Raw genomic sequence first — 56,917 nt, forward strand, 5'->3', positions numbered from 1 at the left:
CCTGCCTGAACTCGCCCGACCTCGTCGAGGGCATCCGGGCGCAGGTCGTGGACAAGGACCGCAACCCGCAGTGGTCGCCCGCCACCATCGAGGAGGTCGACCCGGCGCAGGTCGACGCGTTCTTCGCCCCACTCGGCGACCTCGAACTCGGCCTGACGGCCCCGCAGCCGCAGCATTGACCACCAGCTACACGCGTCCAGGAGGGACTGCTATGAGCACTACCGTCGGATTTCTGGGACTCGGCCACATGGGTGGTCCCATGGCGGCCAACCTCGTCAAGGCGGGGCACACGGTGGTCGGTTTCGACCTCGCGCCCGCCGCTCTCGAACAGGCAGTGAAAGACGGTGTCACCGTCGCCGATTCGGCCGTGGAGGCGGTGCGTGAGGTGGACGTCGTGATCACGATGCTGCCGAGCGGAAAGCACGTTCTCGGGCTCTACGCGGAGATCCTGCCCGCCGCGAAGCCGGGCACCTTGTTCATCGATTCGTCCACCATCGACGTCGCGGACGCCCGGGCGGCGCATGACGAGGCCGTCGAGGCGGGCCACCGTTCGGTGGACGCACCCGTTTCCGGTGGCGTCGTCGGCGCCACCGCGGGAACGCTCGCGTTCATGGTCGGCGGCACGGCGGACGACTTCGAGTCTGCGAAGCCGCTGCTCGACGTGATGGGCAAGAAGGTCGTTCACTGCGGAGACCCGGGCAACGGTCAGGCCGCGAAGATCTGCAACAACATGATTCTGGGCGTGTCGATGATCGCCATCAGCGAGGCGTTCGTCCTCGGCGAGAAGCTGGGTCTGAGCCACCAGGCCCTGTTCGACGTCGCGTCCAACGCGTCCGGCCAGTGCTGGGCGCTCACCACCAACTGTCCTGTGCCCGGACCGGTTCCGACGAGCCCGGCCAACAACGACTACCAGCCGGGCTTCGCGGCCGCGCTGATGGACAAGGATCTCGGTCTCGCCGCGAACGCGCTGAAGACCAACGGCGTCGAGGCCGACCTCGGGCTGCGTGCCGCCGAGCTGTACAGCCGGTTCCACGCCGCCGGTGGTGGTGGTCAGGACTTCTCGGCCATCATCAACGACATCCGCGACCGTTCTACCAAGGGAGACCAGTGACCGACTTCGAGACCATCCTGCTCGACCGCAAGGGCCGGGTGGGGATCATCACCCTCAACCGTCCGAAGGCGCTCAACGCACTGAACTCCGAGCTGATGCGCGAGGTCGTGTCGGCGGTGGAGGAGTTGGAGAAGGATCCGGAGATCGGTGCCATTCTGATCACCGGTTCCGATCGGGCGTTCGCGGCGGGTGCCGACATCAAGGAGATGCAGCCCAAGTCGTACATGGACGTCTACCTGGACGACTTCTTCGCCGCATGGGACCGTCTCGCCGCGGCCCGCAAGCCGACGATCGCTGCCGTCGCCGGGTACGCACTCGGCGGCGGATGCGAACTGGCGATGCTCTGCGACATCCTGATCGCCGCCGACACCGCGAAGTTCGGTCAGCCGGAAATCAAGCTCGGTGTCATCCCCGGCATCGGCGGTTCGCAGCGGCTGACCCGCGCGGTGGGTAAGGCCAAGGCCATGGAACTGTGCCTGACCGGCCGGAACATGGACGCCGAGGAGGCCGAACGCGCCGGGCTGGTGTCGCGGATCGTGCCCGCCGCGGATCTGCTCGACGAGGCGCTGCAGACGGCGACCACCATCGCCGAGATGTCGCTTCCGGTCGCGATGATGGCGAAGGAAGCCGTCAACCGCTCGTTCGAGACCACCCTCACCGAGGGCGTCCGATTCGAGCGTCGGGTGTTCCATTCGACGTTCGCCACCGAGGATCAGAAGGAAGGCATGGCAGCGTTCGTCGAGAAGCGTTCGCCCGTGTTCAAACACCGCTAGAAACCCTGAAAACGACTGTCGCCCCGCACCGGGATCCGGTGCGGGGCGACAGTCGTCTCACCACTTGGTGGGGGCGTCTCCGGTGTCGAAATCGCCTGCCTCGCGGCGCAGTTCGGCGAGGATCGTGACCAGTTGTTCCAGCTTGTCGCCGGACACCCCGGGACTCGAGAACACCTGGGCGTTGAGTCGCTCGGTGGACTCGACGGCCAGTTTCCTTCCCGCGTCGGTGATTTCGATCAGGGTCGCGCGGCGATCGCTCGGATGCGGGACACGTCGCACAAGATTCGCCGTCTCGAGCCGGTCGACGGCGTTCGTCACGCTGGTCGGGTGAACCTGAAGGCGCGCGCTGGCCTTCGCCATCGGGAGCGCGCCGGTGCGCGTGAACGTCAGCAGTGTCAGCAATTCGTACCGGGCGAACGTGAGCCCCGACGGCTTGAGCACCTCTTCCACCCGGGCCATCATGATCTGCTGTGCCCGCATCACCGAGGTCACCGCGGCCATGCCGTCGGCGACATCACCCCAGCCGTGCTTCGTCCACTGCCGGTGGGCCTCTTCGATGGGGTCGAGATGAAGTGGTGACGGTGGTGGCATGCGTCGATCATCCCATGGCGGGTGATGGGCCGCGAAAGTCTGCCGAACGTGTCGTCAGTGCGCTTCCGCCTTCGCGGCAGCCGCCAATGCCACCAACCCGAGTCCCGCGCACGCCGTCATCGTGACCGCGAGAGCGACGCCGGTGTTGCCGAGCACGCCGACCAGGGGAGCGATCAGCGCGCCGACACCGAACTGCAGGGCGCCGAGCAGCGCGGCAGCGGTACCGGCCGCCTCGCCGTGGCGGCCGAGAGCCAGCGCGGGGGCGTTGGGCAGGACGAAGCCGACGCCGGCGAGGAGGAACCACAGTGGAACGACGAACCCGACGAGCCCGCCGAACTCGAAGTGGGCGGTGGTGACCAGCGCCAGCCCGGCCACCGTCGCGAAGGCGAGGGCCGACACCGTGATCTGCAGCGGTGACCACCGTGCGAGGGCGCGGACGTTGAGTTGCGAGGCGCCGATCAGAGCGATCGCGCCGGAGCTGAACAGCAGCGCGAACTGCTGCTCGTCCAGGCCGTACTGGTCCTGGAACACGAACGACGCACCGGAGACGTACGAGAACAACGATCCCATCGCCACACTCGACACGAGTGCGAGCACCATGAACGCGCGGTCGCCCAGCAGGCTCTTGTAGGTGCCCAGCACGGCGCGCAGACTGCTCTTGCGCCGCCGCTCCGGCGGCAGCGTCTCCGTCAGACCCCACACCCCGATCAACGCCGTCAGGGTGCCGATCACGGCGAGGACGACGAAGATCCCGCGCCAGTCGACGGCGATGAGGAGCGCCCCGCCGATACTCGGGGCGAGAACGGGTGCGACGCCGAGCACGAGCATCAGCCGCGACATCACGACGGCCACGGTGTTCCCCGAGAACAGGTCGCGGACGACGGCGAGCGCGACCACCGCTGCGGCGGCGGCCCCGATGCCCTGGAAGACGCGGAGCACACCCAGCACGGCGACGGTCGGCGCGAAGACAGCGAGGACGGACGCGACCACGTGGACACCGATACCGGCGATGAGGGGACGCCTGCGCCCGAGGCTGTCCGCGAGCGGTCCGACGATCAACTGCCCCAGCGCGAGGCCGAGCAGAGTGCCGGTGATGGTCAGCTGGACCGCGGACGACGATGCGCCGAGGTCGGTTCCGATGTCCGGAAGCGCAGGCAGGTACATGTCGATGGTGAAGGGGCCGAGGGCCACCATCGCGCCGAGTACCAGGATCACCCGAAGGCTGGGACGGGTGGTTGTCCGGTCGGCGGTCGGGGCGGCGCGTTCTTCGGTATCGGTCACGAAGCAACACAGCAACGAGGGCACGTGGTTTGTTCCCGCCCCGGCATGTCGGTTTCAGAATCACCGTGAGCGCAACCCTCGCGCCCGGGGCACCGGCCGGGCACAGTAATCATCGATGCGGGTGTGACTGAGTGGTTGAGGTACCGGCCTGCAAAGCCGTTCACACGGGTTCGAATCCCGTCACTCGCTCGGGTGAGAACCGGCAGGTGATGCACCTGCCGGTTCTCTTTCGCGTGGTCACACGTCTTCGAGGCGAATGCCCTTGGTCTCCTTCATGAACAGGCACGCGACGCCGGTGAGGACAGCCAGCACCATGATGTAGACGCCGAACACCCAGCCGAGGTCGAGTCCGAGGAGAAGCTGGTTCAGGTACGGGGCGGTGCCACCGAACACCGCGACGGAGAACGAGTACGCGAATCCGATCGCCTGGGTGCGTAGTCGCGTCGGGAAGCTCTCCGACAGCGTGGAGGACAGAATCGACGCGGGGACCGCGACGATCAGCAGGGCGGCGGTGGTGGCGACGAGCAGGGTCCACCCGTCGGACGTGATCATCATCGTCAGCGGTAACTGCAGGGCGAACATCAGAACCGCGAAGGCGCCCAGCATGGGCCGCCGGCCGATCTTGTCGGAGAGCAACCCGAGGAACGGCAGCGAGACCAGTGCGATCAGCTGAGCGATCACCAGCATCCAGTACGCGGTGTCGGGATTCATGCCCTGCTGCGTGATCGCGTACGTGGAGATGTACGACGTCCAGGTGTAGTGCGCGGCCGTGATGCCCGAGGTCATCCCGATCATCAGGAGGATCGCCCGGACGACGGCGCGGCGGGGGATGCTCGGCAGATCGTCGTTGTTCTGCGCTGCGTCGAAGACGTCGCTCTCTTCCATGCTGCGGCGCAGATACAGGGCGAACAGTGCCAGAAGCGCGCCGATGAGGAACGGGATACGCCAACCCCATTGACCGACCGCGGTGTCGGACAGGGAGGAGGTGACGACGCCGCCGACCGTGTAGGCCAGCACCGAACCGCCGAAGATCGCGATGAACGCGACGCTGCCCCACATGCCGCGCCGGTGCGGAGGCGCGATCTCGCCGACGTAGGAGTACGCGGTCGCGGACTCGCCGCCGTGCGCGAAGCCCTGCATGACGCGCGCCGCGAGCAGGATCAGGGAGGCCCACGCGCCGATGGTCGAGTAGGTGGGCATCACTCCGATGATCAGGCTGCCCGTGGCCATCATCAGCATGGTCGTGACGAGGACGAATTTGCGTCCGCGTTTGTCGGCGATCCGGCCGAAGATGATCCCGCCGAGCGGGCGCATCAGGAAGCCGACCGCGAAGACGGCGAGCGTGGACAGCAGGGCGGAGACCGGGTCCGAGTTGCTGAACATCGCCGCCGCGATGAACGGGGCGAACACCGCGTAGGCGCTCCACTCGTACCACTCGAGGACGTTGCCGACGGAGCTGGCGAGGAGCGATTTCTTGCGGGAGGCGAGGGTGGGGCCGGAATGGGTGTCAGGCTGCGCCTGGCGAGTGAGGTCGACGTTCACGTGCAGTCACTTTCGTCGGGGTCGCGGAGTCGAAAGGTCGGAGAGGTCGGGTCGTCAGCGCAGGTCGCTGCGACGGATCTTGCCCGTCTGGGTCTTCGGGAGGTCGGTGATGATGTGCACCAGCCGGGGCCGCTTGTACGCGGCGAGACGGTCGCGGGCGAACGCGACGAGTTCGTCCTCGGTGGCGGTCGCGCCCGTGCGGAGCGAGACGTAGGCCACCACCGATTCGCCCTGGTAGTCGTCGGGCTGACCGACGACGGCGGCCTCGTGCACGGCCGGGTGTTCGTAGAGGGTGTCCTCGACCTCACGGGGCCACACCTTGTAGCCGGAGACGTTGATCTGATCTTTGAGCCGGTCGACGAGGTACACCCACCCCGCGTCGTCGATGATCGCGACGTCCCCGGTGCGCAGCCGTCCGCCGGGCAGTGTGTCGCGGGAGGCGTCCGGGTTGCGCCAGTAGCCCGAAACAACCTGCGGTCCCGCGATTTCCAGCTCGCCCGCGGTGTGGGGCGGAACGGGGTCGCCATTCGGGTCGACGGCCCGGATGTCCACCCGGGGCAGCGGGAGACCGATGGACAGTGAGCCACTCGACGGGTCGACCGGCGCCCGCAGGCCGGGCGGCACCGCGATCACTCCGGCCGTGGTCTCGGTCATCCCGTACGCGTTGTGGATGTACTTGCCGAATCCGGCTTCGAACTTCTCCACTGTCGCTGGCGGGATGGGCGCGCCGCCCGAGTAGAGGGTCTTGACCGAGGCGAAGTGGTCCGCGCTCACACCCGGCACCTCGGAGAGTGCGTTGAACACGGTGATCGAGCCGATCGTGTAGGTCACCCGGTGTTCCACGAACGTCTCCAGTGCGACGGCCGCGTTGAACCTGTTCGCGAAGACGAGCACACAGTCCCGGACGAGGGCCACGCCGGCATTGAGCACGGCACCGGTGATGTGGAACAGGGGCGCGACAGCGAACACGACGTCCCCGTCGACGACGCCGGCGCAGTCACCGAAGTCGAGTGCGGTGGCCAGCACGTTCGCGTGGGAGTTGAGCGCGCCCTTCGGCGGGCCGGTGGTCCCGGAGGTGTAGGTGAGCAGCGCAAGATCGTCGCCGTCGAGTTCGATCAGGGGAGGCCGCCTGCCGCGAAAGCGTGCGAGGAGTGCGACGAGGTCGCCGTCGGCTGCCGGCGTGGCGCGCGTGGTGGACTCGAACACCCGCGGATCGTTGCGGGTCTGGAAATCGAGGGCACTGGTGCTGATCGAGAATCGCACGCTGCTGCCGCGCAGGGTCTCGGCCGTGGCCGCGGCGCTCACGTCTTCGCAGATGATGCCGATCGGTTCGGCATCGTCGACGAGGCGGCGGAGTTCGTTTCCGCGGTACATCGGATTGAGCACCAGCGCCGCTGCGCCGACCTTCCACAGTGCCAGCAGGGCGAGGGCGTACTGCGGCACATTCTGCAGGTAGATGCCCACCCGGTCGCCGCGCCCCACACCCCACTCGTCCAGCGCGACGGCGAGGGCATCCGACAGGTCGTCGACCTCGCGCGCGGTGAGGGTGCCATCGAAATAGGCCACGGCGGGGTGATCGGGATGGGCCTTCACGCGCGACCGCCACGCGTCGAGAGTGGTCGCCACGGGTGGCTCCTGGATTCCGTCGTTGGTGAACGTCGACGACACCGCTGTCCCCTTTCTCCGGCTCCGGTCCGAACGGGATGTCCGAATTCGAGCGGCCGACCGATCACTCGCTCGGTCGGTGTGGGCAAGTGTTGTGTGTCACACCCGGGTGTGTCAAGTCGGTGCCCGTGGGACTGCTGATTCCGTCACGGCTGCAGCGACGGTTGCGGCTCATATTTCCGTCTGGCAATATGAGGGCATGAGCGCCTACGCCGCCCTGGCCGAGCCGCACCGCAGACAGATCCTCGACTTGCTGCGTGATGGTGAGCGGCCCGCCGGAGAGCTGGTGGAGCACATCGCGCTCAGTCAGCCCGGCGTGTCCAAGCACCTCAAGGTGCTGCGCGAGGCCGGGCTCGTCGTGGTGCGCGTGGACGGCAAGCAGCGTCTGTACGCGCTGCGGCCAGAACCCCTCGCCGAGGTCGACCAGTGGCTGGAGCCGTACCGCGCGTTCTGGTCGAGGCGCCTCGACGCCCTCGAACTACACCTGGAGGAGAACCCATGACCGACGGAACCCTGGAGACGATCGATGGTCGCCCGGCACTGCGCTTCGAGCGCACGCTCGCCCACTCGATCGAGCGCGTGTGGCGGGCGGTCAGCGTGCCGGCAGAACTCGAGCGCTGGTTTCCCGCAGCCGCCGAGTGGACACCGGCGACGGGGGAGACCTTCGAGGCCTACGGCGCGACCGGCGAGGTGACCGAGGTCGATGCACCCCATCGGCTGGCGTGGACCTTCGGCGGCGAGAAGTACAGCTTCGATCTGACCGCTGAGGGAGACGGCTGCCGGTTGATCTTCATCCATGTCTTCGGTGACCGAGCGATCGCAGCGCAGACTGCGGCCGGCTGGGAGACCTACCTGTCGCGGCTCGAGCCGCATCTCGCAGGCGGGTACCTCTCCGAGGCGGAGGCGCACGGCTCGTGGGATCAGTGGGAGGAAGTTCACGAGCGCTACGCCGAGCGCTTCGGCGTCGACCCGACGCCGGGACGGCAATTCCTGGCGGCTCAGCGGGCCGGTCAATGACATCCGGTAGACCCTAGGGTCACCCGAAACATTCCGAATTCCTAGCTCGCGACGCGGTGGTGGAGGAAGGCGAAGCCGCTGCCGAAACGGCGCTCGTCCAGCAGTTCCAGCCTGCACCGGACGCGCTCCGGGAGAGAGACCGGGTGCCGCCTCCCACGACGACGGGTGCGACGAACACCTGGCATGCGTCGACCAACCCGGCCGCGAAGGCGTGGGAGGCGAGTCCCGGGCCCCCGATGCGGATGTTCCGTGCCGCGCTCGCCTTCAGTTGCCGGACGGCGTCGGGGTCGAATTCCCGCTCGATGCGGGTCCTGGCGCTGGACGCCGCCTCCAGTGTCGTGGAGTAGACGACCTTGGTGGCTGCTCGCCAGATTTCCGCGAAGTCCTGCACACAGACAGGCTCTCTCGCGAGGTCGGGTACGGATTCCCAATACGTCATCGTCTCGTACATCCGGCGCCCGTAGAGGTAGGTGCCGATCGGACGTTCGAGGTCGTTGACGAAGCTGTGGACCTCCTCGTCGGGTGCGGCCCAGTCGAAATTGCCGTCCTCGTCGGCGATGTAGCCGTCGAGCGACATGATCGTCGAGTAGATCAGCTCGCCCACCGCGAACCCCCTCGTGTCTGCTGGTCCGGATCAGCGTGTCACGTCGAGTGCATCGACATCGACGCCTGCCGCCGGAAGCAGGTGATAGAAAGCACGTTCGCAGAGATCGATCATGTCCGTGCGGTCCATGGTCGGCTCGTCGAGCCACGACAGCACGACCTCTTCCATGAACGCCTGCCAGCCCGAGATCGCAGCCTCGAGCGCGGGTGTCGTCGGCACCCCGAACTCCGCCAGCGACGCACCTATCCAGCGGGTGAAGGTGTGCCGCATGCCGCGGTAGATCTGCCGCATCCGCTCGTCACCGCTACCGGCCATCCGCATGACCGCCAGGTAGATGGTGGGGTGCTCGATCACCGCGTCCGCGAATGTTTCGACGCCGGCCCGGAGCTGCCCGGACACGGGGAGCGTCGCGTCGGGTGTCATCCGCCGTTGCAGTTCGGAGGCCGAGGCCTCGAGGACGGCGTTGCGAAAACCCTGCTTGTTCTTGAAGTAGTGGAACAGCAGGGGCGGGGAGACGCCCGCCTCGGCCGCCACCTGGTCCATCGACAGATCGTCGAACGGCACCGTCTCGAGAAGCCGGACGGCCACGTCGAGGATCTGCGCGCGCCGATCTTCGGGAGAGCGGGGTGCGGCGGCCACCCCTGCACTCTATTGACGAACCCTCGAGGCGTCCATTGACTTTTACTCAATGGCATACGTAACCTCGGGTAACACATACCGAGTGTGAGGAGCGCAACTATGTCGGATTTCGATGTCGTCGTCAATGGTGGGCTGTGGTTCGACGGAACCGGATCCGCGCCCCGGCGCCGCAATCTCGGCATCCGCGACGGCGTCGTCGTCCGCGCATCGATCCGTCCGCTGCCCGTCGGGCCCGACACCGAGATCATCGATGCGGGAGGCAAATGGGTGGTCCCCGGATTCGTCGACGTGCACACCCACTACGACGCCGAGGTGCTCGTCAGCCCCGGGCTGCCGGAGTCGGTGCGACACGGCGTGACCACCGTCGTCCTCGGAAACTGCTCCCTGTCCACCGTGTACTCGACGCCGCGTGAATGCGCCGACCTGTTCAGCCGGGTCGAGGCCGTACCACACGACTCCGTGCTCAGGATCCTGGACGAGAACAAGATCTGGCAGAGCCCGGCGGAGTACGTCGAGGCACTCGAATCGCTGCCGCTCGGCCCCAATATCGCCGGTTTCATCGGGCACTCCGACATCCGCACCCACGTGCTCGGCCTCGGCCGGGGCACCGACAAGCGGACCAAGCCGAGCACCCGCGAACTCGAGCGGATGGGCGCGATGCTCACCGAGGCCGTGGACGCGGGCTTCCTCGGCCTGTCCTCGATGACCAATGCGCTCGACAAGATCGACGGCGACGAATACCGTTCGCGCTCATTGCCGTCCACGTATGCGCGGTGGAAGGAGTTCCGCTTCCTCAACCGCATCCTGCGCGACCGCGGCAAGATCCTGCAGAGCGCGCCGACGATCAACCTGCACCCCAACATCGCGGGATTCTTCGCGGAGAGTTCGGGTCTGGGGCGACGCAAGCCCCTCAAGACGTCGCTGCTGTCCGCCGCGGACTCGAAGGCCTACCCGCCGATCGTGTACTTCATGCTCGCCGCGGCGCCGCTGCTCAACCGCTTCGCCAAGACCGACTTCAAGTGGCAGCACCTCCCGGTGCCGTTCACCGTCTACGCGGACGGCATCGACCTCGTGGTGTTCGAGGAGTTCGGTGCCGGCGCGGCGGCACTGCATCTCAAGGACCAGGTGGAACGAAACGCCCTGCTGCAGGACGAGTCCTACCGACGCCGGTTCCGCAAGGATTACGACAACAAGTTCAGCCCCCGCATCTGGCACCGCAATTTCTACGACGCGGTGATCGTCGGGTGCCCCGACGAGGCGCTGATCGGCAAGACGTTCGGCGCGGTGGGCGACCTGCGTGGCGTGCACCCGGTGGACGCATATCTCGATCTCGTCGTGAAGTACGGCACCGACCTGCGGTGGCGGACCACCATCGCCAACCATCGTCCCAAGTTCGCGAAGAAGCTCGCGGCCAGTTCCGGCGTGCAGATGGGATTCGGCGACGCGGGTGCGCACCTGCGCAACATGGCGTTCTACAACTATCCGATCCGGTTGCTGAAGAAGGTCAAGGACGCGCAATCCGACCGCACACCGTTCCTGTCCGTCGAGCGTGCCGTCCACCGGCTGACGGGCGAGCTGGCCGACTGGTACGGCATCGATGCCGGCCACCTGCGCGAAGGGGACCGCGCCGACCTCGTCGTCATCGATCCGGCGGGTCTCGACGCGACCGTGGACGGATTGTTCGAGGCCGAGGTCCCCGAGTACGGCGGTCTGCGCCGGATGGTGAACCGAAGCGACGCCGCGGCGGTCGCGACGGTGATCAACGGCAGGCTCGTCTATCGCGACGGGGAGTTCACCGGCGGGTTCGGCGTCACCAAGACGGGACGGTTCCTCCGCGCCGGTGCGTCGGCCGCAGACCACAGCGAGCGTGAGACGGCCGTCCGATGAGCGGCATGGAGCGGATCCGCACGTTCACCCGGGACGGGCTCGTGTTCGACGTTCGCGACGAGGGTCCGATCGACGGCACGCCGGTGGTGCTGTTGCACGGATTTCCGCAGGACTCGCGGTCGTGGGACGAACTGGCACCGTTGCTGCACCGGCGGGGATTTCGCACTCTCGCGCCGGACCAGCGCGGCTATTCGGCCGGGGCCCGGCCCCGCGCCCGCTGGGCGTACCGCGGCTCGGAACTGGTCGCGGACGTCGTCGCGCTCATCGACCAGGCGGGCCTCGGGCCGGCGCATGTCGTCGGGCACGACTGGGGCGCTGTGGTGGCCTGGGGAATCGCGGCGGAACGGCCCGACCGGGTTCGCACGCTCACTGCGCTCTCGGTGCCGCATCCGGCGGCGTTCGTGCGGGCGATGCTCACCAGTCGCCAGATCCTGAAGTCCTGGTACATGTTCGCGTTCCAGCTGCCGTGGATTCCGGAGCGGCTGATCACCCCGGACGGTTACGGCTACCGGGCACTGCTCGCCAGCGGCCAGTCTGCGGACCGGGCGAAGCGCGACCTCGAACCCATGCGCGATCGGACGCGGGCCCGGGGCGCTCTGAACTGGTATCGGGCCATGCCGTTCACCGCACCCCGTTCGGCCTCCCGGAAGGTCCGGGTGCCCACGCTCTTCGTGTGGAGCGACGGCGACTCGGCGATCGGGCCGGTTGGTCCCGCGCTGACCTCACGCTTCGTCGACGGCCCGTACACCTACGAGGTGTTCCGCGGTGTGAGCCACTGGATTCCGGACGAGGCGGCCGAGCGCGTCGACGAACTACTCGGCAGCCACCTGCTCGATCAGTCGTGACGCCGATCGGTCCGTCCGCGCCACGTCGCCGGTGACCAAGCGGTCGAGGAGGATGGCCCGCAGCCCGGACACCGCGACCGTCGCATTCTCGCGGGCGTCCTGAGTGGAGAACCCACATCGGATCATCGCGTCGGCGACGGCGTCGATCAGCGTGTGGATGGCCGAGGTGGCGAAGTCGGCGAACGGGCGTTCGGTGAGGCACTGAGCGGCGCGGACGTCGATCACGTCAACGCCCACACTCCATCGGCGCGGTCGGAGCCCTCGAGGCGATCCTCACCGTCGGACGGTACTGATCGGCTGTCCGCTGTCGGTGAACGCCGCCGCGTCCGGGTGCGTCGTCTGGAAGACTCCGAAGGTATGGAAGCTCAGCGCAGACTGACGCTGGTGACGGCCGCTCCCGAGCAATCGCGGGAGGAGCCGCTGGTGCGTGAGCTGTACGGGCGAGTGCTCCGCGAGGCCCGCCGGGACCAGGATCGGAGTCTCGAGGACGTCGCCGCCGCCGTCGGCATGTCGAAGCAGTACCTCTCCGAGATCGAACGTGGCAAGAAGGAGCCGTCGTCGGAAATGCTGCGCGCGGTGTGTGGCGCGCTCGGTCTGCCGGTGGAACACCTGCTGTTCCGGTCCGGGCGCCGGCTCGGCGCGGCGAACCGGAACCCGGCGACCAGGAGCCTGAACCGGCAGGTGCCCACGCTGCTCGCCGCCTAGCGCCGTCCGTCAGGCCGCGACGAGCGTATCGGCCAGGCCGTACTCGATGGCCTCCTCGGCTGTGAAGATGCGGTCCCGGTCGGTGTCCCGCCGCAGCCGCTCGACGGTCTGACCGGTGTGTTTGCTCAGAATCGCTTCGGTCTGCGAACGGACCCGCATGATCTCCGCGGCCTGAAGCGCCAGGTCGGAGATCGTGCCGTTGCCCTGTGTCGACGGTTGGTGCAGCAGCGTCCGGGAATGGGCCAGGACGTGGCGGTGTCCCTTGGTTCCCGCCGCCAGCAGCACGGCGGCGGCGGACGCGGCCTGGCCCATGCAGTACGTGGCGATGGTCGGACGGAGGAACTGCATCGTGTCGTAGATCGCGAGCATCGCCGTCGTGGAGCCGCCGGGCGAATTGATGTACAACCCGATCTCCTGATCGGAACTGTCCGCCTGGAGGTGGAGCAGCTGTGCCATCACGACATTGGCGACTCCGTCGTCGATCTCGGTGCCCAGGAAGACGATCCGCTCGTTCAGCAGTCGGCTGAAGATGTCGAACGACCGCTCGCCTGCCGGGGTGCGCTCGATGACGTGGGGAATGGTGTATTGGGACATGGCTTCACAATCCAATTCTCGGGGCGGTGGTGTGCGGGGCGATCTCGGCGAACGAGGACACGACGCGGTCGACGATCCCGTAGTCGCGGGCCTCGTCGGCGGTGAACCACCGGTCCCGGTCGCTGTCCTCGGCGATCTGCTCGACCGGATGCCCCGTCTCGGCGGCGAGGATCTCCTGCGACTGTCGTTTCATCCGTTCGAGGCTCTCGGCCTGGATGGCGATGTCGACGGCGGTGCCGCCGATGCCGGCCGAGGGCTGATGCATCATGATGCGGCTGTGCGCCAGACTGATCCGTTTGCCGTGGGTGCCCGAGCACAGCAGTACCTGGCCCATGCTCGCGGCGAAACCCATGGCGACGGTCACCACGTCGTTGGGAACGAGCTTCATCGTGTCGTAGATGGCCAGGCCGGCGAAGACGGAGCCGCCCGGGGAATTGATGTACAGGACGATGTCGCGTTTGGGGTCGGCGGCCGCGAGCAGCACCAGTTCGGAGCAGGCCCGCTCGGCCATGGCGTCGTCCACCTCGCCGGTGAGGAGGATCGTGCGCTGGCGAAACAGTCTGTCCGCCAACAGGTCGCGGTAATTCAGGTCGGGTAGTGCGGCTGTGGTCATGCCTCCATTACTACCGCCGCGCCGGTGCCGGACCGGCGATTGTCTGCTGTGGGCAGACGACCTGCGCCGGGAGGTTCGGAAACCCCGGCGACGGTACCGCACCCGCCCGGGAATGTGACGCAGATCGCGTACGTGGCGACACTCCGGCGTCGAGCGCCGTGAACTGGGCGTTCGTGATTCGAGGTGGCCACGAGGAATCCAGTGGGTGAACGACTCGCCACGGGCAGGTGAACGTCGGAAACAGACCGCTCGGCCAGTGGAATTGCCCGCGCGCGAAGGCGAACTCGCTGGTTAGGGTGCCCTCATGCACGTTCTGTTCGTCTGTAGCGGGAACGTCTGCCGCTCACCGATCGCAGAGCGGCTGACGCACGCGTACGCGCTTGCCCACGGTCTGCCGCACCTCACCGCGGAGAGCGCCGGTGTCCGAGCCCTCGTGGGCTTTCCGATCGAACCCGTCGCCGCCCGCGTCATCGAAGGGCTCGGCGCGAGCGCCGACGGGTTCCGAGCGCGTCGCCTGCGGCCCGAGATGATCAAACGCGCCGACCTCGTCCTCGCGATGACCGAGCAGATCCGGGACCGTTCGATGGAACTGCTCCTCGGGACGAGCCACTGTACGTTCACGCTTCGCGAGGCTCGCCGGATCGCCACCGACACCGGTGCCCGCACCGTCGCCGAACTCGCCGTCGCCCGAAGGGAGTACGGCGAGATCGACGATGCGAACATCAGCGACCCCGTCGGCCTCGGCGGGGCGGCGTTCGCGCAGGTGGGGGATCGGATCGCCGCCGAACTGATGCCGCTGCTCGACGCACTCGATCTCGGCAGCGGCACGAAACGGGAACCCGAGACCGAGCCCGAACCCGAGCCCGGACCGCGGCCGTCTCCGGTCGTCCACCTGCCGCTGTCGCCCAGGCCGCTGATCGCGGCGCGGGCGGCGTCGTCGATCCTCGACTATCCCGTCAGCTGGTCGCGCTGAACTGATAGTTGGCGAATCTCTCGTCCACCTGCTCGGCCGTGAGCCCGAATTCCTCGAGCGTGTACTTGTGGGAGGGGCGGCGGTCGCCGCTGCGACTTTCGGCGTGCATCGCCTCCATCGCCGACTGGGCCGAGGCGCTGAGTTCGAGCCCGAAGTGCGTGTAGACCAATTCGACGGTGCCGAGCGGATCGGCCACGAAATCGTGGTAGTCGACGTCGATGAACTGAGCGGGATCGTGCCGGGTGCGCGCGGCGGTGAACTGCTCGAGCCCCCGGGCCCACAGCTCGAGCTGGCTCTCACCGATGACGCTGCCCCGGAACTTCTCCGACCACCCTTCCGTCGCCTGTTCCGCCAGGCTGCACACCGACGGGACGATCGTGCGCGGCGGCCGGTGGGTCTGGATGATCAGGGCGTCCGGATAGACGGCGAGCAACTCGTTGAGCGCGAACAGGTGGCTGGGGTTCTTCAGCACCCAGCGGCGGTCCCGATCGGGAAGCCCGATCAGCTGCAGGTTCTTCTTGTGCCGCTGATAGGCGTTCGTCCAGTCCTGGCCCTCGAGCCAGCGGGAATATGTCGGGAGAGACGCCAGGCACTCGTAGGAGATCGACTTGAACGTCTGCCGCAGCAGTTGCCAGCACTCCTCGACTTCGCTCGCCGACATGTAGTGCACGCCCATGAATTCGGGGCGTTCGATGTGGTGGCGGCTGAAACCCTCCTCGATCTTCTGGAACACGGGATTCGATTCCCAGGTCTCGCGCGGCGGACGGGGTTGGGGCATCTCGGTCAGCCACATCTCCAGGCCCTGATGCGACGGATCCGCGGTGAGTAGCCGGTGCAGCGCCGTCGTCCCCGTGCGGGGAAGCCCGGTGACGAAGATCGGCCGCTCGATCCGCACGTCCGCGTGCTCGGGGTTCTGCTTCCACGCTGCCTCGCTCAGCAGCCGCGCCACCAGGGCGCCGCGGAGGAACACCCGCGACACCTTGCTGCCGAGCGGGGTCAGCTGCTCGTCGACGTGGTACGAGTCCAGCAGGACGCCGAGGGCCTCGGTGTAGTCGTCCACGCCGAAGTCGGTGAGGCCGGTCAGGCGGGTGGCCGAGGCGTGAAGGTCCTCGACCGTGCCGACGGTGGTGCGCTCGCTCATGATGCTCCGGTTCTCGTCGCTAGTGATGGAATTCGCCGCAGTTGACGTCGAGGCACTGGCCGGTCACGGCGCTCGCCAACGGTGAGGCCAGGAAGATCACGGTGTCGGCCACTTCCTCGGTCGTGGGGAGCCTCTTCAGGTCGGTGTTCGCGGCGGTGTGTTCGTAGATCTGCTCGACGGTCGTCCCGTACTTCTCGGCCTGGTGCGTGAAGTACTGCTTCAGCGTGTCTCCCCAGATATAGCCGGGAGCAACGGAATTGACACGGATTCCCTGAGGTCCCAATTCCGTGGCGAGCGACTGCGATGTCGCGAGCAGGGCGGATTTGGCCATCTTGTAGCTGCCGTACCGCTCCTGGGAGTGTCGGAGCACCATCGAGTTGATGTTCACCACCGCTCCGTTCGATTCGGCGAGTGCGGGGGTGAACAGCTGGGTCAGCCGCAGCGCCCCGAGCACGGTCAGCTCGAAACTGCTGCGAATGTGGTCGAATTCCGTGCGGGCCAGCGGTTTCATCGACGGAACCGAGAACGCGTTGTTGATCAGCACGTCGACCTTGCCGTACGCGTCGACGGCCGCGGACACCAGATTCTCGGCTGATGCCTGGTCCGTGATGTCGGTCGGGACGGTCACGGCGCGTCGGCCGACAGCGATGATCTCCTTGGCCACCTCGTCGAGACGCGACGCGGTGCGGGCGGCCAGCACCACGTCCGCGCCGGCGTCGGCGCAGCGGACGGCGAGGGTCCGGCCCAGGGCCGGACCGACGCCGGAGATGACGACCACCTTGTCCTGCAGGAGTTGCGGAGTGGTCATGGCGCTCACCCCAGCATCCGGTCGGCGACCGCGGCCTGGCGTGCGGCGATGCGTTCGGCGAAGTCCTCGGGCGAGATCTTGTTGGAGTCGTGGAACGGCAGCGTCCGATGGATCTCGTCGAACTTCACGACCTCGATGCGGGGACCGTCGCCCGGGGTCAGTTCGCGGGAGACGCGCTGCCAGCGGAACTGCAGGTAGCCGCGGAGGTGCCCGATGGTGGCGATCCAGTTGGCGACGCCCGGATTGCGCTCGCTGACGACGAGCCGGATGTGGTCGTCGGGATCCACCTGCGACTGGGCGACGTTCAGCGAGGTCTGGTGGTTGACGTAGTCGAGGGAGATGTACCACATGCTGCCCAGCTGAAAACCCTGGTAGGGCACGTCGGCTTTCGGGACGGTGATGACGATGGCCTCGTCCTCGGCGAGTTCGTAATGCCCGACGGACGAGTACTGCGTGGCGAGGCCGCCCGGCGTCAGCCGCGGTTCGGTCATCGTGTTCACCGGCAGGTTCAGATAGAACCACTCCGGGAACTGCAGCCACGTCTTCACCCGGGAGACCAGGGCTGTGCCCGCGCGGGCGTACCGCTTCTCGACGGCTTCCCGCGTGAGCGGACCCGGAGCCGTACCCGTCGTATCCGCCCTGGCGATGCGGATGGTGCCGCGCTGCTGACTCCAGTCGCTGTACACCTCCCGGACCACCAGCTGCGACGAACCCGGCGCGAGGGTGAAGTAGTTGCGACTGCCGGCGCTCTCGCCGGGCCCGAACCGCACCTCGAACGAACCGTCGGGGGCGATGTCGATCTCCCGGTCGTCGAACGCGGTGACGCTGCCGGGAACGTGTGCGGCCGTGTAGTTTCCGCTCAGCACCTGGAAGCTCAGGTCCGCCGTGGTGCCGCGCCGCCCGGTCACCACGTATTCGACGTCGTCGTTGATCCGCGCGCCGAAGTACAGGGTGTCGGGGTTGTCGAGGCCCATCTTCATGTGCGGGCCGGTGCCCGAGATGAACGTCGGGTGCGACCGTTCGGTGGCCCAGGCGGCGTGCGTCGTGGCGAGAATGCCGCCGGCGAGGTACTGGTAGCCCTCCAGCAGATCCTGTTCGGTGCGGATGTGGGGGGCGCTCTCGATCAGTTTCTCGGCCTCGGCCATGGCGTCGGCGAATGGGTCGGTCAGCACACCGTGCTCCTCACGAGGGGGTGGTACAAATATGTACCTGCGTGGTAGAACATTGATGAACCGACAATAGAACGTGTTCTAAGGAGTGGTCAATGGGACACGAGGACGAGACGCCCGACAGGGCGCAGGGCCGACGGTCGCCGCCCACCGAGCGTGTGGTGCAGGTGCTCGACTTCCTGGTGGCGCGCAAGGGGCACCGCTTCGGTCTGTCGGAGCTGGCCCGGCAACTCGACATCAGCAAGCCCACCTGCCTGGGGATCCTCACCGAACTGGCCCGCGGCGGCTATCTCGTCCGGGATCCCGCCACGAAGACGTACGGCCTCGGGCCCGCCCTCATCGCGGCCGGCCGCGCGGCGCAGCAAGGATTCGCGGCCGGGCCGGTGGCGCGCACGCATCTCGCCGTGCTCAGTGAGGAGTTCCGGACCACGTGCACGGCGTCGGCGGTGGTCGGCGACCGCATCGCCGTCCTGGAGCTGACGAGTCCGCCCGGTGTGCGGGCGGCCGCCAAGGTGGGGGAGATGTACCCGTTCGCGCCGCCCGTCGGCCTGATGTACGTGCTGTGGGACGGCGACGACGCGCTGCAGTCGTGGTTGCGGCGGGAGCCGACCCTGCCGGTGCGCCTCGACCGCGACCGGTTGCGCACCGTGGTGGACGAGTGCTCCCGCACCGGGTATCTCGTGGAGACGCTCACTCCGGTCGGCCAGCGCCTGCACACGCTCATGGCCGGGGTCGCCGCGCACGACCTGCCGCCGGAGTTGCGCGACGTGCTCGGTGAGATGGTGTCCAGCCTCGGGGAGCGGGTGTACCTGGACGCCGAACACGCGGACCCCGCCGCGCCGCATCCCGTCAGCCTCATCGCCGCGCCGACGTACGACGCCGAGGGGCATCAGGCCATGGTCCTGACGCTCTATGTGGGCACCGAACTCGCGCCGTCCGACATCGCGCGGCGGGGCAAGGCTCTCGCCGCGGCCGCGGACGCGATCACGGTGGAGGTGGGCGGCCGCCGGCCACGGTGACGAACGGGCATTGACCGCAATCTGAAACACGTTCTATTCTCGGAGGTGCAATCATTTTCGACCGAGCTGGTCCAAATATGGACCAGTTGCCGGTAAGGCACTCGCGACGAGGAGTCGCCCATGACCGCACCGCCCGTGTACGAGTTGTCCCACCTCGGCGCACTCGAAGCCGAAGCCGTGCACATCTTCCGAGAAGTGGCCGCCACGTTCGAGCGTCCGGTTCTGCTGTTCTCCGGCGGCAAGGACTCGGTGGTCATGCTCCACGTGGCCGCCAAGGCGTTCTGGCCCGCACCCCTCCCGTTCGCCGTCATGCACGTCGACACCGGCCACAACTTCGACGAGGTCATCGAGTTCCGCGACCGGACCGTCGACCGCCTCGACCTGCGGATGGTGGTGTCCAGCGTGCAGGACGACATCGACGCAGGCCGCGTCAGCGAGGAGACGGGTCCGCGGGCCAGCCGCAACCGGCTCCAGACCGCGGCGCTGCTGCGCGGGATCCGAGACAACGGTTTCGACGCCATCTTCGGCGGCGCCCGCCGCGACGAGGAGAAGGCCCGCGCGAAGGAGCGGGTGTTCAGCTTCCGCGACGAGTTCGGGCAGTGGGATCCGCGGGCGCAACGCCCGGAGCTGTGGAGCCTCTACAACGGCAGGCACCGCAAGGGGGAGCACATCCGGGTGTTCCCGCTGTCCAACTGGACCGAACTCGACATCTGGCAGTACATCAGCGAGGAGAAGATCGAACTGCCGCCCCTGTACTACGCGCACCGCAGGGAGGTTGTGCCCCGCGACGGAATGCTGTTGGCGCACACCCGGTTCCTGACCCTGCTCCCCGGAGACGAGCCGTACGAGGCCCTCGTCCGATTCCGGACCGTCGGCGACGCCACGTGCACGGGCTGCGTCGAGTCGTCGGCAACCACCGCCGAGGCCGTGGTCACCGAGGTCGCCGCGAGCAGGCTGACCGAGCGCGGCGCTACCCGGGCCGACGACCGGATCTCCGAGGCCGGCATGGAAGACCGCAAGAAGGAAGGGTACTTCTGATGCCGCAGCTACTCCGGGTCGCGACCGCGGGCAGCGTCGACGACGGCAAGTCCACCCTGATCGGCCGACTGCTGTACGACTCGAAGGCGATCTTCGAGGATCAGCTCGAGGCGGTCGAACGCACCAGCCGCGAACGGGGCGACGAGCACGCCGACCTGGCGCTGCTCACCGACGGTCTGCGCGCCGAACGCGAGCAGGGCATCACCATCGATGTCGCGCACCGCTACTTCGCCACACCGCACCGCAAGTTCATCATCGCGGACACGCCGGGACACGAGCAGTACACCCGGAACATGGTGACCGGCGCGTCGACCGCCGACCTGGCACTGATTCTCGTCGACGCCCGCAAGGGGATCCTCGAGCAGACGCGCCGCCACGCGTTCATCGCCAGCCTCCTCGGAATTCCGCACCTGGTTCTGTGCGTCAACAAGATGGATCTCGTCGGGTGGTCCGAGGACCGGTTCGAGGAGATCAAGGAGGAGTTCCGGCAGTTCGCGATCAAACTCGAGGTCCACGACCTCACGTTCATCCCGGTGTCGGCACTGCGCGGCGACAACATCGCGCAACGCACCGTCAACATGCCCTGGTACGAGGGAGGGTCGCTGCTGCACTACCTCGAGCAGGTGCACGTGGCCTCCGACCGCAACCTCATCGACGCGCGGTTCCCGGTGCAGTACGTGGTCCGGCCGCAGCGCCGGACCGATTCCGCGCTGCACGATTTCCGCGGGTACGCAGGCACGGTCGCCAGCGGCGTGTTCAAGCCGGGCGACGAGGTGGTGGCACTGCCGTCCGGATTCACCTCCACCGTCAGCGCCATCTGGGGTCCCGGCGGAACCCGTCTCGACGAGGCGTTCGCACCGTCGGCGGTGTGCGTGCAGCTCGCCGACCAACTGGACGTGAGCCGCGGAGATGTGCTGTGCCGCCCCAACAACCGTCCGCTCGTCGGGCAGGAACTCGACGCGATGGTCTGCTGGTTCAGCGAACAGTCCTCGCTGACACCGGATGCGCGGTACACGCTGCTGCACACCACCCGCGCCACCAGGGCGTCCGTCGCGCGGCTCGACTACCGCCTCGACGTGAACACCCTGCACCGCGACGAGTCCGCACAGTCGCTCTCGCTCAACGAGATCGGCCGTATCCAGTTGAGGACGTCGCAGCCGCTGATGTTCGACCCGTACCGCCGCAACCACGTGACGGGCAGTTTCATCCTCGTCGACGAGTCCACCCACAACACCGTCGCCGCCGGCATGATCACCGGGCCGACACTGTCGCGATCCAAGGTGGTGTGGCACGCCGCGGCCGTCTCGCGGGACGAGCGGGCGACACGGGGTCGCACGGTGTGGCTGACCGGACTGTCGGCGTCGGGAAAGTCGACGGTCGCGGTGGAACTCGAGCGGCGCCTGGTCGCGGCCGGGGTGCCCGCCTACCGGCTGGACGGCGACAACCTGCGTCACGGTCTCAACGCCGACCTCGGTTTCAGTGCGGAGGACCGCGCCGAGAACGTGCGCCGCGTCGGCGCCGTGGCGCAACTGCTCGCCGACTCCGGGGTGGTCGCGATCGCGTCGCTGATCAGCCCGTACCGCGCCGACCGGGACCGCGTCCGGGAGCAGCACCGGGCCGCCGGGCTCGACTTCGTCGAGGTGTTCGTCGACACGCCGGTGGAACAGTGCGAAGCGCGGGACCCCAAGGGCATGTACGCGAAAGCCCGCGCGGGGGAGATCACCGGATTCACCGGGGTCGACGACCCGTACGAGGCCCCGGAGAACGCCGAACTCGTCCTCCGGCCCGGAGACGGCACGCCGACCGAACAAGCCGAGAGAATTATGGAATTGTTGAGACGTGATCACTGACGCACGACTCGCGGCCGACATCGCCTCCGGTGCCGGTGCCCTGCTGCTGGACATCCGCACCGCGGGACTCGGATCGGCGGACGGACGGGAACTGGGCAGGCGGGGCGACGTCGCCGCCGACGCGTTCATTCTCGGCAAGCTCTCCGCGGAGCGACCCGGCGACGCGATCCTGTCCGAGGAGTCGGCCGACGACCGGTCGCGGCTGGAGAGTTCGCGGGTGTGGATCATCGACCCGCTCGACGGTTCCAAGGAGTACGGACTGCCCGGGCACTCGGACTGGGCCGTGCACGTCGCGCTGTGGGAACGCGGTCGGGGCATCACGGCGGCAGCGGTCGCGCAACCGGCGCTGGGCGCCGTGTATGCCAGTGACGACGACAGCCATGCGGTGCATACCGAACAACTCCCGGCACGACCACGGATCGTCGTATCCGCCAGCAGGCCGCCTGCCTTCGTCGACGCCGTCGCGACGGAGATCGGCGCCGAGGTCACCACCATGGGTTCGGCCGGAGCGAAGGCGATGGCGGTGCTCCGCGGAGACGTGGACGCCTACATCCACTCGGGCGGTCAGTGGGAATGGGACTCGGCCGCACCCGTCGGCGTCGCCGAGGCTGCGGGCCTGCACTGCTCGCGGATCGACGGAACCCCGTTGGACTACAACGAATCCCACCCGTACCTGCCGGACCTCCTGATCTGCCGGCCGGAGCTGGCTCGGCCGCTGCTCGCCGCGATCGCGACACACGCCACCGACACGGCCGACAGCGGCCGGGTCGCGATGGCCAGGGCCTACATCGATGCACTGGTCAGCCACGACGCCACCAAGGTGCGTCTCGCGGACAACGCCTGGCGGGTGGAGAACGGGCAGCACACGGGCGAATCGGGGGCGTTCATCCGGGACGAACTCGAAAACGGCCTGCAGTATCAGGCCATCCAGGCCGTGCGCGAACTCTCCTTCCACGAGTGGGGCGACAACGTGGTGGCCCGGTTCGTGCTCGACCTCGGGGCCACGCCCACCGAGGTGACGTCCGTCCGGATCACGGAACATTTCGACATCCCGGCCGGGGCGATCCAGTCCGTCATGGCCATCATCGAACCGTCCGCGATCGAAAGGGAGAACCGATGACCCCGGATCAACTGGTCACCCAATTCTGTGCCGAGTGGATCGAGCCCGATCCGGCGAAGATCGCGGACTATTTCGCGGAAGACGCGGTCTACCACAACATTCCGATGGAACCCGTCATCGGGCGTGACGCGATCCGCGAGTTCGTCGCCGGCTTCATCGCGGCCTTCGGCGGCATCGACTTCCGGGTGCACCGGCAGGTCACCGACGGCGGGCAGAGCCCCAACGCCGAGGAATCGAGCGGCGTGGTGATGAACGAGCGGATCGACGTGTTCACGCTGAACGGCAACGTCGTCGAACTGCCCGTCGTCGGCGTCTTCGAGATCACCGACGGCAAGATCACCACCTGGCGCGACTACTTCGACATGGCACCGATCCAGGCTGCTGCCGGCGGTGGATAGCGGCCCGATGATCGCCGTCCCGGCCGGGCAGGTCACGCTGTCGGATCGCCGAACCACCCGCAGTTGGAGCGTGGAGCTGGGTGCCTTCGAGATCGCCGTCCATCCTGTGACGCAGGGGGAGTACGCCGCGATCACCGGCGAGTGGCCGGGCACGACGCGGGGAACGCGGCTGCCGGTCGACGGAGTGTCGTGGCGGGACGCGATCCTGTTCTGCAATGCCCTGTCGGAGCGTGCCGGGCTCGCCGCTGCCTATCGCGTGACCGGTGACGACGTCGTGTGGGACACCGTGGCCGACGGGTACCGGCTTCCGGCCGAGGCCGAATGGGAACGCGCCTGCCGGGCGGGCACCACGGGTCCGCGGTACGGCCCGCTCGACGCGATCGCGTGGTACCGCGGCAACTCCGACGGCCGGTCGCGGGAGGTGGGCGGCAAGCAGCCGAACGCATGGGGCCTGCGCGACACCCTGGGCAATGTGTGGGAGTGGTGCTGGGATCTGTACGACCCCGAGGTGTACGGCCCGTACCGGGTCCTGCGCGGCGGTGGGTGGTTCGACGAGCACTGGAGTTGCCGAGCCTCCGTGCGGAGGCGCAGTCACCCGACCTACCGCATCGACGACGTCGGATTCCGTCTCGCTCGGGGTGCATTAACCTCTGACTAAATGTTGACGTCAGGTTCAAGTTAGTTCTACGCTGAGCTCGGGAGTATGACGACGGTCACACCCGGAGAGGGCGAGTCTGCATGAGCCAGGTCAACACGGTCCGCGGGCCGATCGACAGCGCCGAACTCGGACGCACCTACATGCACGAGCACGTGTTCGTGCTGACGCCCGACGTGCAACAGAACTACCCGGACGAGTGGGGGAGCGAAGACGAGCGGGTCGCCGACGCGGTCACCAAGCTGCGCGCGCTGGCGGAGCAGGGTGTCCGGACCATCGTCGACCCCACCGTCGTCGGGCTCGGCCGGTACATCCCGCGCATCCAGCGGGTCGCGGAACAGCTTCCCGAGCTGAACATCGTTGCCGCAACAGGGCTGTACACCTACGACGACGTGCCGTTCTTCTTCCACTACCGCGGTCCGGCGCTGGACGCGATCGTGGGGGCCGAGGTTCCCGACCCGATGGTGGACATGTTCGTGAAGGACATCGAAGAGGGAATCGCCGACACCGGGGTCCGCGCGGGACTGCTCAAGTGCGCGATCGACCACCAGGGGCCCACGCCCGGTGTCGAGCGGGTGATGCGGGCCGTCGCGAAGGCGCATCGGCGCACCGGCGTGCCCATCACCGTGCACACCCACCCCGGCAGCGAGGCCGGATTGCACGTCACACGCGTGATGTGCGATGAGGAGGGGGTGCGGCCGGACCGGATCGTCCTCGGCCACAGCGGAGACAGCACCGACATCGAGCATCTGACCAGCCTCGCCGAGGCCGGCTTCGTCCTCGGGATGGACCGGTTCGGGATCAACCTCGAGACGACGTTCGAAGCCCGCGCCGACACGCTCGTCGAGATGTGCCGCCGGGGATTCGCGGGGCAGATGGTGCTGTCGCAGGACGCCTCCTGCTACATCGACTGGATCGACCCCAACCTGATGGCCGCACTCCCGCAGTGGCACTACCTGCACATCGAGAACGACGTGCTGCCCTACGTCCGCGAGCGGGGTGTGACCGAGAAGATGATCACCGAGATGTTGGTCGAGGTGCCTCGGCGATACTTCGAGAACGTCGACCCCTACTGACATGTCGCGCCCGCGAATTGCACCCACACCACCGGTCACGGCCCGGGGCGTCCGCACCCGCGATCGTCTCGTCGCCGCGGCCCGGGTGGTGTTCGAGCGCGAGGGGTACCTCGACGCCCGTCTCGTCGACATCAGCAAGGAGGCCGGACTCTCGACCGGATCGTTCTACACCTACTTCACCAACAAGGAGGAGGCGTTCGCGGCGGTCGTCGAGGTGACGCAGAACGACCTGCTGCATCCGGGCATGGGACGGGTCGCGGACGAAGGCGACGTGCACGCGGTCGTGGAGGCGAGCATCCGCGCCTACCTGCACGCGTGCCGCCGGAACGCGCGACTGCTGGCCCTGCTCGAGCAGGTCGCGCACGTCGACCCCGCATTCCGTGAACTGGAACGCTCGCGGGACGAAACGTTCTACCGGCGCAACGCGCGTGCGATCGCCGACCTGCAGGACCGCGGTCTCGCCGACGCCTCGCTCGACCCGATGCTGACGTCGAAGGCGTTGTCCGCCATGGTCGGAAGGATGGCCTACAGCTATTTCGTCGGACCGCCGAGCGAGCGGCGATCGCTCACGTTCGAGCAGTTGACCGCCGGACTCGCGCGGATGTGGACGAACGCGCTGCGCGTCCCCGACCGCGTGTGAGGACCGTCAGTAGCCGGGTGCGTGGAGGATGCGCAGAACGAGGTCGGCGTTGATGTCGCCCAGTTCCTCCGGCGTGAATTCGCCGTCGGGGCTGTACCACCGGCAGATGTCCACCGCGAGCGACATGATCGCCAGAACCGCGACGCGGGGGTCGGGGATCAGGAACACCCCCTGATCGATCCCGTTCTGCACCTCTCGAATTGCCGCGAGCCGGATCTGGAGCCGAGTCTCGGCGACCACCTCGCGGTGTTCGGGGTCGAGATGCCTGCTCTCGTACTGGGCGATGCGCGCGCGGCGGAAGTTCCGGGCGTGCATGATGCTGAATTCGCGGACCAGTGCCCGGACGCGGTCGATGGGGTCGGTGAACGGCGCCACGGCCTTCAGCACCAGCGCGAGCGCGCGCTCGTTCGACCGGCGGACGAGCTGGAACAGCAGATCTTCCTTGGACGGGAAGTGCACGTACATCGCGGAGGGGCTCATCCCGGCCATGGTGGAGATGTCCCTCGTGCGGGTGGCTTCGAAACCCTTGTCGGAGAACAGTGTCGTCGCCGCCCGGAGCAGGCGTTCCTCGGATGTCGGCGGACCAGGGCTCGGCTCCTCGGTCGCGGATACGTCGTCTCGCAGTTCGGTCATCGGTGGTCCTCTCCGCCGCATCGAGCTTCGTCCGCATCGGCGGGATCGGGCAAGATCAATCCCCTCGAGTGATTGACATCACACAGCTATTCAAACACACTAAGCAAGCGCTCACTGACTTGAAGTTGGCGTCATGTTCTGAAAAATCTGTCTCCCACATCCATACGAAGACCTATCCCGAGGAGTGATCGGATGACTACATCCGCGGTGCAGCCGAGTAAGGACGCAGCCGGCGACACAGCCGTCTCGCGCAAGCGTGCGCATCGGAAACTGCTTGCGGCGGGACTCGTCGGCAGCTCGATCGAGTGGTACGACTTCTTCCTGTACGGAACCGCTGCGGCACTGGTCTTTCCCCACGTCTTCTTCCCCGACTCGTCGGCGTTGATGGGCACCCTGCTCTCGTTCAGCACGTTCTGGGCGGGCTTCGTCGCACGCCCACTCGGCGGCCTCGTCGCCGGCCACTTCGGCGACAAGTACGGCCGCAAGCCGGCCGTCGTCACCTGCCTGCTGTTCATGGGACTGGCGACATTCCTCATCGGCTGCCTTCCGGGCGCCGCGACCATCGGCGTCGCGGCCCCGATCCTGCTGGTGGTCCTGCGGTTCGTCCAGGGCCTGGCGTGCGGTGGTCAATGGGGTGGGATCGTCCTGCTGCTGACCGAATCGGCGAGCCCCAAGCGCAGGGGATTCTCCGGGACCTTCGGCCAGATGGGCGTCTCCTTCGGCGTCCTGCTCGGCAACCTGGTGTTCCTCGGCGCCACCGCGGCGATCTCGAACGAGGCGTTCCTCAGCTGGGGCTGGCGGATCCCGTTCTTCGCGAGCGCACTGCTTTTCCCGGTCGTGCTCTACATCCAGACCAAGGTCGAGGACACCCCCGAATTCCGGGACCTGCAGGAGGAGGCGCAGAAGAAGAACAAGACCGTCGTCCGCGCACCGCTGACGGAGGCGATCAAGGAACACTGGCGCAAGATCCTGCTCGGCTGCGGTCTGCTCGCGGCCACCAACTCCCTGTTCTACATCTCCATCGCCGGTGTGCTCAGCTACGGCACCGCGGAACTGGGACTCGAGCGCAACGACCTGCTCGCGATCTCGCTGCTCAGCGCCGGACTCACGGTCGGTGTCGTGCTGTGGTCCGGGCACATGTCCGACAAGATCGGGCGCAGGCCGATGATCCTGATCGGCGCGGCGATGATCATCGTGTGGGCGTTCCCGTACTTCTGGCTGATCAACACCCGGAACCTGTTGCTGTTCTTCATCGCCGTCACGGTCGGCAGCGTCTTCCAGTCCATGACATACGGGCCGATCGCCGCGTACATGGGTGAACTGTTCGCTCCCAACGTCCGGTACTCGGCGGCCTCCCTCGCGTACCAGCTGGCGGCGATCACGGTCAGCGGCGGCACTCCGTTCATCATGACCGCGCTGATCGCCAAGACCGGAACCACCACGTTCGTCGCCGTCTTCGTCGCACTGATGGGGCTGGTCACGTTCCTCTGCGCGTGGAAGCTCCGCGAGACCAACACCGCCGAGGTGCGGAACGATCCCACCGCCGTACCCGGCGCCCAGTTCTACTGACCGGCACTACAAGGCGACGTGGGGTGGCTGGGACCCAGCCACCCCACAGCCGTCAGTTCGGCACCGTCAGCACGATCCGGCCTTCGCAGTCCCCGGATTCGAGCAGGCGGTGCGCCTCGGCGGCCTGCGCCAGCGGCAGCGTGGTGTGCGGCATGCTCGCCGTGCCCGCGGCCACCCACTCGATCGCGCGGCGCGCGGCGGCCTCCGCGGCGGTCGGATCCTGCATCAGCAGTCCGCCGACGTTGAAACCCAGGACGGCGCGGTTGGCGAGCCACAACTCGTTGGCACCGACTCGCACGTCGTCCTCTCCGCTCGCATTGCCCACGGCGAGAAGCCGGCCCAGCGGCGCGAGCACCTCGAGGCTCTCGGCACGCAACCGGCCGCCGACCGGGTCCACGACGATGTCCACCGAATCGATGCCCGCGTCCGACAGGGCGCTGCGAAATCCGTTGCTCGACACCACCAGGTCGTATCCGTACCGCTCGGCCTCCGCGGCACGTCGGGCAGACCGAACCGTGCCCAGCACCTGCGCGGCGCCGAGCCGACGGGCCACCTGCGCGGTGATGCCCGACAGGGCTCCTGCGGCGCCGTGGATCAGCACCTGGCTTCCCGGACCGACATTGCCCGCGAGTTCCAGCGACAGCAGCGCCGTAGTGGTGTTCGGGACCAGCGCCACCGCCTCGGCCGGATCGAGGCGAGGGTCCACGGAATCGAGCGGGATCGTGATGGCCGCATCGGCCACCGATACCTCCGCATAGCCGCCCGCGGTCGGGCGAGAGAGCGTCACGACAGGCTGGCCGGCCCGCAGATGATGCACGCCGGCACCGACTTCCCGCACTGTTCCCGCCACCTCGAGGCCGGGCACGATCGGTGGTGTCCCGCCGAACTCACCACGACGCATTAGGACGTCCGCCAACCCGACCGCGGCGTGCGAGACGTCGATACTCACCTGGCCGGGCCCCGGCTCCGGAACGGCGAGCTCGGCCGTCTCGAGGACGTCTACTTCGCCGAAACGTGAAATGGTGATCGCGCGCATGGCCTACCTCGTCATCTCGTCGTCGCACGGGTACGGCCGCCACCGTAGTACGGTGACGGCCGCGACGAGCCCTCCGAGCGTGCTGTCAGTGGTTGCCGATCTCCAGCACGAGCTTGCCGGTGTTGGCGCCGTCGAACAGCAGATTGAGTGTGCGGCCGAAGGCCTCGACGCCCCCGGTCTCGACCTGTTCGCGGGTCACGATCTCGCCGGCGCGGATCCACTCCGACATCGCGTCCATGCCCTCGGGGAACCGGTCGAGGTAGTCGAACACGATGAACCCCGTCATCGACGCCCGGTTGACCAGTAGCGACAGGTACCGGGACGGGCCGGGCTGCGGGTCGGTGGCGTTGTATCCGGAGATCGCGCCGCACAGCGCGACCCGGGCGTTCTTGCGGAGCCGGGCCAGTGCGGCGTCGAGGATCTCGCCGCCGACGTTGTCGAAGTAGATGTCGATTCCGTCCGGTGCGGCGGCGCGCAGGGCCTTGCCGACCGATTCGGACTTGTAGTCGATCGCCGCGTCGAAACCCAGCTCCTCCGTCAGCCACGCGCACTTCTCCGGGCCGCCGGCGATGCCGATCACCGTGGCGCCCTTCAACTTCGCGATCTGCCCGGCGATACTCCCGACCGCTCCGGCCGCCCCCGAGATGAGCACGGTGTCGCCCTTCTCCAGCTTGCCGATGTCGGTGAGGCCGAAGTAGGCGGTCATGCCTGGGAACCCGAGCGCGCCCAGCCACGTCGGCGCCGGGGCGAGCGACTCGTCGACGGCGAGTGCGCCGCGGCCGTCGGAGAGCGCGAACTCCTGCACGCCGAACTGTCCGGAGACGAGCTGTCCCTCCGGGAACTTCGCGTTCTTCGACGCCACCACCCGGCCGACGGCGTGGGTGCGCATCACCTCACCGATCGCCACCGGCGGCACGTACGACTTCACGTCGTCGAGCCACCCGCGCATCGCGGGATCGAGGGACACGTAGTCCACCTTCACGGTGAATTCGCCGTCCGCGGGTTCGGGGATCGGTTCCGACGTGATCTCCCAGGTGGAGTCGTCGGGACGGCCGACCGGACGCTTCGCCAGTCGGACCTGCCTGTTCACGGATGTCACGGTGTTCACCTTTCGGGTACCTCTGCGGTCAGTGCGTCGTTCTTCAGTGCGGTCCGGTCGATCGACCGCTTGAGGATCTTTCCGGTCGACCCCTTCGGGAGGGAATCGACGATCGCGACGATCCGGGGAATCTTGTATGCGGACAGTCGTTCCCGCGCCCAGCTGGTCAGTTCGCCGCCGTCCAGACCGGAACCGGGGACGGTGGCCACGACCGCGGCCACCTCCTCGCCGTAGTGATCGTCGGGAACACCCACGACGGCGGCCTCGAGGATGTCGGGATGTGTGTACAACACCTCCTCGACTTCGCTCGGGTACACGTTGTAGCCGCCGCGGATGATGAGGTCCTTGACCCGGTCGACGATGCGCAGATCCCCGTCCGCATCGATCTCGCCCAGATCCCCCGTGCGCAGCCAGCCGTCCGAGTCCAGGACGGCCGCGGTGTCGGACGGCCGGTTCCAGTAACCCTTCATCACGGTCGCCCCCTTCACGAACACCTCGCCGACGCTGCCGGGAGGGCAGGCGGTGTTGTCGTGGTCCCGCACCTGGACCTCCAGCCGGGGAACCGCGCGTCCGGTGAAGCCGATCTTTCCGCCGCGGTCGATGTCGTTGAACGTGCCGAACGCGGTGGTCTCGGTGAGCCCGTATCCCTCGAGGATGGTGCACCCGAAGCGGGACTCGAATTCGCGGGCCACTTCGCCCGGCAGCGACGCGCCCCCGGAGATGGCAATGCGCAGTTGCGTGAAGTCCTGCGAGTCGGCGCCGTCCGCGGCGTGGAGCATCGCGTTCCACATCGTCGGCACCCCGGCCATGATCGTGAGGCGGTCGCGTCGGAGGAGAGCGAGCATCGCGGCCGGGTCGAACCGGGCCAGCAGCGACAGCGACCCGCCGCCCGTGAACGTCGCCATCATGACCGAGGCCTGGCCGAAGACGTGGAACAGCGGAAGCCCCGTGCCCGTCCGGTCGTCGGTCGAACCGCGACTGCATTCGGCGCCGATCTCACCTCCGGACAGCAGGTTCCCGACCGTCAGCTCCGCGCCCTTCGGCCGCCCGGTGGTGCCGGACGTGTAGAGGATGGCGGCGGTGTCGTCGCGGTCCCGCTCGGCGACGGGAACCGGCTCGGCGTCCGATGCCGCGGCGTCGGGTGCGAGCGTCCAGACGGGGATGTCCAACGCGGACGCGGCGTCGCCGATCGCGGGGCCGAGTTCGTGCCACACGACGGCGAGCGCGGCGCCGGCGTCGGTGAGAACGTACTCGGTCTCGGGCCGGGTGGACATCGTGTTCACCGGGACCACGACGCACCCCGCCGCCTGAATTCCCAGATACGCCACCACGAACTCGGGCACGGAGGGTGCGGCCAGGAGAATTCTGTCGCCGGGGGACAGGCCCGCTTCGGTGAGTGCTCCCGCATATCGGGTGCTCGCGTCGCGCAACTGTCCGTAGGTCAGGGTGCTGTCCGCACCCCGTAGTGCGATGTTGCCGGGAGTGGCGTCCGCGTGGCGGGACACCGGATCGATCACATTTGCCATGTCGTCAACCTCCGACGCGGTACAGGGTTTTCCGGCCTCGACGGCACGGGCGGTTATCCGGCCTCTACGACGCGGGCGACGGACTCGGACACGACCACCGGCTTGTCGGAGCCCTCACGCTCGACGATCTGACTCATCGTCACCTGGATGCCGCCCCCGACCTGTTCCGCGGACTGCACGGTGGCGCGCATCCGGATGCGTGAACCCACCGGCACCGGCGCGGGGAAACGGACCTTGTTGTAGCCGTAGTTCAGGCTGTGGGCGAAACCGTCGAACCGCAGCAGGGTCGCCGACAGTGCCGGTCCGAGAGACAGGCTGTACAGCCCGTGCGCGATGGTGCCGCCGAGTGGGCTGGCGGCGGCGCGCTCGGGATCGATGTGGATCCACTGGTGGTCGCCGGTCGCGTCGGCGAAGGCGTTGACTCGTTCCTGGGTGACGTCGTGCCAGTCGGTGGGGCCCAGCTCCTTGCCGATCAACGCCGTGAGCTCGTCGAAGCTCGCGGGGCGAACGGGCAGTGCGGTGGTGTCGGTCATCTGTCTCCCTCAATTCCGGGTGGTGCGGGGCCTGGATGTGTCACGTTGGCTGCATCGAACTTCGAGGTGTTCGCCGAACTCCGACACTTGAACTTGACGACGGATTCAACTATACAAAAGAGAGACGCGAGTCACAACGCACGGCGAAGGAGAGGACACCTCGTGAAGGTTGCACAGAAGGTCGCCATCGTGACCGGCGGTGGAGGCGGAATCGGCGGGGCGATCGCGGACCGTCTCGCCGACCAGGGCGCCAAGGTGCTGGTCGCCGATCTCGACCCGAACGCCGCCGCCGCGGTTGCGGACGGAATCAACGCACGTCACCCCGGAACGGCCGTCGCCGAAGGCGCCGACGTCGCGGACGCCGATCAGATCCGCCGCATCATCGATCGCGCGGAGACCGAGTTCGGCCCGGTCGATCTCTACTTCGCCAACGCCGGCATCGCGGGAGCGCCCGGCCTCGATGCCGACGACGCCGGCTGGGATCTCGCGATCGACGTCAACGTCCGCGCCCACATCCGCGCCGCCCGGCAACTCGTGCCGAAGTGGGTCGAGCGGGGCGAGGGGTACTTCGTGTCGACCGCGTCCGCGGCCGGGCTCCTCACTCAAATCGGTTCGGCCACCTACGCGGTCACCAAGCACGCGGCCGTCGCGTTCTCCGAATGGCTGTCGGTCACGTATGGGGACAACGGAGTTCGCGTCAGCTGCCTCTGTCCGATGGGCGTCGAGACGAAGTTGATGCGCTCCGGCGAGAACTCGGGTGATCCACTCGGCGTCGCGGCCACCCGCGCCGTCGTCTCGGCAGGCGACGTGCTGCAGCCCGAGCAGGTCGCCGACATCGTGCTCGACGCCGTGGACCGGGAGACGTTCCTGATCCTGCCCCACGAGAGCGTCCTCACCATGTACCGGCAGAAGGGATCCGACTACGACCGCTGGCTGCGCGGGATGCGCCGCTACCAGAGTTCGCTGCTGGAGCACGCGTGACCCCCGAGCACGCAGACCTGGTCCTCGCCGAGCGGCGCGGACCGGTCCTGGTGCTGACGTTCAACCGGCCGGACAAGCTGAACGCCTGGACCGACGACCTCGAGGACCGGTACTTCACGCTGCTCGGCGACGCCGAGGACGACCCGGACGTCCGCGCGATCGTCGTGACCGGAGCCGGGCGCGGGTTCTGCGCCGGCGCCGACCTCGGACGCCTGCAGGCCGTCGGTGACGTCTCCGAAGCGGACCTCCTCCGGCCGCGCCCCCGCGACCTTCCCGCAACACTGCGCAAACCGCTGATCGGGGCGATCAACGGGGTCGCCGCCGGTCTCGGAATGGTGGAAGCCCTCTACTGCGACGTCCGGTTCGCCTCGGCGTCCGCCCGGTTCACGACCGCCTTCGCCAAGCGGGGACTGATCGCCGAATACGGCATCTCCTGGCTGCTGCCCCGGCTCGTGGGACGCAGCCGCGCCACCGACCTGCTGCTGTCGAGCCGCATGGTCGATGCCGAGGAGGCGTTGCGCATCGGACTCGTCGACCACCTCGTGCCGGACGGTTCGGTCGTCGACGCCGCGGTCGCCTATGCCGAACAGCTGGCGACGCACTGCTCCCCGACGTCGATGGCCGTCATCAAGGACCAATTACAGAACGATGCGGACGGCACCTACGCCGAGTCCGTGGCCCGAGCGGAAGGCCTGATGTTGCAGGCGTTCCGCGGGGCCGATCTCGTCGAGGGCGTACAGAGTCACCTCGACAAGCGCACACCCACGTTTCCCTCACTACCCGTCAGGAGTTCCCATGTCCCTGTTTGACATCTCGGATCGCGCCCAGCAGTTGCAGATCGATCTGCTGGAGTTCATGGATTCGCATGTGTATCCGGCGGAGGCGGTGTATGAGGAGCAGATGCGGGAGTCGGGGGATCCGCATTTCCAGCCGCCGGTGTTGGAGGAGTTGAAGGTTGAGGCGCGGCGTCGGGGGTTGTGGAATCTGTTTCATCCGCATCCGGGGACGGGTGCGGGGTTGACGAATCTCGAGTATGCGCCGTTGGCGGAGATCATGGGGCGCAGTCATATTGCGTCGGAGGCGTGTAATTGTAATGCGCCGGATACGGGCAACATGGAGGTGCTCGAGTTGTTCGGTACGGCCGAGCACAAGGAGAAGTATCTGATGCCGTTGCTGGAGGGGACGATGGCGTCGGCGTTCGCGATGACGGAGCCGGCGGTGGCGAGTTCGGATGCGACGAATGTGGAGTTGTCGATGGTCCGGGACGGTGACGAGTATGTGCTCAACGGGCGGAAGTGGTTCGCGTCGAATGCGTTGCATCGGAATTGCCGGGTGTTGATCGTGATGGGGAAGACGGATCCGTCGGCGGCACCGCATCGGCAGCAGTCGATGATGGTGGTGCCGATCGATGCGCCGGGGGTGACGGTGATGCGGGGGTTGCCGGTGTTCGGGTATCAGGATCGTGAGGGGCATGCGGAGATCGACTTCGCCGATGTTCGGGTGCCGGTCAAGGATGTGTTGAAGGGCGAGGGGGAGGGTTTCGCGATTTCGCAGGCGCGGTTGGGTCCGGGCCGGATTCATCACTGCATGCGGGCGATCGGGATGGCGGAGCGGGCGTTGGAGTTGATGTGTCGTCGGGCGTCGTCGCGGGTGACGTTCGGGAAGCCGGTCAGTGAGAATGCGAATATTCAGGATTGGATTGCGGAGGCGCGGATCGAGATCGAGATGATCCGGTTGTTGACGCTGAAGGCGGCGTATCTGATGGATACGGTGGGGAACAAGGAGGCGCGGACGGAGATCGCGGCGATCAAGGTGGCGGCTCCGAATATTGCGTTGAAGATTGTGGATCGGGCGATTCAGGTGCACGGTGGGGCCGGCGTCACCGACGACTTCCCGCTTGCCATGGCCTGGGCGCACCTGCGAACCCTGCGCCTGGCGGACGGTCCCGACGAGGTCCACAAGCGCGCCATCGCGCGGCAGGAACTCCGGCAGTACCGCGACACCGCCGTCAGCGCCTCCACCAACGGACACAAGGTTGCGGTGAGCTGACATGGCCGGACTCGACCTCACCGGACGCACCGCGATCGTCACCGGCGCGTCGCGGGGCATCGGCCTGGCCGTCGCCAAGGCCATCGCGGCCGCCGGCGGCAACGTGGTGCTCACCTCACGGTCCCAGGAATCGGCCGACGCCGCTGCGGCCGAGGTCGGGGGCACCGCGATCGGACTCGCCGCCCACGCCGTCGACGAAGAGGCTGCCCGGCGCTGCGTCGACGTCACCCTCGAACGCTTCGGCAGCCTGGACATCCTGGTCAACAATGCGGGGACGAACCCGTCGTTCGGGCCGATCATCGACCAGGACCACGCGCGATTCGCCAAGACCTTCGACGTGAACCTGTGGGCTCCGGTGCTGTGGACGGGGCTCGCCACGAAGGCGTGGATGGGCGAGCACGGCGGCGCCGTGGTTAACACCGCCTCCATCGGCGGCATGGCCTTCGAGGCGAACATCGGTCTGTACAACGCGTCCAAGGCCGCGCTGATCCATCTCACCAAGCAACTGGCACTGGAACTCTCACCGAGGGTGCGGGTCAATGCCGTCGCTCCCGGTGTGGTGCGGACCAAGCTCGCCGAGGCGCTGTGGAAGGAACACGAGCCGGCCGTGTCGGCGTCCACGGCGCTGGGGCGGATCGGCGAACCCGCGGACATCGCGTCCGCGGTCGCGTTCCTCGTCTCCGATGCCGCGAGCTGGATCACCGGCGAAATCATGGTGATCGACGGCGGTCAACTGCTCGGCGACGCCCTCCCGTTCCGGCAGGGGGCCCAGCTCGGTGTCTAGCGTGGACGTCGTCGGCATCGACACCGAGGCCGTGAGCCGCTGGTTCGGCACGCTCGGCATCGACAGTGCCGGACCGCTGACCTTCGACCGGATCGGACTCGGCCAGTCGAACCTCACCTACCTGGTCCAGGACCGGGCGGGCGGCAGATGGGTGCTCCGGCGTCCACCCCTCGGACACCTGCTGGCGTCGGCCCACGACGTCGCCCGCGAGGCGCGGGTCCTCTCCGCCCTCGAGGACACCGTGGTGCCCACCCCGCGGGTGTTCGGACTCACCGACGACCCGGAGGTGAGCGAGGTACCGCTGCTGCTGATGGAGTTCGTCGACGGACAGGTCGTCGATCGCATGTCGATCGCGGAGTCCCTGACCCAGGAACGCCGCCGGGCGATCGGTCTGTCGCTGCCGCGGACGCTCGCGAAGATCCACGCGGTGGACCTCGACCGGACCGGGTTGACCGACCTGGCCAGCCACAAGCCGTACGCGCAGCGTCAGCTCAAGCGGTGGTCGGGGCAGTGGGAGAAGTCGAAGACCCGCGAGCTGCCCGCCCTCGACGACCTGACGCGACGGCTCGCCGCCTCGGTGCCGGAGCAGCGGGAATTGACACTGGTGCACGGCGACTTCCACCTGCGCAACGTCATCACCTCCCACGAGACCGGGGAGGTGACCGCGGCCCTGGACTGGGAGTTGTGCACCCTCGGCGACCCCCTCGCCGACGTCGGCAGCCTGCTCGCGTACTGGCCGGAGCCGGGCGAGACGACCGGCGGCGACTTCCCCGCGTCCACCCTCGACGGTTTCCCGGACCGGGTGGAGATCGCCGGGGTGTACCTCGACGAGACCGGCCGCGACCCGCAAGCCCTCGCGTTCTGGCACGTCCTCGGCCTGTGGAAGGTCGCGGTCATCGCGGAGGGCGTCATGCGCCGCGCGCGGGACGAACCGCAGAACAAGGCGGCCGCGGGCACCCCGACCGTCGAGCGCATCGACGACCTGGTGGCCAAGGCGTGCGACATCGCCGCCCGGGCCGGAATCTGATCGAACGACGATGGAGAAATTCATGAAGAGAACGGCAATCGTCACCGGCGCGGCACGAGGCATCGGTGCCGCGGTGGCGAAGAAACTGGCGAACGACGGGTACGCGGTGGCCGTGCTCGACCTCGACGAGTCCGCGTGTGCGGCAACCGTCGACGCCATCGAGTCCGCCGGCGGCCGGGCGCTGGCCGTGGGCGCGAACGTCGCCGACGAGGCGTCGGTCGCCGCGGCGGTCGAGCGGGTGGCGACCGAACTCGGTGCCCCGACGATCCTGATCAACAATGCCGGAATCACCCGCGACAACCTGTTGTTCAAGATGACCGTCGACGACTGGGACGCGGTCATGAACGTGCACCTGCGCGGTGCGTTCCTGATGTCGCGGGCCGTGCAGCAGCACATGGTCGACGCCGGGTTCGGGCGCATCGTGAATCTGTCGAGCACGTCCGCGCTCGGTAACCGCGGGCAGGTCAACTACTCCGCCGCCAAGGCGGGCATGCAGGGCTTCACCAAGACGCTCGCCATCGAACTGGGCAAGTTCGGTGTCACCGCGAACGCGATCGCGCCCGGCTTCATCGAGACCGAGATGACCGCCGCCACCGCCGAGCGGGTGGGTGTCGGCTTCGAGGACTTCAAGAAGGCGGCGGCGTCGCAGATCCCGGTGAACCGCGTCGGGCAGCCCGAGGACATCGCCAACACCGCGTCGTTCCTGGCGAGTGAGGGTGCCGGATTCGTGTCCGGACAAGTGATCTACGTCGCCGGCGGACCGAAGGACTGAGGAACATGACCACTGACGAACAGGCGATCGCACGCGACCTCAGCGATCGCGTCGCGACCCTCGTCGAACAGAACGACCTGTCGGATCCGACCGGGTTCCTCGGAGCCCGATTCGACGCCGGCCTCGCGTGGGTCCACTTCCCGCCGGGGCGCGGCGGGCTCGGTCTGCCGCAGAGCTTCCAGGCGCAGGTCGATGCCGAACTCGCTGCCGCCGGAGCGCCCGGTCCGGCCAAGGGCCGCAACGGGATCGGATTGGGCATGGCCGCGCCGACCATCGCCGCGTTCGGCACCGAGGAACAACAGCAGAAGTACCTGCGGCCGATCTTCACCAGCGAGCACATCTACTGCCAGTTGTTCAGCGAACCGGGGGCGGGCTCCGACCTGGCCGCGGTCGCGACGCGAGCCGTCCGTGAGGGTGACGGCTGGATTGTCAACGGGCAGAAGGTGTGGACGTCGGGGGCGCAGAACGCACAGATGGCGATCCTCGTGGCCCGGACGGATCCGACGGTGCCCAAGCACGCCGGGCTCACGTACTTCCTGTGCGACATGAGCGATCCCGGTATCGACGTCCGGCCGTTGCGGCAGATCACCGGTGAGGCCGAGTTCAACGAAGTGTTCCTCACCGACGTCCACATTCCCGATACCGATCGGCTCGGCGACGAGGGGCAGGGCTGGCGGGTGGCCACCGCGACCCTCAACAACGAGCGGGTGGCGATCGGTGGTTCCGCGGCCGCCCGCGAGAGCGGCATGATCGGACCGGTCGCCCAGGCCTGGCGGGAGCAACCCGAACTCCGCGATCCGGCGATGCACGACGAACTGCTGCGGCTGTGGGTCGAAGCGGAGGTCGCCCGGCTGACCGGGGAACGCCTGCGGCAACAACTCGAGGCCGGGCAACCCGGCCCGGAGGGATCCGGCCTGAAGCTGGCTTTCGCCCGGCTCGCGCAGACCATTTCGGGTTTCGACATCGAACTCCACGGCGAGGCCGGGCTGCGGTACGACGACTGGACCATGCGCCGCCCCGACAAGGTCGACTTCACCGGCCGTGAACCCGGCTACCGGTACCTGCGCGCGAAAGGCAACTCGATCGAGGGCGGCACGTCCGAGATCCTGCGCAACGTCATCGCAGAACGCGTCCTCGGCCTCCCGCCGGAGCATCGCGTCGACAAGGACATCGCCTGGAAGGACCTGCCCCGATGAGCACCGCAGATCTGCTGTATTCCGACACGGAAGACGCCCTGCGCGACTCCGTCCGCCGCCTCCTCGCCGACCGCTGCCCACCGGAACTGGTGGTCGGGGCGTACGACCGGGCACCCGCCGACTTCTCCGGAGTGTGGAAATCCCTCGCCGTCGAACTCGGACTGGCGGGCCTGCTCGTCCCCGAGGACCTGGGCGGCGCCGGCGCGACCGCACGCGAGGCTGCGGTGGTCATGGAGGAGATCGGACGTGCCGTCGCGCCCGTCCCGTACCTTTCCAGCGCCGTACTCGCGACGGTCGCGCTGCTGAAGGCGGGAGACTCGCGAACGGTCGGCGCACTCGCCGACGGGACGACCACCGGTGCGCTCACGGTCGGGCTCGCGACCGCACCGGGCCGGTTCACCCCGACCGTGCGCCGGGACGGCGACGCCCTGACCGGCACCGTTACCAGTGTCGCGGGCGTCTCGGAGGCCGACATCCTGATCGTGCCGGTCGAGGGTCCGGGTGGACTCGAACTGCACACGGTTCCCGCCGGCACCGCCGGCGTCTCGGTCATTTCCGTGCTCGCGCTCGACATGACCCGGCCACTGTCGGATGTCTCGTTCGACGCCGCCGCATCCACCCGCATTGACGACGGCAACGCCGCGGCGGCGGTCCGTGACGCCCTCGTCGTCGGTGCCGCACTGCTCGCCTCCGAGCAACTCGGGCTTGCGCAGTGGTGCTTCGAGACGACCCTGGCGTACGTCAAGGAGCGAACCCAGTTCGGCCGCGCCGTCGGGTCGTTCCAGGCGATCAAGCACCGCCTCGCCGACCTGTGGCTCGAGGTCACCTCCGCGGCCGCCGCTGCCCGCTACGCCGCGGACACTGCCGCCCGGGGCGACGCGGACGCCGAGGTCGCGGCTGCCGTCGCGCAGGCGTACTGCAGTGACGTCGCCGTCCACGCCGCCGAGGAGTGCGTCCAGCTGCACGGCGGGATCGGCATGACGTGGGAATACCCCGCGCACCTGTATCTGAAGAGGGCGAAGAGCGATCAGCTCGCGTTCGGCACCGCCTACCGTCACCGCGCGCGCCTCGCCGACCTGATCGACCTGCCCGCGTAACCCGAGCCGCACCACCGACAGTCAGGAAGCAATCCATGAAGGCATGGCGTGTCCACGAACTCGGCGAGCCGCGCACCGCGCTGCAACTCGAGGAGGTCCCGGATCCGACGGCAGGCCCCGGCCAGGTGCTGGTGAAGGTTCTCGCCGCACCGGCGAACTTCCCCGACGTGCTGCTGTGCCGCGGCGAATACCAGATCAAGCCGCCGCTGCCGTTCACACCCGGAGTCGAGCTGTGCGGTGACGTGCTGGAGGTCGGTGACGGCGTGACCCGCTTCGCCGTCGGCGACCGGGTGATCGGCAACCCCAACCTGCCCGGCGGCGGATTCGCCCAGATGGCCGTGATGGACGAGGCCAACACGTTCGCCGCCCCGTCCGCGCTCGACGACGCCGAGGCGTCGGCGTTGAGCATCGGCTACCAGACGAGCTGGTTCGCCCTGCACCGGCGCACCCAGCTGAAGCCGGGGGAGACGCTGCTCGTCCATGCCGCCGCGGGCGGAGTGGGCAGCGCCGCAGTGCAATTGGGCAAGGCTGCCGGAGCGAAGGTGATCGGCGTCGTCGGAGGCTCCGACAAGGTCGAGTACTGCCGCCGGCTGGGGGCGGATCTGGTGATCGACCGGCACACCGACGATTTCGTTCCGCTGGTCAAGGAATTCACCGGCGGACGCGGCGCGGACGTCGTCTACGACCCGGTCGGCGGCGACGCCTACGCGAAGTCCACCAAGTGCATCGCGTTCGAAGGCCGGATCCTGATCATCGGTTTCGCCGGCGGCACCATCCCGACACCCGGCCTCAATCACGCCCTGATCAAGAACTACTCGATCATCGGCCTGCACTGGGGTCTGTACAAGCAGTACAACCAGCAGGCGATCGCCGACTGCCACGAGGAACTGACCCGTCTCGCCGACTCCGGTGCGATCACGCCGCTCATCAGCGAGCGGCTCTCGCTCGCGGACGTCGCCGACGGCATCGGCCGGCTCGGTGACGGCAGCACCGTCGGCCGCCTCGTCTTCCAACCCTGAAGGGAACGCACATGGACATCGGTTCGCTGTTCGACGTCGCAGGCAAGACCGTGGTGGTCACCGGAGGTTCGCGGGGTATCGGCCGGATGATCGCGCAAGGATTCGTCCTGGCCGGGGCTACCGTGATCATCTCCGCCCGCAAGGCCGAGGCGTGCGAGAAGGCCGCGGCCGAACTGTCCGCCGCCGGGCCGGGGACGTGTCACGCACACCCCGCCGACCTGTCCACCGAGGAGGGGATCGAGGGCCTCGTCGCGCGGGTCGCCGAGGTGTCGCCCCGGCTGGACGTCCTGGTGAACAACGCCGGAGCGACGTGGGGTGCGCCGGTCGACGATTTCCCGGCCGCCGGTTTCGACAAGATCTTCGACATCAACGTCAAGGGCGTGTTCATGCTCACCCAGGCGTTGCTGCCGAGTCTGCGGGCCGCGGCGACGGACGGTGACCCCGCCCGGGTGATCAACATCGGATCGATCGACGGACTCGTGGTGTCGGGTAGCGAGAACTTCTCGTACGGGGCGAGCAAGGCCGCGGTCCACATGCTCACCCGCAAGCTCGCAGCGACACTGGCCGCCGAGCGGATCACCGTCAATGCCATTGCCCCCGGACCGTTTCCGAGCAAGATGATGGCCTTCGTCCTGGACGATCCGGAGCGGAAGGAGGCGGTCGAGGGATCGGTCCCGCTCGGCCGGGTCGGCACCCCGGAAGACGTCGCGGGCACCGCGATCTTCCTCTCCTCGCGTGCCGGGGCCTACCTCACCGGCACCGTCGTCCCCGTCGACGGCGGGATGTCGGGAACACGCTGAACAGCACGTCAGACAGTCGGAACACGGAACGAGCGAGAGGCGGTACGGCCGCGATGAGCTGGTACGACGACAGGCCCTGGATGGATCGGTACGACGAGAACACGCGTTCCGTGGGGGAGATCCCCGCCCGGACAGCGCTCCACATGTTCTCGGCCGCGGTCGAATCCGCCCCGGACGGGCCGGCCATCCGGTACCTCGGGGGCACCCTCGACTACCGCGAGGTCGACGAACTCAGCGACGGTGTGGCCGCCTACCTCACCGAGAACGGATTCGGGAAGGGCGACCGGCTCGCAATCTACCTGCAGAACATCCCGCAGTTCGTGCTGGCGTTGCTCGGCACGTGGAAGGCGGGCGGTGTCGTCGTCCCGCTGAACCCGATGTACCGGGACGAGCTTTCTCACATCCTCACCGACGCCGGAGTCACCGCGATCGTGTGCAGCGAGAACGCGTGGGCCGATCGGGTGGCGGAGCGGGCATCCGCCGCCGGGGTGCGGATCGCGCTGACCGCGAGCGAACTCGACATCCAGACGTCCGGCGACCCACGGGTGTTCGGGGGCGTGACCCGGGTGCGCGCCGAGGGCGTGCCGGACCTGCTCGAGGTGGCCCGGGCGCGCGCGGGGGCCGGCGTGCCGGATCCCGGTCTGGTCCCGGACGACGTCGCGCTCGTGTCCTACACGTCCGGAACGAGTGGAGTCCCCAAGGGAGCGATCAACACCCACCGGAATCTCACCGTCAACAGTTCGATCCTGCGCCTGTACGAGAGCAAGCCCGCCGGTTCGCCGATCTTCGCGCTCGCACCGCTGTTCCACATCACGGGCATGGTGTGCCAGTTGCTCACCGCGATCGACCTGGCGTCGCCGCTGATCCTCGCGTACCGGTTCGACGCAGGGGTCGTCCTCGACGCCCTCGAGCGGGAGCGGCCGGTGTTCATGGTCGGCCCGTCCACCGCCTACATGGCGCTGATGGCCCACCCCGACTTCTCCGGTGAGCGCTTCGCTTCGCTGGAGGCCGTGATGTCCGGTGGCGCCCCGCTACCCCCTGCCATCGTCGAACGGTTCCGGGAGCTGACCGGAAAGTACATCCGCAACGGCTACGGGCTCACCGAGACCAGCGCACCGTGCGTCGTCGTCCCGCCGAACCTGGAGGCGCCGGTCGATCCGTCGTCGGGCACGCTGGCGATCGGCCTGCCCCTTCCGTCCGCCGTGATCCGGATCGTCGGGGAGGACGGGCACGACCTCGACCCGCTCGAAGTCGGGGAGATCGCCGTCGACGGGCCGATGGTCGTGCCCGCGTACTGGAACAAGCCGGACGCCACGGCGCAGTCGCTGCCCGGCGGCCGGTTGCTCACCGGCGATGTGGGCTTCATGGACGCCCAGGGCTGGGTGTACGTCGTCGATCGCAAGAAGGACATGATCAACGCGTCCGGGTTCAAGGTCTGGCCGCGCGAGGTCGAGGACGTCCTGTACCGGCACCCGGCAGTCCGGGAGGCCGCCGTCGTCGGCGAGCCGGACAGCTACCGCGGCGAGACCGTCGCCGCGTTCGTCAGCCTCCGCCCCGGGCAGACGGTCGAGACGGACGACCTCGTCGAGTACTGCCGGGAGCGGCTGGCGAGCTACAAGGCCCCGAGGCGCGTCGAGATCGTCGACGAACTGCCCAAGACGGCCAGTGGGAAGATCCTCCGACGCGAAATGCGCCGCAGCACCCCGGCCTGAGCCCGCCGCCGTCCCGTTCGTTCCGACGATCAGGCGAGAACGGGGTGCGGGTAGTCCGCCGCGCGGTGCTGGAACGACAGGATCCGGGGGTTCTGCACGACCCCGTCGCGGATCTCGACGGCCCGCCGGATCGTGTCGCTGCGGTCCCAGGCGGCGGGTCCGTCGAGGACCGTCCCCAGGTGCGGGAGCAGGGCCTCGCTGATCTCCCACGTCGCCGAATTCCACAGGTAGGACGGGCTGTGATCGACCGCGTAGTAGCGGACGTTCTCACCGATCATGAACGTCGGATCGGCGAACGACGTGGGCCGGGCCCAGCTGAAGCCCATTCCCTCGTCGCAGGACACGTCGACGACGAGGCTGCCGGGCAGGAGGGTCTCGACGTCCGAGTCGATCAGGAACGTCAGCGGCGACTCCGTGTCCTGCAGGACGCAGTTGACGATGATGTCGTGCCGGGCGAGGAATCCGGCGAGCGGCATCCGGCCCTCGTCCGTGGTGACGTGGCTGCGGCGCGGATCGGCGTCGTCGTGATCGAACTGCACGATCTCCGCGGAGTGGATCGGCGAGCTCACGGCGGTGACCCCGCGCTGGGTGACGACGTGGACGTCGTGGATGCCCAGGGCGTTCAGCGCGGTGACGGCGCCGCGGGCGGTGGCACCGAAGCCGAGGACCACGGCGCGGAGACGGCGGCCGTAGTCGCCGGTCGAACCCGCGATCGACAGGGCGTGCAGCACCGAGCTGTATCCGGCGAGCTCGTTGTTCTTGTGGAAGACATGGAGCTGGAACGACCCCTCGACGCTCCAGTGGTTCATGGCCTCGAACGCGATCAACGTGAGGTGGCGATCGACGGCCACCTGGGTGAGCTCCGTGTCCTGGACGCAGTGCGGCCACCCCCACAGGATCTGGCCGTCACGCAGGTCCGCCAGATCCTTCGCGAGAGGTTTGGGCAGCAGGAGGACGTCGTTGTGCTCGATCAGCTGCTCCCGGGTGCGCAGACCGCCCACCGACAGGGCCAGCTGCTCGTCGGACACGCCGAAGGGCTCTCCGTAGCCGTACTCGAGATGGATGCGGCCACGGAGGTCGGGGTCGATCCGGTCGAAGTGGAGCGGGTGGATCGGGAGCCGGCGTTCGTCGGTTTTGCTCGAACGCGCGACGACGCCGAGGGTGAGTGGATGAGAGCGGTGTTGCTGCACAGGGTGTCCCTTGGTCGACACTGCCGGAGAGAGTCTTCGGCAGAGAGTTGTTGCCGCGGAACCCGCAATGGAGGAGGCCAGCGTTCGATCGATGTGCGCGGCATCTGCCGGCGCGGCTGCAGCTCTCGACAAAGCCCGAGGAGATCACTCGGGGAAGACTGGTAGCACCAGAGAGAAAGGCTGCGCCGCGACAGGCGACGCAGTTCCTCGTGGTGCCCCCGGCAGGATTCGAACCTGCGACCTTTCGCTCCGGAGGCGAACGCTCTATCCCCTGAGCTACGGGGGCGCACCGGAAATCCGGTGTGCCGATTGGGCTGGCCAATCGTAGCGCATGGGTAGTGGGATCGACCAAATCGGTCCCCCTACTTCGTGGACTCGCCCCGGTAGCGGCCCGAACACGCCTAGTGTCGGGAGGACGTGGACGCTCGCGAACTCCCGGGGAGGGGTCGAGAATGACCGATGGACGGCAGGTCGGGTCGCAGGACTCCGACGGGCACTATTCCGATTCCGACCTCGATCTGGACCTGCGGTGGTGGGCAGCGGCCAACTATCTGACGGTCGCGCAGATCTACCTGCAGGACAACGCGCTTCTGCGTGCGCCGCTGCGCCCCGAACACATCAAACCCCGGCTCCTCGGGCACTGGGGGACGAGCCCGGGTCTGTCGATGATCTACGCCCTGCTGAACCGTCTCATCCGCCGGACCGACACCGACTGTCTCTACGTGACGGGTCCCGGACACGGTGGCCCTGCGCTCGTCGCCGCCACGTACCTGGAGGGGACGTACTCCGAGGTGTACCCGGGCGTGTCCCGCGATGCCGCCGGTATCCACCGTCTCTGCCGGCAGTTCTCGACGCCGGGTGGCATCCCGAGTCACGTCAGTGTGCAGACGCCGGGCAGCATCCACGAGGGCGGCGAGCTCGGCTACGCTCTCGCGCATGCCGCCGGGGCGGCATTCGATCACCCGAACCTGTTGGTGGCGTGCGTGATCGGAGACGGCGAGGCCGAGACCGGACCACTGTCCGGTTCGTGGAAACTCCCCGCATTCCTCAATCCGGAACGTGACGGAGCGGTGTTGCCGATCCTGCACGTCAACGGAGCGAAGATCGCCGGGCCCACCGTCTACGGTCGCAGCAGCGACGCGGACGTCGAGGCGTTCCTCGGCGGTCAGGGCTGGGCGCCGACCGTCGTCTCCGGCGACGACCCGAGGCAGGTCTTCCCGGCGCTGCATCGCGCCCTCACCGACGCGCACGCAGCGATCTCCGACCTGCAGCGGGAGGCGCGGGCCGGCCGGCGCAGCGCAGCCAAGTGGCCGGCGATCGTGCTGCGGACCCCGAAGGGCTGGACCGGTCCGCGCACCGTCGACGGCGTGCTCGTCGAGGGCACGCACCGGGCGCATCAGGTTCCGCTGTCGGGGGTGCGGACCGACGAGGCGCATCTGCGTCAGCTCGAGGAGTGGATGCGGTCCTACGGCCCCGGTGAACTGTTCGACTCCTCCGGCGCACTCGTTCCGGACCTCGAGCGGCTCGCGCCGCAGGGCGACAAGCGGATGGGTTCGTCGCCGTACGCGAACGGCGGCCGCCTGCGTGCCGATCTTCCCGTGCCGCCGCTGGAGAAGTACGCGCTCGCGATCGAGAAGCCCGGCACCACCGTCCACGAGACCACCCGGGTGCTCGGGGAACTGCTCCGCGACCTGTACGTCGCTACCACCACGCCCGACGGCGGTGGATACTTCCGGCTGTTCTGCCCGGACGAAACGGCCAGCAACCGGTTGGGCGCCGTGTTCGAGGTGACCGACCGCTGCTGGCAGCTGCCGGTCACCGACTACGACGACGGACTGTCGGCCCGCGGCCGGGTGATGGAAGTGCTCAGCGAGCACCTCTGCGAGGGATGGCTGGAGGGATATCTGCTGTCGGGGCGGCACGGGCTGTTCGCCAGCTACGAGGCGTTCGCGATGGTGAGCGTGTCGATGCTCGTCCAGCACACGAAGTGGCTGCAGCACGCGGTGGATCTGCCGTGGCGGGCACCGGTGGCGTCGCTGAACGTCCTGCTGACCAGCACGTGCTGGCGCAACGACCACAACGGGTTCAGTCATCAGGGGCCGGGCATGATCGACGCCGTCATCCCGCTCGCACCGGATGTCGTCCGGATCTGGCTGCCACCCGACTCGAACACTCTGCTCTCCATCGCCGACCACTGCCTCCGCAGCACCGACCACGTCAATCTCATCGTGGTCGACAAGCAGCCGCACCTGCAGTACCTGACCCTCGCGGAGGCGCATGCGCACTGCGCGGCCGGGGCGTCGGTGTGGGAGTGGGCGGGGACGGAAGGCGCGGTGGGCGCCGACCCGGACGTCGTGCTCGCCGCCGCCGGGGACGTCCCGACCCAGGAGATCCTCGCCGCGGCGCAGTTGCTGCGCGAACACACGCCGGACCTGGTCACCCGGGTGGTCAACGTCGTCGACCTGATGGGGTTGCTCACCCCCACCGAACACCCGCACGGATTCGACGCACGCATGTTCCTCGACCTGTTCACCGCGGACACGGACGTGGTGTTCGCGTTCCACGGGTACTCGCGCGCCGTCCACGAGCTGATCCACGGGCGTCCCGCCCCGGACCGGTTCCACGTTCGCGGCTTCAGCGAACAGGGCACCACGACGACACCGTTCGACATGGTCGTGCTCAACCGGATGAGCCGCTATCACCTGGTCCTCGAGGCGCTGCGACGCACGCGGAGAGAGCCGGCCGGTGCCGGCGAACTGGCCGATTTCTGCCTCCGGCAACTCGAACGGCACGGCGAATACGTCGTCGCGCACCTCGAGGACATGCCCGAGGTGCGCGACTGGACGTGGTCGTGAAGCCGGAAGTCAGTTCATCGGGAGGGGAGCAGCGCCCTTCGCGGTGAGCATGTTCGTCATCACCGTCGACTCGCTCTGCTGGGTGTCCACCATCGTCTGCGCGAGAGAGCGCACCGCGTCCTCCGACGCGTGCTGGGCCGCGTACTCCATCATCGGAAGTCCGCCCTGGTGGTGACGCAGCATCAGCTGGAGGTACAGGACGTCGACGGCCGGACCGGTGGCCTGACGCAACGCGGCCATGTCCTCCGAGGACGCCATGCCCGGCATCTTCGACATCGATCCCATGTGCCCGCTGTCGGCGGATCCGTGGTCGTGACCGTCCGAGTGCTCGGATTCCATCCAGCCCATGTAGCCGCCGGACGGCAGCGCCGGCTGATCCCACAGCGCGAGCCAGCCCTGCATCTGCCCGAGCTGATTCTGCTGCGTGGTGAGGATGTCGTACGCGAGGCCGCGCACCGCCGGGTCGGTGGCGCCCGCCAGCGCGATCGCCGACATCTCCACCGCCTGGCTGTGATGCACGCTCATGTCCTGCGCGAATCCGACGTCGACGGAACCGGCCTCGGGAACCGGGGCGCCGGAGTCCTCGAGCGGAAGCCGGGCGAGGAACCCGAGCGCGAATCCGAGGGCGATGGCGCCGATCAGCCCGATGACCAGCAGCGCTGTGCGCTGACTGGGCCGGGACGGGGCTGGATTGGCTGCGGGTTCGGCTGAACTAGCCATTGCCGCCCTCAGCCGGCGCCTGCTGCAGATCGGACGGCAGCTGCAGGTCGCTCGGGAGCTGCATGCCGCTGGGCAGCTGCGCCCCCGCGCCACCGGACTCGGACTGGTCGGGGCTGATACCGCCACCGTCCATCGGCACCGCGTCCGCGCCGGGTGCGCTCGGGTCGAACGGCGGCGGGTTGTCGGGGTCGAAACCGGAGCCCGGGATGGACGAGCAGCTCGCGCCGACCTCCGGGTAGGTGTTCTTGTTGATCCGCAGCGCGGTGATGAACTGGTCGATGCGCTCGTCGTCGACGCTGTCCAGCTTCAGCTGGTGCCCCCACGACTGCAGCGAGACCGGGCTGTCGAGGCCCGGGAACGGCGACATCAGCGTGTACGTCTCGCCGTCCACCTTGTCCTTCAGCGTCTCGACCTGGTCGGCGGACAGCTCGTCCGGGTTGTAGGCGATCCACACGGCGCCGTGCTCGAGCGAGTGCACGGCGTTCTCGGTGCGGATCGCGTTCGGGTAGACCGTGCCGGTGCACGTCGCCCAGATGGCGTCGTGCGGGCCACCGAACGGGGGCGACTGGTCGTACGCGACGCGCTGCGTCGGCTGGATGTGGATGCCGGCCGGGTAGTCGACCTTGACGACGCCGTCGATGTTGACCGACGGGTCGGGATTCTCGACGCTCGGTGCGTACTTCGCGGCTTCTTCCTTGGCCTGGTACTTGGGGACCAGGTTGATCGCGAGGATCGCCACGAGTGCGAGAACGGCAGCTCCGGCGCCGATCGTCAGCCAGGGGATGGTCCGCGGAGCGGACGCGCCACCCTTGACTTTCGCGCCGCCGCTCCTCTTCTTGGCGGCCTTGATGGCCTTCGCCGACTTCGCGCCCGAGTTCTTATCGGGACCGCGACTTTCCGAACCGCTTGGCATCGATTGTGATCTTTCGGTGTGTGGGTTACGGGCGCTCGACCCCCGGTAACCGGAAGCTGAGGGCCGGGACTCAGGGCGACACCACTGTACTTTCCCACCCTGAGCGCAACCTGGGAGAGTGGCCGCGGCCACGCTCGCCGGCGGTCGCCGGGCCCGCGGCGGGACTCGCGGGAAGGCGGATCACCGCCCGGGACGCGTTGGCCATAGGATAGATACCTGTGACTCCAGCTGACCTTGCCGAACTGCTCCGCGGAACCGCCGCGAAAGTGCTCGCCGAACGCGGACTCGACGTGTCCGTGCTTCCCGAAACTCTCACGGTCGAGCGTCCGCGCAATCCCGAGCACGGCGATTACGCCACCAACGTCGCGATGCAGGTGGCCAAGAAGGTCGGTACCAACCCGCGTGAGCTGGCCGGCTGGCTCGCCGAGGCGCTGACCGCGGCCGCGGGCATCGACAGCGCCGACATCGCGGGCCCGGGATTCCTCAACATCCGCCTGGCCGCCGACGCGCAGGGCGCGATCGTCGCGAAGATCCTCGAGGAGGGTGCCGCGTTCGGGTCCGGACACACGCTCGACGGCAAGAAGATCAACCTCGAGTTCGTCTCGGCCAACCCCACCGGCCCCATCCACCTCGGTGGAACGCGCTGGGCGGCCGTGGGCGACGCGCTGGGCCGGATCCTGTCCACCCAGGGCGCGGCAGTCACCCGCGAGTACTACTTCAACGACCACGGCGCCCAGATCGACCGGTTCTCCCGCTCGCTGATCGCGGCCGCCAAGGGTGAACCCGCCCCCGAGGACGGCTACGCGGGCGCGTACATCGCCGACATCGCCACCCAGGTGCAGCAGCAGCGCCCCGACGTGCTGGAACTGCCCGCGGGCGAGCAGCAGGAAGTCTTCCGCGCCATCGGCGTCGACCTGATGTTCGCCCACATCAAGCGCACCCTGCACGAGTTCGGCGTCGACTTCGACGTCTACTTCCACGAGAACTCGCTGTTCGAGTCCGGTGCGGTGGAGAAGGCCGTCGAGACGCTCAAGGACTCCGGCAACCTGTTCCAGGAGGACGGCGCCTGGTGGCTCAAGAGCACCGACTTCGGCGACGACAAGGACCGCGTCGTCATCAAGAGCGACGGCAACGCGGCGTACATCGCCGGTGACATCGCCTACTTCCAGGACAAGCGCTCCCGCGGCTTCGACCTGTGCATCTACATGCTCGGTGCCGACCACCACGGGTACATCGGCCGGCTCAAGGCGGCCGCGGCCGCGTTCGGCGACGACCCCGACACCGTCGAGGTGCTGATCGGCCAGATGGTGAACCTCGTCCGCGACGGTGTGGCCGTGAAGATGAGCAAGCGCGCCGGGACGGTCATCACCCTCGACGACCTCGTCGAGGCGATCGGCGTCGACGCGTCGCGGTACGCGATGATCCGGTCGTCGGTGGATTCGAGCATCGACATCGACCTCGAACTGTGGACGAGCACCGGCAACGAGAACCCGGTGTACTACGTGCAATACGCGCACGCCCGCCTGTCGGCCATCGCCCGCAACGCCGCCGACCTCGGTGTCGCGGTCACGGATCCCGACTTCTCGCTGCTCGTCACGGAGCAGGAGGGCGATCTGATCCGCACCCTCGGCGAGTACCCGCGCGTCGTCACCAGTGCCGCGAATCTGCGTGAGCCGCACCGCATTGCGCGGTATCTCGAGGAGCTGGCCGGTGCCTATCACCGGTTCTACGGCGCCTGCCGGATCCTGCCCCAGGGCGACGAGGAAATCGGCCCGCTGCACATCGCGCGACTGGCGCTGTGCGACGCGTCCCGTCAGGTCCTGTCCAACGGGCTGGCCCTGCTCGGCGTCAGCGCACCGGAGCAGATGTGAACGCGCACCCCGCAGGTCCCAAGCACGCCGAACAGCTGCACGCACCCGGTCTGCCCGAACGTCCCGCCGACGCGGCCGCATTCGCCGCACTCTCTCCCGAGGTGTGGCCCCGCAACGCGCACCGCGCCGCGGACGGAGTCGTCAGCCTGGCGGGCATCCCGGTCACCGAACTGGCCGAGAAGTACGGCACCCCATTGTTCGTGGTCGACGAGGACGACTTCCGGTCCCGCTGCCGCGACATGGCCCGTGCGTTCGGGTCCACCGCCAAGGTGCACTACGCATCCAAGGCGTTCCTGTGCGGCGAGATCGCCCGCTGGGTCGCCGACGAGGGCCTGTCCCTGGACGTCGCGTCGGGCGGTGAACTGGCGGTCGCCCTGCACGCCGGATTCCCGGCGGAGCGAATTGCCATGCACGGCAACAACAAATCGGTCGCCGAGCTGACCGCCGCCGTGTCGGCCCGGGTCGGGCACATCGTGCTCGACTCCGCCACGGAGATCGACCGCCTCGACAAGGTGGCCGCCGAAGCCGGTGTGCTGCAGGACGTTCTGATCCGCGTGACGGTCGGAGTCGAGGCACACACCCACGAATTCATCTCCACGGCCCACGAGGACCAGAAGTTCGGGTTCTCGCTCGCGGGCGGAAAGGCGATCGACGCGGTCCGCCGGGTCTTCGCCGCCGACAATCTGCGGCTGGTCGGACTCCACAGCCACATCGGCTCGCAGATCTTCGACGTCGACGGCTTCGAGTTGGCCGCACACCGCGTGATCGGGCTGCTGCGGGACGTCGTCGCGGAGTTCGGCGTGGACAAGACCGCCCAGATCTCGATCATCGACCTCGGCGGCGGCATGGGAATCTCCTACGTCCCCACCGACGACCCGCCGCCGGTCGACCAGCTCGCCGCCAAACTCGGCGACATCGTGCGCAACGAGTCGGCGCTCGCCGGTCTGCCGGAGCCGACGCTGGCCGTCGAACCCGGACGCGCGATCGCCGGACCCGGCACGGTGACGCTGTACGAGGTCGGCACCATCAAGGACGTCACCGTCGGCGCCAACCTCACCCGCCGGTACGTCAGCGTCGACGGCGGAATGAGCGACAACATCCGTACCGCGCTGTACCAGGCGGAGTACGAGGCCAAACTGGTCTCGCGGGTCAGCGACGCGGCACCGGTGGTGTCCCGCGTCGTCGGTAAGCACTGCGAGTCCGGCGACGTCGTGATCCGCGACACCTGGATGCCCGAGGACATCGACGCCGGCGATTTGCTCGCCGTCGCGGCCACCGGTGCATACTGCTATTCGATGTCGAGCAGGTACAACCTGCTCGCCCGCCCTGCCGTGGTGGCGGTGCGCGACGGACAGTCGCGCGTGATCCTCCGGAGGGAAACCGTGGAAGACCTGCTGAGCTTGGAGGTACAGGAGTGACGAGCGAATCGGCGCATCGCGCTATCGGTGTGGCCGTCCTCGGCCTCGGCAACGTCGGGAGCGAGGTCGTGCGCATCCTGCGGGAGCACAGCGAAGACCTCGAGGCTCGCGTCGGTGCCCCGCTGGAACTGCGCGGAGTGGCCGTGCGCCGCCCCGGCAAGGACCGCGGAATTCCCGAGGAGTTGCAGACCACCGACGCGGAGTCACTCGTGGCCCGCGACGACGTCGACCTCGTCGTCGAGGTGATCGGCGGCATGGACCTGCCCCGCAAGCTGATCCTCTCGGCGCTCAACTCCGGCAAGTCCGTCGTCACCGCCAACAAGGCGCTGCTCGCCGATCACACGGGTGAACTGGCCGAGGCCGCGGAACTGCACAACGTCGACCTCTACTTCGAGGCCGCCGTGGCCGGCGCGATCCCCGTGATCCGCCCGCTCATCCAGTCCCTCGCCGGTGACCGGGTGAACAAGGTCGCCGGAATCGTGAACGGAACCACCAACTTCATCCTGTCGGCGATGGACGAGACCGGCGCGGACTACGCCGCGACCCTCGCCGAGGCCGGACGCCTGGGATACGCCGAGGCCGATCCGACCGCCGACGTGGAGGGCTACGACGCCGCCGCCAAGGCGGCGATCCTCGCGTCGATCGCATTCCACACCCGGGTCACGGCCGCCGACGTGTACCGCGAGGGGATCTCCAAGATCACCGCGGCCGACCTGACGTCGGCTCGTGCACTCGACTGCACGATCAAGCTGCTGTCCATCTGCGAGCGGATCACCACCCCCGAGGGCAAGGAGCGGATCTCCGCGCGGGTCTACCCGGCGCTCGTGCCGCTGGAACATCCGCTGGCCTCGGTCAACGGTGCGTTCAACGCTGTCGTCGTCGAGGCGGAGAACGCCGGACGCCTGATGTTCTACGGGCAGGGCGCAGGCGGCGCCCCCACCGCGTCGGCCGTGATGGGCGACCTGGTGATGGCCGCGCGCAACAAGGTGAACGGTGGCCGCGGACCCCGCGAGTCCAAGTACGCCAAGCTGAAGATCGCGCCGATCGGCGACATCCCCACGCGCTACTACGTCAACATGCAGGTGACGGACAAGGCCGGGGTCCTGTCGGCGGTGGCTGCCGAATTCTCGCAGCACGGCGTCAGCATCTCCACCGTGCGGCAGGAAGGCGCCGGCGACGGTGCCCGCCTCGTCGTCGTGACCCACGTCGCGACGGATTCTGCTCTGTCGGAAACCGTTGAGGCACTGAGCAAACTCGAATTCGTCACCGCTGTGACCAGCGTGCTGCGACTGGAAGGCACCGAACAATGACCGGCACCCGTAACCCCGTTCACATCCCCTGGCCGGGGCTGATCGAGGCTTACCGCGACCGCCTCGCCATCGGACCGAACTGGAAGACGGTCACCCTGCGCGAGGGCGGTACCCCGCTGCTGCCCGCCGGGCACCTCTCGGAACTCACCGGTTGCGACGTCTACCTGAAGGTCGAGGGGCTCAACCCGACCGGTTCGTTCAAGGACCGCGGCATGACGATGGCCGTCACCGACGCGCTCGCCCGCGGCCAGCAGGCTGTTCTGTGCGCGTCCACGGGTAACACGTCCGCTTCCGCCGCCGCGTACGCCGCGAAGGCGAAGATGACCTGCGCCGTGCTGGTGCCCCAGGGCAAGATTGCGATGGGCAAGCTCGCGCAGGCCGTCATGCACGGCGCGCGGATCATCCAGGTGCAGGGTAACTTCGACGACTGTCTCGAACTGGCCCGCAAGACCACCGCGGAGTTCCCCACGATCGGGCTCGTGAACTCGGTCAACCCGGTCCGCATCGAGGGCCAGAAGACCGCGGCCTTCGAGATCTGCGACGCACTGGGCAAGGCCCCCGACGTGCACGTGCTCCCGGTCGGCAACGCGGGCAACATCACCGCGTACTGGCGCGGGTACTCCGAGTACTACGCGGACGGGCTCACCAGCGTGAAGCCGCGCATGCTCGGCGTCCAGGCCGCCGGCGCCGCCCCGCTCGTCCACGGCGCACCGGTGAAGGACCCGGAGACGATCGCGACCGCGATCCGCATCGGCTCGCCCGCGTCCTGGAACGGCGCGGTCACCGCCAAGGAAGAGTCGCACGGCGCCTTCCGGGCCGCGACCGACGACGAGATCCTCGAGGCGTACCGGCTGATCGCCAGGACCGAAGGGGTGTTCGTCGAGCCCGCCTCGGCCGCGAGCGTCGCAGGTCTGCTCGCCGCCCGCAAGGAGGGCTGGCTGGACTCGGGGCTGACCGTCGTCTGCACGGTCACCGGTAACGGCCTCAAGGACCCCGACACGGCGTTGGCGGGTATGCCTGAGGTTCAACCGATCCCGGTCGATCCTGTCGCGGTCGCGTCGGCCCTCGAGCTGGCGTAGTGGTGGCGCCCACGCCCACCACGCCGCAGGACCACACCGCTGCCATGACACAGACCCTCCCCACGGGCCTCACCGTGACCGCCCGCGTGCCTGCGTCGAGCGCCAATCTCGGCCCGGGCTTCGACACGCTGGGCATCGCGCTCGGACTGTACGACGAGATCACCGTGACCACCACGGGTTCGGGGCTGAAGATCCGGGTCGAAGGCGAGGGTGCCGACGACGTGCCGTGGGGTCCGTCCCATCTCGTGGTCCGGGCCATCGAACGTGGCCTGGAATCGGCGGGTGTGTGGGCTGAAGGCCTGGATGTGGTGTGCCGCAACGCGATACCCCATTCTCGGGGCCTGGGTTCGTCGGCCTCCGCCGTCGTCGGGGGGCTGGCGGCCGCCAACGGCCTGGCGATCAAGCTCGACCCCGAACTCGGACTGTCGCTCGATCAGCTCGTCCAGCTGTCGTCCGAATTCGAAGGGCACCCCGACAACGCGTCGGCGAGCGTGCTCGGCGGTGCCGTGGTGTCGTGGAGTTGCGCGGGCGAGCAGACCGACGGAGCGCCCGCGGCCACCGACATCTACTCGGCGGTCGCGCTGAAGGTCCATCCCGCGATCCGCGTCGTCGCTCTCGTGCCGGGGGAGCGCTCGTCGACCGCCCATACGCGGGGTCTGTTGCCCGAGACGGTTCCCCACCGGGACGCGGCGTTCAACGTCAGCCGCGGGGCCCTCGCTGTGGTGGCGCTCACAGAGCGTCCCGACCTCCTGATGGCGGCCACCGAGGACCGACTGCATCAGACGCAGCGCGCTCCGGCTCTCCCGCTCACGACGCGATGGATCGCCGTCCTCCGCAAGGCGGGTATCGCCGCCACCGTCTCGGGAGCCGGACCGACCGTCCTCGCATTGACCACGGAGCCTTTCCCCGTGGATCTTCGAGCGCAGGCCGAGGCCGAGGGGTTGCAGGTTCTCGAACTGGACGTGGCGGACGGCGTCCGGACCAGCTGACACGCCGTAGGGGCGTCTCCTTGCCCCTACGGTCGTTCACAGCTATCCTGGGCAATGTCCGTACATCGTGCGCATCAGACGCCGGTGCTTCACCAGGGCAATTACTCCAGGTCAATCGGGGTTGACGGCTCCTGGCACGATCCTCCGCACTATCTGTCGTGTAGGGATTGCGAGTACGCGCCTGTTTCAAAGGTGATGTGATGGCGGGCAAGCCGGCAGTTCTTCACATGCAACTACGTACGGCACATCCGAATTCGGTATTCGAAACCGAATTACGGGACGAACCCTCGACTCTGCGCAGCGCGAGTGAGGGAAGGAAAGGACCTCCGTGACCGATACGGACCTCATCGCCGCTCCTGTGCGCGCCTCCTCGGTGGATACCGTTGGCGCGCAGGCAGGCGACTCTTCACAGGCGTCATCGACCGCACCCGGCACCGGTGCCGTGACAGCCTCCACCAAGCGCGCCGAGGCGCGCCGGGGTGCCGGGCTGTCCGGAATGGTGCTCACCGAGCTCCGCACTCTCGCAGGTGAGCTGGGCATCAAGGGCATTTCGGGGATGCGCAAGGGCGACCTGATCGCCGCGATCAAGGAGCGTCAGGGCGGCACTTCCGCCCCGGCCGCTGCCGCGACCGAAGCCGCTCCCCGGACCCGGGCCACGCGCGCGAAGCGCGAACAGTCCGCTCAGACCGAACTCGAAGTGACTCCGCAGGCGGAGACCACGGAGAAGACCGCCGAGCCCAAGTCGGCCGAACCCGCGACGGGCGACGGCGCAGCCGCCGACTCCGACACCGCCGAAGGCGGCCGTCGCGGGCGTCAGCGCCGCGGATCCGCGCGTCGGGCAGGCGCACCCGAGCAGGGTGACCAGGGCGGCAACGCTCAGGACACCGCCTCGGCGAATGCCACCGACACGCAGCAGGCCGAGCGCAAGCAGGCCGACGACCGTCAGGATTCCGCCGAGAAGCCGGCCAAGCAGGACGGGGCCGGC

56 protein-coding genes and 2 tRNA genes (1 of these 58 cut by a window edge) are annotated in these 56,917 nt (G+C 68.2%); 37 read left to right on the forward strand and 21 right to left on the reverse strand.

The genetic code is table 11. The features are described from left to right. From HGB39_RS33760 to HGB39_RS33770, 3 genes are all read left to right on the forward strand, one after another. Positions 1-179, forward strand: a 179-nt coding sequence (locus HGB39_RS33760) for an enoyl-CoA hydratase/isomerase family protein (RefSeq protein ID WP_210753154.1), incomplete at its 5' end; no start/stop codon positions are given. Positions 180-211: 32 nt separating this feature from the next. Continuing rightward, positions 212-1,111, forward strand: a complete 900-nt coding sequence (gene mmsB, locus HGB39_RS33765; protein ID WP_005568035.1) for a 3-hydroxyisobutyrate dehydrogenase — start codon at positions 212-214, stop codon at positions 1,109-1,111. Continuing rightward, positions 1,108-1,884: an enoyl-CoA hydratase gene (locus HGB39_RS33770; protein WP_005568032.1), complete on the forward strand. Its 777-nt coding sequence runs from the start codon at positions 1,108-1,110 to the stop codon at positions 1,882-1,884. Before mmsB ends, HGB39_RS33770 begins: the two co-directional genes overlap by 4 nt. Positions 1,885-1,941: 57 nt before the next feature. Here the strand turns inward: HGB39_RS33770 and HGB39_RS33775 are convergent, their stop codons facing one another. Beyond that, positions 1,942-2,475 carry a MarR family winged helix-turn-helix transcriptional regulator gene (locus tag HGB39_RS33775; RefSeq protein ID WP_005252880.1) on the reverse strand — a complete coding sequence of 178 codons (534 nt, stop codon included), beginning with the start codon at positions 2,473-2,475 and terminating at the stop codon, positions 1,942-1,944. A gap of 54 nt (positions 2,476-2,529) precedes the next feature. Beyond that, entirely contained in the window at positions 2,530-3,780 is a 1,251-nt protein-coding gene (locus tag HGB39_RS33780) for a multidrug effflux MFS transporter (protein ID WP_043790418.1), read from the reverse strand. Between the two features lie 93 nt (positions 3,781-3,873). On the opposite strand from HGB39_RS33780, the gene HGB39_RS33785 reads away from it, so the two are divergent. Further along, positions 3,874-3,945 (forward strand) — tRNA-Cys (locus HGB39_RS33785). Between the two features lie 48 nt (positions 3,946-3,993). Here HGB39_RS33785 and HGB39_RS33790 read toward each other — a convergent pair. Then, on the reverse strand, positions 3,994-5,298 hold the full coding sequence (locus HGB39_RS33790) for an MFS transporter (RefSeq protein ID WP_005568028.1): 1,305 nt from the start codon (positions 5,296-5,298) through the stop codon (positions 3,994-3,996). A 54-nt stretch (positions 5,299-5,352) separates the two neighbouring features. Next, on the reverse strand, positions 5,353-6,966 hold the full coding sequence (locus HGB39_RS33795) for a class I adenylate-forming enzyme family protein (RefSeq protein WP_007300594.1): 1,614 nt from the start codon (positions 6,964-6,966) through the stop codon (positions 5,353-5,355). A gap of 196 nt (positions 6,967-7,162) precedes the next feature. On the opposite strand from HGB39_RS33795, the gene HGB39_RS33800 reads away from it, so the two are divergent. Both HGB39_RS33800 and HGB39_RS33805 read left to right on the forward strand, forming a co-directional pair. Continuing rightward, positions 7,163-7,465, forward strand: coding sequence for an ArsR/SmtB family transcription factor (locus HGB39_RS33800; protein ID WP_005264609.1), 303 nt, complete (start codon positions 7,163-7,165; stop codon positions 7,463-7,465). Next, positions 7,462-7,980 carry an SRPBCC domain-containing protein gene (locus tag HGB39_RS33805; RefSeq protein ID WP_005568292.1) on the forward strand — a complete coding sequence of 173 codons (519 nt, stop codon included), beginning with the start codon at positions 7,462-7,464 and terminating at the stop codon, positions 7,978-7,980. The genes HGB39_RS33800 and HGB39_RS33805 overlap by 4 nt, the downstream gene beginning before the upstream one ends. A gap of 19 nt (positions 7,981-7,999) precedes the next feature. On the opposite strand, the gene HGB39_RS33810 is transcribed toward HGB39_RS33805, so the two are convergent. Then, a complete protein-coding gene (locus HGB39_RS33810; RefSeq protein ID WP_005568291.1) occupies positions 8,000-8,584 on the reverse strand; it encodes a dihydrofolate reductase family protein in 585 nt (194 codons plus the stop codon). Between the two features lie 30 nt (positions 8,585-8,614). Next, a complete protein-coding gene (locus HGB39_RS33815) occupies positions 8,615-9,223 on the reverse strand; it encodes a TetR/AcrR family transcriptional regulator (protein WP_005568289.1) in 609 nt (202 codons plus the stop codon). Between the two features lie 99 nt (positions 9,224-9,322). Here HGB39_RS33815 and HGB39_RS33820 point away from each other — a divergent pair, with 99 nt between their 5' ends. Then, positions 9,323-11,110 carry an N-acyl-D-amino-acid deacylase family protein gene (locus HGB39_RS33820; protein ID WP_005568287.1) on the forward strand — a complete coding sequence of 596 codons (1,788 nt, stop codon included), beginning with the start codon at positions 9,323-9,325 and terminating at the stop codon, positions 11,108-11,110. After that, on the forward strand, positions 11,107-11,955 hold the full coding sequence (locus tag HGB39_RS33825) for an alpha/beta fold hydrolase (RefSeq protein ID WP_039952831.1): 849 nt from the start codon (positions 11,107-11,109) through the stop codon (positions 11,953-11,955). Before HGB39_RS33820 ends, HGB39_RS33825 begins: the two co-directional genes overlap by 4 nt. Here the strand turns inward: HGB39_RS33825 and HGB39_RS33830 are convergent. Continuing rightward, positions 11,923-12,192 carry a hypothetical protein gene (locus HGB39_RS33830; RefSeq protein WP_240482892.1) on the reverse strand — a complete coding sequence of 90 codons (270 nt, stop codon included), beginning with the start codon at positions 12,190-12,192 and terminating at the stop codon, positions 11,923-11,925. The genes HGB39_RS33825 and HGB39_RS33830 overlap by 33 nt on opposite strands. 120 nt (positions 12,193-12,312) lie before the next feature. Here HGB39_RS33830 and HGB39_RS33835 point away from each other — a divergent pair, with 120 nt between their 5' ends. Beyond that, entirely contained in the window at positions 12,313-12,660 is a 348-nt protein-coding gene (locus tag HGB39_RS33835; RefSeq protein ID WP_005568281.1) for a helix-turn-helix domain-containing protein, read from the forward strand. 9 nt (positions 12,661-12,669) lie between these two features. On the opposite strand, the gene HGB39_RS33840 is transcribed toward HGB39_RS33835, so the two are convergent. Further along, positions 12,670-13,254 (reverse strand): ATP-dependent Clp protease proteolytic subunit, encoded by a 585-nt coding sequence (locus HGB39_RS33840; RefSeq protein WP_005264590.1) that lies wholly within the window; start codon positions 13,252-13,254, stop codon positions 12,670-12,672. A 4-nt stretch (positions 13,255-13,258) separates the two neighbouring features. Then, the gene (locus HGB39_RS33845; protein ID WP_005568279.1) at positions 13,259-13,867 is read right to left on the reverse strand and encodes a ClpP family protease; all 609 of its coding nucleotides are present in this window, start codon (positions 13,865-13,867) and stop codon (positions 13,259-13,261) included. A 304-nt stretch (positions 13,868-14,171) separates the two neighbouring features. On the opposite strand from HGB39_RS33845, the gene HGB39_RS33850 reads away from it, so the two are divergent. After that, positions 14,172-14,840 carry an arsenate reductase/protein-tyrosine-phosphatase family protein gene (locus HGB39_RS33850; RefSeq protein ID WP_005568277.1) on the forward strand — a complete coding sequence of 223 codons (669 nt, stop codon included), beginning with the start codon at positions 14,172-14,174 and terminating at the stop codon, positions 14,838-14,840. On the opposite strand, the gene HGB39_RS33855 is transcribed toward HGB39_RS33850, so the two are convergent. Genes HGB39_RS33855 through HGB39_RS33865 form a run of 3 tightly spaced genes read right to left on the reverse strand, consistent with a single transcriptional unit; the run spans position 14,824 to position 17,961 of the window. After that, entirely contained in the window at positions 14,824-15,981 is a 1,158-nt protein-coding gene (locus tag HGB39_RS33855) for a sulfotransferase family protein (protein WP_005568276.1), read from the reverse strand. The genes HGB39_RS33850 and HGB39_RS33855 overlap by 17 nt on opposite strands. Positions 15,982-16,000: 19 nt before the next feature. Next, positions 16,001-16,789: an SDR family oxidoreductase gene (locus tag HGB39_RS33860; RefSeq protein WP_005568274.1), complete on the reverse strand. Its 789-nt coding sequence runs from the start codon at positions 16,787-16,789 to the stop codon at positions 16,001-16,003. 5 nt (positions 16,790-16,794) lie between these two features. Then, positions 16,795-17,961 (reverse strand): hypothetical protein, encoded by a 1,167-nt coding sequence (locus tag HGB39_RS33865; RefSeq protein WP_005568273.1) that lies wholly within the window; start codon positions 17,959-17,961, stop codon positions 16,795-16,797. Between the two features lie 92 nt (positions 17,962-18,053). On the opposite strand from HGB39_RS33865, the gene HGB39_RS33870 reads away from it, so the two are divergent. From HGB39_RS33870 to HGB39_RS33905, 8 genes are all read left to right on the forward strand, one after another. Then, positions 18,054-18,977, forward strand: a complete 924-nt coding sequence (locus HGB39_RS33870; RefSeq protein ID WP_064080223.1) for a helix-turn-helix domain-containing protein — start codon at positions 18,054-18,056, stop codon at positions 18,975-18,977. Between the two features lie 120 nt (positions 18,978-19,097). Next, on the forward strand, positions 19,098-20,015 hold the full coding sequence (gene cysD, locus HGB39_RS33875) for a sulfate adenylyltransferase subunit CysD (protein ID WP_005264578.1): 918 nt from the start codon (positions 19,098-19,100) through the stop codon (positions 20,013-20,015). Further along, entirely contained in the window at positions 20,015-21,865 is a 1,851-nt protein-coding gene (cysC, locus tag HGB39_RS33880; protein WP_005568271.1) for an adenylyl-sulfate kinase, read from the forward strand. Before cysD ends, cysC begins: the two co-directional genes overlap by 1 nt. Beyond that, complete coding sequence (locus HGB39_RS33885; protein WP_005264576.1) at positions 21,855-22,985, forward strand: 3'(2'),5'-bisphosphate nucleotidase CysQ; 1,131 nt, start codon at positions 21,855-21,857, stop codon at positions 22,983-22,985. Before cysC ends, HGB39_RS33885 begins: the two co-directional genes overlap by 11 nt. Further along, positions 22,982-23,383 (forward strand): nuclear transport factor 2 family protein, encoded by a 402-nt coding sequence (locus HGB39_RS33890; protein WP_005568270.1) that lies wholly within the window; start codon positions 22,982-22,984, stop codon positions 23,381-23,383. Before HGB39_RS33885 ends, HGB39_RS33890 begins: the two co-directional genes overlap by 4 nt. A 7-nt stretch (positions 23,384-23,390) precedes the next feature. Then, entirely contained in the window at positions 23,391-24,041 is a 651-nt protein-coding gene (locus tag HGB39_RS33895; protein ID WP_005568269.1) for a formylglycine-generating enzyme family protein, read from the forward strand. Between the two features lie 80 nt (positions 24,042-24,121). After that, the gene (locus HGB39_RS33900) at positions 24,122-25,114 is read left to right on the forward strand and encodes a phosphotriesterase family protein (RefSeq protein WP_005264574.1); all 993 of its coding nucleotides are present in this window, start codon (positions 24,122-24,124) and stop codon (positions 25,112-25,114) included. A gap of 1 nt (position 25,115) precedes the next feature. Next, the gene (locus tag HGB39_RS33905) at positions 25,116-25,754 is read left to right on the forward strand and encodes a TetR/AcrR family transcriptional regulator (protein ID WP_005252917.1); all 639 of its coding nucleotides are present in this window, start codon (positions 25,116-25,118) and stop codon (positions 25,752-25,754) included. Positions 25,755-25,760: 6 nt separating this feature from the next. Here the strand turns inward: HGB39_RS33905 and HGB39_RS33910 are convergent, their stop codons facing one another. Continuing rightward, entirely contained in the window at positions 25,761-26,387 is a 627-nt protein-coding gene (locus tag HGB39_RS33910) for a TetR/AcrR family transcriptional regulator (RefSeq protein WP_005568268.1), read from the reverse strand. Positions 26,388-26,579: 192 nt separating this feature from the next. Between HGB39_RS33910 and HGB39_RS33915 the strand changes: the two genes are divergently transcribed. Next, a complete protein-coding gene (locus tag HGB39_RS33915; RefSeq protein ID WP_005252920.1) occupies positions 26,580-27,956 on the forward strand; it encodes an MFS transporter in 1,377 nt (458 codons plus the stop codon). A 52-nt stretch (positions 27,957-28,008) separates the two neighbouring features. Here the strand turns inward: HGB39_RS33915 and HGB39_RS33920 are convergent, their stop codons facing one another. From HGB39_RS33920 to HGB39_RS33935, 4 genes are all read right to left on the reverse strand, one after another. Next, positions 28,009-28,992 (reverse strand): quinone oxidoreductase family protein, encoded by a 984-nt coding sequence (locus HGB39_RS33920; protein WP_005568267.1) that lies wholly within the window; start codon positions 28,990-28,992, stop codon positions 28,009-28,011. An 85-nt stretch (positions 28,993-29,077) separates the two neighbouring features. Beyond that, on the reverse strand, positions 29,078-30,091 hold the full coding sequence (locus tag HGB39_RS33925; protein ID WP_037207579.1) for an NADP-dependent oxidoreductase: 1,014 nt from the start codon (positions 30,089-30,091) through the stop codon (positions 29,078-29,080). A 5-nt stretch (positions 30,092-30,096) separates the two neighbouring features. Then, on the reverse strand, positions 30,097-31,617 hold the full coding sequence (locus HGB39_RS33930) for an AMP-binding protein (RefSeq protein WP_005264565.1): 1,521 nt from the start codon (positions 31,615-31,617) through the stop codon (positions 30,097-30,099). A gap of 53 nt (positions 31,618-31,670) precedes the next feature. Next, positions 31,671-32,150 carry a MaoC family dehydratase gene (locus HGB39_RS33935; protein WP_005264564.1) on the reverse strand — a complete coding sequence of 160 codons (480 nt, stop codon included), beginning with the start codon at positions 32,148-32,150 and terminating at the stop codon, positions 31,671-31,673. A gap of 162 nt (positions 32,151-32,312) precedes the next feature. Between HGB39_RS33935 and HGB39_RS33940 the strand changes: the two genes are divergently transcribed. Genes HGB39_RS33940 through HGB39_RS33990 form a run of 11 tightly spaced genes read left to right on the forward strand, consistent with a single transcriptional unit; the run spans position 32,313 to position 43,587 of the window. Next, positions 32,313-33,131 carry an SDR family oxidoreductase gene (locus HGB39_RS33940; protein WP_005264555.1) on the forward strand — a complete coding sequence of 273 codons (819 nt, stop codon included), beginning with the start codon at positions 32,313-32,315 and terminating at the stop codon, positions 33,129-33,131. Further along, the gene (locus HGB39_RS33945; RefSeq protein WP_005568265.1) at positions 33,128-33,940 is read left to right on the forward strand and encodes an enoyl-CoA hydratase-related protein; all 813 of its coding nucleotides are present in this window, start codon (positions 33,128-33,130) and stop codon (positions 33,938-33,940) included. The genes HGB39_RS33940 and HGB39_RS33945 overlap by 4 nt, the downstream gene beginning before the upstream one ends. After that, entirely contained in the window at positions 33,927-35,180 is a 1,254-nt protein-coding gene (locus HGB39_RS33950) for an acyl-CoA dehydrogenase family protein (RefSeq protein WP_120660605.1), read from the forward strand. Before HGB39_RS33945 ends, HGB39_RS33950 begins: the two co-directional genes overlap by 14 nt. A 1-nt stretch (position 35,181) precedes the next feature. Beyond that, positions 35,182-35,964, forward strand: coding sequence for an SDR family oxidoreductase (locus HGB39_RS33955; RefSeq protein ID WP_064080748.1), 783 nt, complete (start codon positions 35,182-35,184; stop codon positions 35,962-35,964). Then, positions 35,957-36,991, forward strand: a complete 1,035-nt coding sequence (locus tag HGB39_RS33960; RefSeq protein WP_043787660.1) for a phosphotransferase family protein — start codon at positions 35,957-35,959, stop codon at positions 36,989-36,991. Before HGB39_RS33955 ends, HGB39_RS33960 begins: the two co-directional genes overlap by 8 nt. Positions 36,992-37,001: 10 nt before the next feature. Beyond that, a complete protein-coding gene (gene fabG, locus HGB39_RS33965) occupies positions 37,002-37,763 on the forward strand; it encodes a 3-oxoacyl-ACP reductase FabG (RefSeq protein ID WP_005562323.1) in 762 nt (253 codons plus the stop codon). A 5-nt stretch (positions 37,764-37,768) separates the two neighbouring features. Next, complete coding sequence (locus HGB39_RS33970; RefSeq protein ID WP_005562321.1) at positions 37,769-38,959, forward strand: acyl-CoA dehydrogenase family protein; 1,191 nt, start codon at positions 37,769-37,771, stop codon at positions 38,957-38,959. Next, positions 38,956-40,056, forward strand: a complete 1,101-nt coding sequence (locus tag HGB39_RS33975; protein ID WP_005562319.1) for an acyl-CoA dehydrogenase family protein — start codon at positions 38,956-38,958, stop codon at positions 40,054-40,056. The genes HGB39_RS33970 and HGB39_RS33975 overlap by 4 nt, the downstream gene beginning before the upstream one ends. Positions 40,057-40,091: 35 nt before the next feature. Continuing rightward, positions 40,092-41,075 (forward strand): NADPH:quinone oxidoreductase family protein, encoded by a 984-nt coding sequence (locus HGB39_RS33980; protein ID WP_054248130.1) that lies wholly within the window; start codon positions 40,092-40,094, stop codon positions 41,073-41,075. Positions 41,076-41,086: 11 nt separating this feature from the next. Beyond that, on the forward strand, positions 41,087-41,875 hold the full coding sequence (locus tag HGB39_RS33985) for a RhlG family 3-oxoacyl-ACP reductase (protein WP_005573479.1): 789 nt from the start codon (positions 41,087-41,089) through the stop codon (positions 41,873-41,875). 53 nt (positions 41,876-41,928) lie between these two features. Then, entirely contained in the window at positions 41,929-43,587 is a 1,659-nt protein-coding gene (locus tag HGB39_RS33990) for an AMP-binding protein (protein WP_005573480.1), read from the forward strand. Positions 43,588-43,616: 29 nt separating this feature from the next. On the opposite strand, the gene HGB39_RS33995 is transcribed toward HGB39_RS33990, so the two are convergent. Both HGB39_RS33995 and HGB39_RS34000 read right to left on the reverse strand, forming a co-directional pair. Then, the gene (locus HGB39_RS33995) at positions 43,617-44,777 is read right to left on the reverse strand and encodes a N(5)-(carboxyethyl)ornithine synthase (protein ID WP_005252938.1); all 1,161 of its coding nucleotides are present in this window, start codon (positions 44,775-44,777) and stop codon (positions 43,617-43,619) included. Positions 44,778-44,987: 210 nt separating this feature from the next. After that, positions 44,988-45,063, reverse strand: a tRNA-Arg gene (locus HGB39_RS34000). Positions 45,064-45,229: 166 nt separating this feature from the next. Here HGB39_RS34000 and HGB39_RS34005 point away from each other — a divergent pair. Beyond that, positions 45,230-47,632: a phosphoketolase family protein gene (locus HGB39_RS34005; RefSeq protein WP_005573481.1), complete on the forward strand. Its 2,403-nt coding sequence runs from the start codon at positions 45,230-45,232 to the stop codon at positions 47,630-47,632. A 9-nt stretch (positions 47,633-47,641) separates the two neighbouring features. On the opposite strand, the gene HGB39_RS34010 is transcribed toward HGB39_RS34005, so the two are convergent. Continuing rightward, complete coding sequence (locus tag HGB39_RS34010) at positions 47,642-48,352, reverse strand: DUF305 domain-containing protein (RefSeq protein ID WP_054248128.1); 711 nt, start codon at positions 48,350-48,352, stop codon at positions 47,642-47,644. Beyond that, entirely contained in the window at positions 48,345-49,265 is a 921-nt protein-coding gene (locus HGB39_RS34015) for a thioredoxin-like domain-containing protein (RefSeq protein WP_054248127.1), read from the reverse strand. The genes HGB39_RS34010 and HGB39_RS34015 overlap by 8 nt, the downstream gene beginning before the upstream one ends. A 218-nt stretch (positions 49,266-49,483) precedes the next feature. On the opposite strand from HGB39_RS34015, the gene argS reads away from it, so the two are divergent. The 6 genes from argS to rho form a co-directional block, all read left to right on the forward strand. Beyond that, positions 49,484-51,136 (forward strand): arginine--tRNA ligase, encoded by a 1,653-nt coding sequence (argS, locus tag HGB39_RS34020; RefSeq protein ID WP_005571134.1) that lies wholly within the window; start codon positions 49,484-49,486, stop codon positions 51,134-51,136. Further along, a complete protein-coding gene (gene lysA, locus HGB39_RS34025; protein WP_005571137.1) occupies positions 51,133-52,554 on the forward strand; it encodes a diaminopimelate decarboxylase in 1,422 nt (473 codons plus the stop codon). The genes argS and lysA overlap by 4 nt, the downstream gene beginning before the upstream one ends. Next, a complete protein-coding gene (locus HGB39_RS34030) occupies positions 52,551-53,864 on the forward strand; it encodes a homoserine dehydrogenase (RefSeq protein ID WP_005252944.1) in 1,314 nt (437 codons plus the stop codon). The genes lysA and HGB39_RS34030 overlap by 4 nt, the downstream gene beginning before the upstream one ends. Then, positions 53,861-54,943 carry a threonine synthase gene (thrC, locus tag HGB39_RS34035; protein WP_054248124.1) on the forward strand — a complete coding sequence of 361 codons (1,083 nt, stop codon included), beginning with the start codon at positions 53,861-53,863 and terminating at the stop codon, positions 54,941-54,943. Before HGB39_RS34030 ends, thrC begins: the two co-directional genes overlap by 4 nt. A gap of 44 nt (positions 54,944-54,987) precedes the next feature. Then, positions 54,988-55,932 (forward strand): homoserine kinase, encoded by a 945-nt coding sequence (gene thrB, locus HGB39_RS34040; protein ID WP_039952663.1) that lies wholly within the window; start codon positions 54,988-54,990, stop codon positions 55,930-55,932. 328 nt (positions 55,933-56,260) lie between these two features. Further along, positions 56,261-56,917, forward strand: partial view of a transcription termination factor Rho gene (gene rho, locus HGB39_RS34045; RefSeq protein WP_064080749.1) — the 5' end (the start) only. The gene runs 1,464 nt beyond the window's last position; the window shows 657 of its 2,121 coding nt (coding positions 1-657); the start codon lies at positions 56,261-56,263; its stop codon lies off the right edge, out of view.

Origin of the sequence: Rhodococcus opacus (assembly GCF_012396235.1) — a bacterium.
GTDB classification, from domain to species: Bacteria; Actinomycetota; Actinomycetes; order Mycobacteriales; family Mycobacteriaceae; genus Rhodococcus_F; species Rhodococcus_F opacus.

Bases quoted from the DNA above. Each gene is read 5' to 3' on its own strand.
- HGB39_RS33950 (WP_120660605.1), top strand. From the start codon at position 33,927: ATGTCCCTGTTTGACATCTCGGATCGCGCCCAGCAGTTGCAGATCGAT.
- thrB (WP_039952663.1), top strand. From the start codon at position 54,988: ATGACACAGACCCTCCCCACGGGCCTCACCGTGACCGCCCGCGTGCCT.
- thrC (WP_054248124.1), top strand. From the start codon at position 53,861: ATGACCGGCACCCGTAACCCCGTTCACATCCCCTGGCCGGGGCTGATC.
- HGB39_RS33905 (WP_005252917.1), top strand. From the start codon at position 25,116: ATGTCGCGCCCGCGAATTGCACCCACACCACCGGTCACGGCCCGGGGC.
- HGB39_RS34005 (WP_005573481.1), top strand. From the start codon at position 45,230: ATGACCGATGGACGGCAGGTCGGGTCGCAGGACTCCGACGGGCACTAT.
- HGB39_RS33850 (WP_005568277.1), top strand. From the start codon at position 14,172: ATGCACGTTCTGTTCGTCTGTAGCGGGAACGTCTGCCGCTCACCGATC.
- mmsB (WP_005568035.1), top strand. From the start codon at position 212: ATGAGCACTACCGTCGGATTTCTGGGACTCGGCCACATGGGTGGTCCC.
- HGB39_RS33915 (WP_005252920.1), top strand. From the start codon at position 26,580: ATGACTACATCCGCGGTGCAGCCGAGTAAGGACGCAGCCGGCGACACA.
- HGB39_RS33835 (WP_005568281.1), top strand. From the start codon at position 12,313: ATGGAAGCTCAGCGCAGACTGACGCTGGTGACGGCCGCTCCCGAGCAA.
- HGB39_RS33990 (WP_005573480.1), top strand. From the start codon at position 41,929: ATGAGCTGGTACGACGACAGGCCCTGGATGGATCGGTACGACGAGAAC.
- fabG (WP_005562323.1), top strand. From the start codon at position 37,002: ATGGAGAAATTCATGAAGAGAACGGCAATCGTCACCGGCGCGGCACGA.
- HGB39_RS33900 (WP_005264574.1), top strand. From the start codon at position 24,122: ATGAGCCAGGTCAACACGGTCCGCGGGCCGATCGACAGCGCCGAACTC.
- HGB39_RS33980 (WP_054248130.1), top strand. From the start codon at position 40,092: ATGAAGGCATGGCGTGTCCACGAACTCGGCGAGCCGCGCACCGCGCTG.
- HGB39_RS33910 (WP_005568268.1), bottom strand. From the start codon at position 26,387: ATGACCGAACTGCGAGACGACGTATCCGCGACCGAGGAGCCGAGCCCT.
- HGB39_RS33870 (WP_064080223.1), top strand. From the start codon at position 18,054: ATGGGACACGAGGACGAGACGCCCGACAGGGCGCAGGGCCGACGGTCG.
- HGB39_RS33920 (WP_005568267.1), bottom strand. From the start codon at position 28,992: ATGCGCGCGATCACCATTTCACGTTTCGGCGAAGTAGACGTCCTCGAG.
- HGB39_RS33985 (WP_005573479.1), top strand. From the start codon at position 41,087: ATGGACATCGGTTCGCTGTTCGACGTCGCAGGCAAGACCGTGGTGGTC.
- HGB39_RS33935 (WP_005264564.1), bottom strand. From the start codon at position 32,150: ATGACCGACACCACCGCACTGCCCGTTCGCCCCGCGAGCTTCGACGAG.
- HGB39_RS33890 (WP_005568270.1), top strand. From the start codon at position 22,982: ATGACCCCGGATCAACTGGTCACCCAATTCTGTGCCGAGTGGATCGAG.
- HGB39_RS34015 (WP_054248127.1), bottom strand. From the start codon at position 49,265: ATGCCAAGCGGTTCGGAAAGTCGCGGTCCCGATAAGAACTCGGGCGCG.
- HGB39_RS33955 (WP_064080748.1), top strand. From the start codon at position 35,182: ATGGCCGGACTCGACCTCACCGGACGCACCGCGATCGTCACCGGCGCG.
- HGB39_RS34010 (WP_054248128.1), bottom strand. From the start codon at position 48,352: ATGGCTAGTTCAGCCGAACCCGCAGCCAATCCAGCCCCGTCCCGGCCC.
- HGB39_RS33820 (WP_005568287.1), top strand. From the start codon at position 9,323: ATGTCGGATTTCGATGTCGTCGTCAATGGTGGGCTGTGGTTCGACGGA.
- cysD (WP_005264578.1), top strand. From the start codon at position 19,098: ATGACCGCACCGCCCGTGTACGAGTTGTCCCACCTCGGCGCACTCGAA.
- HGB39_RS33895 (WP_005568269.1), top strand. From the start codon at position 23,391: ATGATCGCCGTCCCGGCCGGGCAGGTCACGCTGTCGGATCGCCGAACC.
- HGB39_RS33800 (WP_005264609.1), top strand. From the start codon at position 7,163: ATGAGCGCCTACGCCGCCCTGGCCGAGCCGCACCGCAGACAGATCCTC.
- HGB39_RS33805 (WP_005568292.1), top strand. From the start codon at position 7,462: ATGACCGACGGAACCCTGGAGACGATCGATGGTCGCCCGGCACTGCGC.
- HGB39_RS33840 (WP_005264590.1), bottom strand. From the start codon at position 13,254: ATGTCCCAATACACCATTCCCCACGTCATCGAGCGCACCCCGGCAGGC.
- HGB39_RS33860 (WP_005568274.1), bottom strand. From the start codon at position 16,789: ATGACCACTCCGCAACTCCTGCAGGACAAGGTGGTCGTCATCTCCGGC.
- cysC (WP_005568271.1), top strand. From the start codon at position 20,015: ATGCCGCAGCTACTCCGGGTCGCGACCGCGGGCAGCGTCGACGACGGC.
- HGB39_RS33970 (WP_005562321.1), top strand. From the start codon at position 37,769: ATGACCACTGACGAACAGGCGATCGCACGCGACCTCAGCGATCGCGTC.
- HGB39_RS33930 (WP_005264565.1), bottom strand. From the start codon at position 31,617: ATGGCAAATGTGATCGATCCGGTGTCCCGCCACGCGGACGCCACTCCC.
- HGB39_RS33975 (WP_005562319.1), top strand. From the start codon at position 38,956: ATGAGCACCGCAGATCTGCTGTATTCCGACACGGAAGACGCCCTGCGC.
- HGB39_RS33845 (WP_005568279.1), bottom strand. From the start codon at position 13,867: ATGACCACAGCCGCACTACCCGACCTGAATTACCGCGACCTGTTGGCG.
- HGB39_RS33855 (WP_005568276.1), bottom strand. From the start codon at position 15,981: ATGAGCGAGCGCACCACCGTCGGCACGGTCGAGGACCTTCACGCCTCG.
- HGB39_RS33825 (WP_039952831.1), top strand. From the start codon at position 11,107: ATGAGCGGCATGGAGCGGATCCGCACGTTCACCCGGGACGGGCTCGTG.
- HGB39_RS33775 (WP_005252880.1), bottom strand. From the start codon at position 2,475: ATGCCACCACCGTCACCACTTCATCTCGACCCCATCGAAGAGGCCCAC.